At 36.1% G+C, this 57671-nt stretch carries 51 protein-coding genes (2 of these 51 running past the window's edge); 24 read left to right on the plus strand and 27 right to left on the minus strand.

Annotated features, from left to right (window positions below; all coding sequences use genetic code 11):
* The 3 genes from argB to argH all read left to right on the plus strand — a co-directional run.
* On the plus strand, positions 1-760 hold the 3' portion of the coding sequence (gene argB / locus IEV57_RS03370) for an acetylglutamate kinase (protein WP_188439674.1). It extends 41 nt beyond the left edge of the window; 760 of the gene's 801 nt are visible here — the last part of the coding sequence; its start codon lies off the left edge, out of view; the stop codon is at positions 758-760.
* A gap of 92 nt (positions 761-852) precedes the next feature.
* Positions 853-1938: a M20 family metallo-hydrolase gene (locus IEV57_RS03375; RefSeq protein ID WP_188439675.1), complete on the plus strand. Its 1086-nt coding sequence runs from the start codon at positions 853-855 to the stop codon at positions 1936-1938.
* Between the two features lie 38 nt (positions 1939-1976).
* A complete protein-coding gene (gene argH / locus IEV57_RS03380; RefSeq protein WP_188439677.1) occupies positions 1977-3314 on the plus strand; it encodes an argininosuccinate lyase in 1338 nt (445 codons plus the stop codon).
* A gap of 9 nt (positions 3315-3323) precedes the next feature.
* On the opposite strand, the gene IEV57_RS03385 is transcribed toward argH, so the two are convergent.
* The 5 genes from IEV57_RS03385 to IEV57_RS03405 all read right to left on the minus strand — a co-directional run bounded on the left by IEV57_RS03385 (position 3324) and on the right by IEV57_RS03405 (position 8248).
* Positions 3324-3845 carry a hypothetical protein gene (locus tag IEV57_RS03385; protein WP_188439679.1) on the minus strand — a complete coding sequence of 174 codons (522 nt, stop codon included), beginning with the start codon at positions 3843-3845 and terminating at the stop codon, positions 3324-3326.
* Positions 3846-3858: 13 nt separating this feature from the next.
* Positions 3859-5130 carry a hypothetical protein gene (locus tag IEV57_RS03390; protein WP_188439681.1) on the minus strand — a complete coding sequence of 424 codons (1272 nt, stop codon included), beginning with the start codon at positions 5128-5130 and terminating at the stop codon, positions 3859-3861.
* A gap of 7 nt (positions 5131-5137) precedes the next feature.
* Positions 5138-5716 carry a YceI family protein gene (locus IEV57_RS03395; RefSeq protein WP_188439682.1) on the minus strand — a complete coding sequence of 193 codons (579 nt, stop codon included), beginning with the start codon at positions 5714-5716 and terminating at the stop codon, positions 5138-5140.
* A 189-nt stretch (positions 5717-5905) separates the two neighbouring features.
* The gene (locus tag IEV57_RS03400; RefSeq protein ID WP_188439684.1) at positions 5906-7573 is read right to left on the minus strand and encodes a DUF6909 family protein; all 1668 of its coding nucleotides are present in this window, start codon (positions 7571-7573) and stop codon (positions 5906-5908) included.
* 159 nt (positions 7574-7732) lie between these two features.
* A complete protein-coding gene (locus IEV57_RS03405; RefSeq protein ID WP_188439686.1) occupies positions 7733-8248 on the minus strand; it encodes a DinB family protein in 516 nt (171 codons plus the stop codon).
* A gap of 68 nt (positions 8249-8316) precedes the next feature.
* Here IEV57_RS03405 and IEV57_RS03410 point away from each other — a divergent pair, with 68 nt between their 5' ends.
* From IEV57_RS03410 to IEV57_RS03420, 3 genes are all read left to right on the plus strand, one after another.
* Complete coding sequence (locus tag IEV57_RS03410) at positions 8317-9666, plus strand: M28 family metallopeptidase (protein WP_188439688.1); 1350 nt, start codon at positions 8317-8319, stop codon at positions 9664-9666.
* Between the two features lie 167 nt (positions 9667-9833).
* Positions 9834-10076, plus strand: coding sequence for a hypothetical protein (locus tag IEV57_RS03415; RefSeq protein WP_188439690.1), 243 nt, complete (start codon positions 9834-9836; stop codon positions 10074-10076).
* Positions 10067-10384, plus strand: coding sequence for a type II toxin-antitoxin system RelE/ParE family toxin (locus IEV57_RS03420; protein WP_188439692.1), 318 nt, complete (start codon positions 10067-10069; stop codon positions 10382-10384). Before IEV57_RS03415 ends, IEV57_RS03420 begins: the two co-directional genes overlap by 10 nt.
* Positions 10385-10449: 65 nt before the next feature.
* On the opposite strand, the gene IEV57_RS03425 is transcribed toward IEV57_RS03420, so the two are convergent.
* The 9 genes from IEV57_RS03425 to IEV57_RS03465 form a co-directional block, all read right to left on the minus strand.
* Positions 10450-12153, minus strand: coding sequence for a sodium:solute symporter family protein (locus tag IEV57_RS03425; protein ID WP_188439694.1), 1704 nt, complete (start codon positions 12151-12153; stop codon positions 10450-10452).
* Positions 12154-12240: 87 nt separating this feature from the next.
* Complete coding sequence (locus tag IEV57_RS03430; RefSeq protein WP_188439696.1) at positions 12241-14700, minus strand: PIG-L family deacetylase; 2460 nt, start codon at positions 14698-14700, stop codon at positions 12241-12243.
* 174 nt (positions 14701-14874) lie between these two features.
* The gene (locus IEV57_RS03435; RefSeq protein WP_188439699.1) at positions 14875-16083 is read right to left on the minus strand and encodes a tetratricopeptide repeat protein; all 1209 of its coding nucleotides are present in this window, start codon (positions 16081-16083) and stop codon (positions 14875-14877) included.
* A 13-nt stretch (positions 16084-16096) separates the two neighbouring features.
* Positions 16097-18634, minus strand: a complete 2538-nt coding sequence (gyrA, locus tag IEV57_RS03440) for a DNA gyrase subunit A (RefSeq protein ID WP_188439701.1) — start codon at positions 18632-18634, stop codon at positions 16097-16099.
* A gap of 93 nt (positions 18635-18727) precedes the next feature.
* Positions 18728-19714, minus strand: a complete 987-nt coding sequence (locus IEV57_RS03445) for a hypothetical protein (protein WP_188439703.1) — start codon at positions 19712-19714, stop codon at positions 18728-18730.
* 97 nt (positions 19715-19811) lie between these two features.
* Positions 19812-20324, minus strand: coding sequence for a hypothetical protein (locus tag IEV57_RS03450; protein ID WP_188440195.1), 513 nt, complete (start codon positions 20322-20324; stop codon positions 19812-19814).
* 154 nt (positions 20325-20478) lie between these two features.
* Complete coding sequence (gene rpe / locus IEV57_RS03455) at positions 20479-21132, minus strand: ribulose-phosphate 3-epimerase (protein ID WP_188439705.1); 654 nt, start codon at positions 21130-21132, stop codon at positions 20479-20481.
* 52 nt (positions 21133-21184) lie between these two features.
* Positions 21185-22837 (minus strand): S8 family peptidase, encoded by a 1653-nt coding sequence (locus IEV57_RS03460; RefSeq protein ID WP_188439707.1) that lies wholly within the window; start codon positions 22835-22837, stop codon positions 21185-21187.
* Positions 22824-23510: a hypothetical protein gene (locus IEV57_RS03465; RefSeq protein ID WP_188439710.1), complete on the minus strand. Its 687-nt coding sequence runs from the start codon at positions 23508-23510 to the stop codon at positions 22824-22826. Before IEV57_RS03465 ends, IEV57_RS03460 begins: the two co-directional genes overlap by 14 nt.
* A gap of 84 nt (positions 23511-23594) precedes the next feature.
* On the opposite strand from IEV57_RS03465, the gene IEV57_RS03470 reads away from it, so the two are divergent.
* From IEV57_RS03470 to IEV57_RS03480, 3 genes are read left to right on the plus strand one after another with little or no spacing between them, the layout of a single operon-like run.
* Positions 23595-24221: a beta/alpha barrel domain-containing protein gene (locus IEV57_RS03470; protein WP_188439712.1), complete on the plus strand. Its 627-nt coding sequence runs from the start codon at positions 23595-23597 to the stop codon at positions 24219-24221.
* 23 nt (positions 24222-24244) lie between these two features.
* Positions 24245-25138 carry an oxygen-dependent coproporphyrinogen oxidase gene (gene hemF / locus IEV57_RS03475; RefSeq protein WP_188439713.1) on the plus strand — a complete coding sequence of 298 codons (894 nt, stop codon included), beginning with the start codon at positions 24245-24247 and terminating at the stop codon, positions 25136-25138.
* Between the two features lie 12 nt (positions 25139-25150).
* Entirely contained in the window at positions 25151-25723 is a 573-nt protein-coding gene (locus IEV57_RS03480; RefSeq protein WP_188439715.1) for a phosphatase PAP2 family protein, read from the plus strand.
* On the opposite strand, the gene IEV57_RS03485 is transcribed toward IEV57_RS03480, so the two are convergent.
* Positions 25704-26297, minus strand: coding sequence for a riboflavin synthase (locus tag IEV57_RS03485; RefSeq protein WP_188439716.1), 594 nt, complete (start codon positions 26295-26297; stop codon positions 25704-25706). The two genes, IEV57_RS03480 and IEV57_RS03485, sit on opposite strands and share 20 nt — an antisense overlap.
* Positions 26298-26427: 130 nt before the next feature.
* Here IEV57_RS03485 and IEV57_RS03490 point away from each other — a divergent pair, with 130 nt between their 5' ends.
* From IEV57_RS03490 to IEV57_RS03510, 5 genes are all read left to right on the plus strand, one after another.
* The gene (locus tag IEV57_RS03490; protein WP_188439719.1) at positions 26428-27090 is read left to right on the plus strand and encodes a protein-L-isoaspartate(D-aspartate) O-methyltransferase; all 663 of its coding nucleotides are present in this window, start codon (positions 26428-26430) and stop codon (positions 27088-27090) included.
* Positions 27091-27172: 82 nt separating this feature from the next.
* Positions 27173-27703, plus strand: coding sequence for an acyl-CoA thioesterase (locus tag IEV57_RS03495; RefSeq protein WP_188439721.1), 531 nt, complete (start codon positions 27173-27175; stop codon positions 27701-27703).
* 121 nt (positions 27704-27824) lie between these two features.
* Positions 27825-28364, plus strand: a complete 540-nt coding sequence (locus tag IEV57_RS03500) for a hypothetical protein (RefSeq protein WP_188439723.1) — start codon at positions 27825-27827, stop codon at positions 28362-28364.
* 15 nt (positions 28365-28379) lie between these two features.
* Positions 28380-28703 carry a DUF3817 domain-containing protein gene (locus IEV57_RS03505; protein ID WP_188439725.1) on the plus strand — a complete coding sequence of 108 codons (324 nt, stop codon included), beginning with the start codon at positions 28380-28382 and terminating at the stop codon, positions 28701-28703.
* Between the two features lie 10 nt (positions 28704-28713).
* On the plus strand, positions 28714-29736 hold the full coding sequence (locus tag IEV57_RS03510; protein ID WP_188439727.1) for a hypothetical protein: 1023 nt from the start codon (positions 28714-28716) through the stop codon (positions 29734-29736).
* Between the two features lie 194 nt (positions 29737-29930).
* Here the strand turns inward: IEV57_RS03510 and IEV57_RS03515 are convergent, their stop codons facing one another.
* From IEV57_RS03515 to alaS, 7 genes are all read right to left on the minus strand, one after another.
* Positions 29931-32387, minus strand: a complete 2457-nt coding sequence (locus tag IEV57_RS03515) for a leucine-rich repeat domain-containing protein (protein WP_188439729.1) — start codon at positions 32385-32387, stop codon at positions 29931-29933.
* On the minus strand, positions 32374-33213 hold the full coding sequence (locus IEV57_RS03520; protein WP_188439731.1) for a hypothetical protein: 840 nt from the start codon (positions 33211-33213) through the stop codon (positions 32374-32376). The genes IEV57_RS03515 and IEV57_RS03520 overlap by 14 nt, the downstream gene beginning before the upstream one ends.
* Positions 33210-33788 (minus strand): hypothetical protein, encoded by a 579-nt coding sequence (locus IEV57_RS03525; protein ID WP_188439734.1) that lies wholly within the window; start codon positions 33786-33788, stop codon positions 33210-33212. Before IEV57_RS03525 ends, IEV57_RS03520 begins: the two co-directional genes overlap by 4 nt.
* Before the next feature lie 27 nt (positions 33789-33815).
* Positions 33816-34286 (minus strand): nucleoid-structuring protein H-NS, encoded by a 471-nt coding sequence (locus tag IEV57_RS03530; RefSeq protein ID WP_188439736.1) that lies wholly within the window; start codon positions 34284-34286, stop codon positions 33816-33818.
* A 257-nt stretch (positions 34287-34543) separates the two neighbouring features.
* On the minus strand, positions 34544-35650 hold the full coding sequence (locus IEV57_RS03535) for a redoxin domain-containing protein (RefSeq protein WP_444542116.1): 1107 nt from the start codon (positions 35648-35650) through the stop codon (positions 34544-34546).
* A gap of 11 nt (positions 35651-35661) precedes the next feature.
* Complete coding sequence (gene gatB / locus IEV57_RS03540; protein WP_188439740.1) at positions 35662-37122, minus strand: Asp-tRNA(Asn)/Glu-tRNA(Gln) amidotransferase subunit GatB; 1461 nt, start codon at positions 37120-37122, stop codon at positions 35662-35664.
* 87 nt (positions 37123-37209) lie between these two features.
* Positions 37210-39834, minus strand: a complete 2625-nt coding sequence (gene alaS / locus IEV57_RS03545) for an alanine--tRNA ligase (protein ID WP_188439742.1) — start codon at positions 39832-39834, stop codon at positions 37210-37212.
* A gap of 123 nt (positions 39835-39957) precedes the next feature.
* Between alaS and IEV57_RS03550 the strand changes: the two genes are divergently transcribed.
* The gene (locus IEV57_RS03550; protein WP_188439744.1) at positions 39958-40935 is read left to right on the plus strand and encodes a M23 family metallopeptidase; all 978 of its coding nucleotides are present in this window, start codon (positions 39958-39960) and stop codon (positions 40933-40935) included.
* Between the two features lie 55 nt (positions 40936-40990).
* On the opposite strand, the gene IEV57_RS03555 is transcribed toward IEV57_RS03550, so the two are convergent.
* Positions 40991-42742: an ABC transporter ATP-binding protein gene (locus IEV57_RS03555; RefSeq protein ID WP_188439746.1), complete on the minus strand. Its 1752-nt coding sequence runs from the start codon at positions 42740-42742 to the stop codon at positions 40991-40993.
* Between the two features lie 367 nt (positions 42743-43109).
* Here IEV57_RS03555 and fsa point away from each other — a divergent pair, with 367 nt between their 5' ends.
* The 5 genes from fsa to IEV57_RS03580 all read left to right on the plus strand — a co-directional run bounded on the left by fsa (position 43110) and on the right by IEV57_RS03580 (position 46921).
* Positions 43110-43769, plus strand: coding sequence for a fructose-6-phosphate aldolase (fsa, locus tag IEV57_RS03560; RefSeq protein ID WP_188439748.1), 660 nt, complete (start codon positions 43110-43112; stop codon positions 43767-43769).
* Positions 43770-43884: 115 nt separating this feature from the next.
* The gene (locus IEV57_RS03565; protein ID WP_188439751.1) at positions 43885-44088 is read left to right on the plus strand and encodes a fructose-6-phosphate aldolase; all 204 of its coding nucleotides are present in this window, start codon (positions 43885-43887) and stop codon (positions 44086-44088) included.
* Position 44089: 1 nt separating this feature from the next.
* The gene (locus IEV57_RS03570) at positions 44090-44800 is read left to right on the plus strand and encodes a cell division ATP-binding protein FtsE (RefSeq protein WP_188439753.1); all 711 of its coding nucleotides are present in this window, start codon (positions 44090-44092) and stop codon (positions 44798-44800) included.
* A gap of 101 nt (positions 44801-44901) precedes the next feature.
* Entirely contained in the window at positions 44902-46353 is a 1452-nt protein-coding gene (locus IEV57_RS03575) for a S41 family peptidase (RefSeq protein WP_188439755.1), read from the plus strand.
* Between the two features lie 118 nt (positions 46354-46471).
* Positions 46472-46921, plus strand: coding sequence for a GNAT family N-acetyltransferase (locus IEV57_RS03580; RefSeq protein WP_188439757.1), 450 nt, complete (start codon positions 46472-46474; stop codon positions 46919-46921).
* Here IEV57_RS03580 and IEV57_RS03585 read toward each other — a convergent pair.
* Positions 46908-48017, minus strand: coding sequence for a glycerate kinase family protein (locus IEV57_RS03585; RefSeq protein ID WP_188439760.1), 1110 nt, complete (start codon positions 48015-48017; stop codon positions 46908-46910). The genes IEV57_RS03580 and IEV57_RS03585 overlap by 14 nt on opposite strands.
* Before the next feature lie 9 nt (positions 48018-48026).
* Positions 48027-49385 (minus strand): alanine/glycine:cation symporter family protein, encoded by a 1359-nt coding sequence (locus tag IEV57_RS03590; protein WP_188439762.1) that lies wholly within the window; start codon positions 49383-49385, stop codon positions 48027-48029.
* A gap of 252 nt (positions 49386-49637) precedes the next feature.
* Here IEV57_RS03590 and IEV57_RS03595 point away from each other — a divergent pair, with 252 nt between their 5' ends.
* Both IEV57_RS03595 and IEV57_RS03600 read left to right on the plus strand, forming a co-directional pair.
* Positions 49638-51101, plus strand: a complete 1464-nt coding sequence (locus IEV57_RS03595) for a Gfo/Idh/MocA family protein (RefSeq protein WP_188439764.1) — start codon at positions 49638-49640, stop codon at positions 51099-51101.
* 131 nt (positions 51102-51232) lie between these two features.
* Positions 51233-53095, plus strand: coding sequence for a DUF4139 domain-containing protein (locus tag IEV57_RS03600; RefSeq protein ID WP_188439766.1), 1863 nt, complete (start codon positions 51233-51235; stop codon positions 53093-53095).
* 517 nt (positions 53096-53612) lie between these two features.
* Here IEV57_RS03600 and IEV57_RS03605 read toward each other — a convergent pair.
* Positions 53613-54953: a S41 family peptidase gene (locus tag IEV57_RS03605; protein ID WP_188439768.1), complete on the minus strand. Its 1341-nt coding sequence runs from the start codon at positions 54951-54953 to the stop codon at positions 53613-53615.
* A gap of 52 nt (positions 54954-55005) precedes the next feature.
* Positions 55006-55395, minus strand: a complete 390-nt coding sequence (locus IEV57_RS03610; protein WP_188439770.1) for a Dabb family protein — start codon at positions 55393-55395, stop codon at positions 55006-55008.
* Positions 55396-55487: 92 nt separating this feature from the next.
* On the opposite strand from IEV57_RS03610, the gene IEV57_RS03615 reads away from it, so the two are divergent.
* A complete protein-coding gene (locus tag IEV57_RS03615) occupies positions 55488-56792 on the plus strand; it encodes a glycosyltransferase family 4 protein (RefSeq protein ID WP_188439772.1) in 1305 nt (434 codons plus the stop codon).
* Positions 56767-57671, plus strand: partial view of a DegT/DnrJ/EryC1/StrS family aminotransferase gene (locus tag IEV57_RS03620; RefSeq protein WP_188439774.1) — the 5' portion only. 202 nt of this gene lie beyond the right edge of the window; 905 of the gene's 1107 nt are visible here — the first part of the coding sequence; it begins with the start codon at positions 56767-56769; the stop codon falls past the right edge of the window. Before IEV57_RS03615 ends, IEV57_RS03620 begins: the two co-directional genes overlap by 26 nt.

Here is a 57671-nt window from a genome sequence, read left to right on the forward strand (position 1 = left end):
CTACCCCGAAAAATTAGACGAGTTTCTTTATTTATTTTCTAGATTTCCAGGAAAAAAAATCCTTGTTCATGGAGGAGGTATTCTAGCCTCTAAATTTGGAGAAAGTATGGGTGTAATGCCTGAAATGATCGATGGAAGAAGGATTACAGATAAAGACACCTTAGATATCGTTACGATGGTCTATGCGGGTCTAATCAATAAGCAAATCGTAGCAAAGCTTCAAAAGCTTAAACAAAATGCCTTAGGAATGACAGGGGCAGATGGGAATCTAATCCGATCTAAGAAAAGACCTGTAAAAACCATTGATTATGGCTTTGTGGGTGATATCAAAGAAATCAACACCGATTTAGTTAGTACACTTCTTTGTGAAGATATCATTCCAGTAATCTGTGCCATCACACACGATAAAAAAGGACAGCTACTCAATACCAATGCGGATAGCATCAGTTCCGAACTCGCTGTAGCACTTTCAGGGAGACATAAAGTAAATCTTTACTATTGCTTTAACAAAGCGGGAGTTTTGATCGACGAAAAAAATGACGACTCTATCGTTCCTTTGATCAATGAAGATATTTATGCAGAACTGAGAAAAGAGGATGTTATACACTCAGGAATGATCCCCAAATTAGACAATGCATTTGCGGCACTCAACAAAGGAGTAAATCATGTGTGGATAGGAAAAGCAGAAAATCTACTGTTAGCAGCCAAAGGAAAAGTTTCAGGGACTAATATCGAGAAACATAGGTATGACCTTTATTAACAATTGATTATCAATATTTTAATAGATAATAACAAATATTTGATTTAAACAATTTTCAGCTACAATTAATTCAAGCTGACGACCTATTCAATATGCTCCCAAGTGCATCTGAAATTTCAACATACGCTGAGAAGGCTATAGCTCTTCTGGAAAAATTGATTGCTACACCTTCTTTGAGTAAGCAAGAAGCAGAGACCGCAAAAATCCTAGAAGAATATCTTGATCAACATAAAGTTGCTTATCAAAGAGTGGGAAATAACATCATTGCAAAAAGTAAAAATTTTGATTCTAATAAACCTTCCCTCCTGCTGAACTCCCATCATGATACGGTAAAGCCAAATGCAGGTTATTCAAAAAATCCATTTGAGGCAGTCCTAGAAGATGGGAAACTTTATGGATTGGGTAGCAATGATGCCGGAGGTTGCCTTGTTTCTCTATTTCAAACTTTTATTCATTACTATTCACTTGATATTCCATATAACATCATTCTTGTAGCTAGTGCAGAAGAGGAAATTTCTGGGAAAAACGGCATTGAAAGCCTTATTCACTTACTTCCATATGTAGAATTAGCAATAGTGGGAGAACCTACAGAAATGCAGGCGGCTGTGGCCGAAAAAGGACTGATGGTCATAGATGCTGTAGTGAGAGGAAAAGCTGGACATGCTGCAAGAGAAGAAGGTGAAAATGCCATTTACAAAGCTTTAGAAGATTTAAACAAAATACAGTCATTCGAATTTAAAAGAGTATCTGACTTTTTAGGAAAAACCAAAGTCAGTGCTACAATCATCCAAGCTGGGTCGCAACACAATGTGGTTCCAGACCTTTGTACCTACACTTTAGATGTTCGTGTCACTGATAGTTATACTTTGGAAGAAGCCTTAAACGAACTCCAATCCAATCTTCGAGCCGAATTAACACCAAGATCTTTGAGATTAAATTCTTCAAAAATCCCTTCTGATCATAAAATTCTAAAAGTGATTAGTAACTTGAACCTAGTTCAATATGGCAGCCCCACCCTATCTGATCAGGCTTTGATTCCCTTCCCATCTATCAAAATTGGTCCAGGTGATTCTGCCCGCTCCCATACAGCAGATGAATACATTTTCATCAAAGAAATCCATGAAGGTATTGCAGGCTATATTAATTTATTGAATACATACATTTATCATCAGTCTTAACAGAGATCTGATATTCAAAACACAAGTAATCATTCACTATGAAACTTTGGCAAAAAGATAAAACAAGCAAAAAGGAAGTTGAGTCCTTTACAATTGGAAAGGATCCAGAATATGATATTCTTTTGGCTCCATTCGATGTTTTGGGTTCCATGGCCCATGCGATGATGCTTCAGAAAATCGGCTTACTTTCTGCTGAAGATTTATCAGTTTTAAGAAAAGGATTGAAAGAAATCTACCTTGAAATAGAGAAAGGACAATTTCAAATCGAGAAAGGCGTCGAGGATGTTCATTCTCAAGTAGAATTTCTTCTGACCCAGAGGTTTGGCGATGTTGGGAAAAAACTACATAGTGGAAGATCTAGAAATGATCAGGTTTTAGTTGATTTGAAGCTTTTTTATAGAGCCATGATTCGCGAGTTGGTTGAAGAGATTCAAGAGCTATTTGTCTTGCTTCAAAAACTATCAGAAAAACACAAAAATGATCTCGTCCCAGGCTATACTCACACCCAATTGGCGATGCCCTCTTCCTTTGGTTTATGGTTTGGTTCATTTGCAGAGAGTTTGACTGAAGACTTAGATTTAATTCAGGCAGCATATAAATTGTCAAACAAGAACCCACTAGGATCAGCAGCAGGATATGGCTCTTCTTTTCCACTTGACCGAAGTTTAACAACCGCTCTTTTGGGGTTTGACGACATGCACCACAATGTAATCAATGCTCAAAATAGCCGAGGAAAAACAGAAAAAACGATTGCTTTTGCTTTGTCTGGTTTGGCTGGAACATTAAACAAATTGGCTGCTGATATTTGTATTTTCATGAATCAGCAATTTGGCTTTATTAGTTTCCCAGATGAATTGACAACAGGGAGTAGCATTATGCCACATAAGAAAAATCCTGATGTTTTTGAATTGATCAGAGCAAAAACGAATCAAATCCAAGCACTTCCAAATACGATCACATTGCAATTGAGTAATATGACTACTGGATATCATCGTGATCTACAATTACTCAAAGAAGCTATCTTCCCTGGCTTTGAGACCCTGATTGATTGTGTGAAGATGAGTTCTTTTATGCTCAAAGAAATCCGTGTGAAGGAAAATATTTTGAAAGACGAATTCTATAAGCATGTTTTCTCTGTCGAAGTGGTCAATGAATTTGTTCTCCAAGGAATTCCCTTTAGAGATGCTTACAAAAAAGTGGGTTTAGCTATTGAGCAGAATGACTTTTCACCAAATCAAGAAAAAGTCAACCATACACATGAAGGAAGTATTGGAAATCTTTGTACTTCAGAAATTAAGGTAAAAATGGATCAAGCCATAGCAAAATTTGAATTTGAAAAAGTTAACAGGGCGTTGGGAGATTTACTGATATTTTAATGACGGGAATTAAAAACCAAGCTTAATTTCCAAAGCAAGCCTATCTTCTACTTTGATCAATCCTCCAAGTTTTCTAGGAGGTTCAAGCCCTAGTTCATCGAAGTTGATGATGATTTCACCTTTCAATTGCTTACCGCCATTTGTAAGCTGCAAAGCTTTGTAATCAAGCTTTTTGCCTACGATGTTTACCACAACATCGCAAGTATAATCCTTGCCTTTGGTTTGAAGATTACTCACACGTACTTTAGCGTGTGGATATTCATCTGCTTTGATAGTTTTTCTAAAATCTTTGTTCAGCAAAAAATTTCCACAGCCAAATTCATGAACAGGGATGTCAAAAACAATTGGGCTTCTTGATTGAATACTATTAATAAAAAGCGTGTCCTTAAATCCTTGATTCAGATAGTCACATGTAAAGCTACCAAGAGAGGTTTGTCCTGAGACAGATATTGTTTTCTCTGTAATAATGAGTTTCTTTTCTGAAGAAACCATGTGACTAAATATTAGAATCAAAGCTATAAGGACACGCATGATTATTTTTAATTTAGAAGCCTATTACTCCTTCGATCATTAGGCCATTGAATTTACCACCATTTCTGATGTCACCTGCTGCAAAATCATTGTAATTTTGACTTACATATTCAAGTTTTGCAAGGATGTTTTTGGTTACGAACCATCCACCACCTATTTGAACTCTATCGATGCTGATTTCTGGAGAAGCTGGGCCACCTGGAAGTTGACCAGCTACTTTGTTATATCTAGCAGCCAAGTAGAAATTTTCTCTAGCTCCTAATCTATACACCGCATCAGCTCCCATGTTTGTCCATGTTCTATCCGCAGTCTCGTTAGCTGCTTTACCTTTTGATTGCTCAAAGTTACCGAACAGTTCCAATCCTTTTATTTTCACAAATGGATTCAACACCATAGCAGTTATATTGTTAGTTTGACCAGGGTTGATTCTACCAGAAGTGAATTGACCCGCTGTAGAAGCTCCCACTGGCTCCATTGCCAAGTAATACCTTGATCCTGCTCTATCACCACCCCAAAGCGTGTTTCTTGCTGATCCACTTGTAGTGTAAACAGATCCTGTTAATCTGATTCTTACATCATCATTGATCTGCTTGTCATATCCTAATTTACCTAAGAAGTTCAATTTTCTGTCATCCGGTCTGGTAACACCACCTTGAATTTCACCACCTGTTACACCGACCATTGCAATGATGCCATTGTTTTGGAAGAATAATTCACCTCCAACTTCTGTAGTGAATGCATCCATGATATAGTTACCAATAAATGGGTTGTACATCGCATTACCGTTGTCAGATCTTCTGAAGTGAGCATCACCATAGTTGATTTCCATGTGACCTACTCTCAAAGTAAGGTATTTGTCAAACCAATCTGTATTACCTAGATTCAAGAAGCTCAATTTATCAACTTGCAAGAAACCTCCCTTAACCCATGTTTCAGGATGGTGTCTAGAAGAAAGGTAGGTCACCAAGTTTAATCTTACACCATCCGCTAATGCAACATCAATGTTCAAGTTAGCAGTGGCAAGGTTAGTGCCAGATCCAATTTCAATAAGTTCTACAGCGCCGCTATTGCTGTGGCTAAGGCTTTGGAATTGTTGAGTGAAGTGACCTCCTACTCGTACTTTAATCCCATCGAATCCAACAGTGTCTGCTTTTCCTGTTTCAAACACATTGACACCTCTTTGGTCATAAGATCTCCAAAATTGCATATCTCTTTGGAGTCCTTGGGCCATTGCGGATACTGATAGACCTGCAATAGCGATCATTGTTAATAGTTGCTTTTTCATTGTTAAATTATTTAGTAGGTTGGAATGTTACGTTGAAATGTATGCTTACTTCATTACCTGTTTTTACTGTTCCCAACAAGGCTGTTGGAGGATCGACGTTATAGTCTGTTAAATTGAAATCGTGTTTTCCTTTAAATGTCACCTTATCGCCAACCACAGTTGCTGTTACTGGGAACTTGGCTGCTTTTGTTACTCCAGCTATAGTGAAATCACCTACTGCCTCGTAAGAAGTTCCTTTTGCCACAAACTCTTTTAAGTTGAATTTTACCTCTTTATGTTTTTTTGTATCGAGTGCTGCGTAAGCATTTTTATCCATACCTCCTTTACCACTTTTGATACTTTCAGCTGGCATAGTTAAGGTTACATTTTTGATGCTAACCACTTTAGCATTTCCTAATGTGATTTCAGCTTTACCCGTCGCAGTCGAAGACTTCATATCCCAGTCATGGAGTGTCGAAGTCCCTGAAACTTTTAAATCTGGATTAGCTGAAAGCGTGTAATTTACTTGAGCGAATGCGGATACACTGAATAAAATCAATGCTGCAATCATCGTGGTTTTTAATATTGAAAAGCTATTCGTTTTCATGGCTTTTGGTTTTTGATTATAGGTCAAAGGTAAGTGAGTGCAACTCGCCAAAACATGAGCAAAGTCAGTCTTTATCCTGATTTTTAACACAGCGAAAAAATGGTATAAATAAAAAATATGGTATAAAATCATAAAAACCTGACACTTACGTGTCAGGTTTATGTAATTATTGAAATATTTAAAAACTCCTTAAGAAAATATTTTTTCTAGAATTTTGTATGTAATCAAGTAAGTAGGTCGCACCCCTTCCATTCCAAGCGCACCTGAAGCTAGCGTACTCCCTGTTTCAAGTGGGTTATCTGATGCATAATAAGCATAGAGAACTTTTACATTTTTACGTATACTATTTCTTATTTTACTAGCTGACTGAATTGCTTTTTGATAGTGAGCTCCTTCCATTTCCAGACCAGCAGCTTTCCAAGAAGATTCTAAGAAGTAGGTCAAAACATCTTTATTTTGAAGTGATGTTCCAAGTACTGTAATCATAGGTCCTTCATAGACTCCTAATCCAAACCCTTCAAAGTCTACCTTTTTCAGTTCATTTTTGAAAGGATAATTATCCGCAGTTCCTTCAAACACATGGCTATTTGGAATCATAATATCTCCCTTATTACCTTCTAAGATTCCCGCTTTTCCCATAATTGATGCTGATACAACATCTAATGGAATAGACTTCCCATCTTTTTCGTAAGGCTTCAACAATTCATCAAAACATTCGTATGCCTGTTCTCCAAAAGCATAATCCATAATGACAATTACAGGTTTATTTTTATCTTCCTTTGGTAGATTGACTCCTGGAATAATCGTATCCTTGCTCATCTGAGCTGTATCAATAATTTGCGCTCCTATATTTGTACCTGACAAATCTGGTAAATCGATAAATCCATTTCTATTAGCAAAAGATTGAATATCCTTTCCTTTATTCTTTTTGTCATTAACGCTGATTTCCATCGCTATTTTTTCAATCTCTTCATACGATTTCAATCCCAATGCTTGGTGTCCATAGATCGTATTGACCACACTATGAAGGTTGGCAGAAATGATGTGTATAGGTCTTTCTAATAATTCTTGATCATCCAAGACACTTTTGATTCTATCAGCCCAAAGTTCACCATAAACATGATGACCTACACGCTCTCTTAACGTGGCAGAAAAGGAGATTTCCCTATCCTTTTCATGCATAAACTCTTCAATGGATAATTTTCCTAAATGATAAATTATCGCAAATAAGCTATTTGAATTAGAAGAATTAGAAAATTTCTCAATGGCCCGGTGAGTCTCGTCAAATGTTCTTCCTGTTATATGACTCAAATAAGAACAAGCAGCTTCTGAATCATATTCTTCACCCCTTCTTTCCTTCTCAACAATCTTTTCGAGCATTTCCCAGTTCAGGTTGATTCTCCCTTTGTGGTCAGTGCTGTTTTTTCGAATTTTTTCCGATTCAATATATAAAAATGTCAAGTGAGTCAAGATATCATAGATATCCGATTTCCCTCTAGTCATCTCTACATACATTTGGTCATCATCTACCCGATAACAATTTCTTTTTCTTCTGCTTGGTACTAAAGTCAAAAAATCCGAATGCTCATATCCTTCACGGCTAATCAATCTCACAAAACGACACTCTTCTATCCCTTTTGGTAAACGTTCCATGACATAAAGTAAGCCATCAAGCTCTATTTTTTCTTCGTCAATTACCAAACCATAGATTTCAGGACTTAACACCAAAAGTGAACTCACAAGTGATTCTCCAGATACTCCCATAGGCTTGTATGTACCTCTCATAAATAGGTGACGCATGGTTATATACAATCTTTCGATAGCTGCTCGTGATTCCTGTGCTCTTGTTCTTTTCATATTTTTTAAAATTTTTTATTAGATAAATTCAGCAAAACTACTAAATTTTTACTTATAATTTACCATTTAATTTCAATAATTACCATTTAAACCTTTTTATGTGGATCAAAACTTAACGAGCTTTATGTTACTAACAGTTTTCAAGGCCTTCAATTCCTACTAATACCTTTCTCTCAAAATGATCAAATGATGTAAGGTATGCCCAGCCATAATATGAAACAACGCCCTAACACTTACATTATGTCCATTGGCATTGCCAAATCTGGCAAAAGCTTCTTCGGGAAGTGTCTTCATCATAGAGACCATTGCATAACGTGACATTTCAAAATCTTCCAAAAGATTCACCAAGGGCACTTTATTCGCTGCAGAATTCGCTACATAAAGATCTTGATCAAAACCTGGCAATGTAGCCATTTCACCACGAGCAAAGCACATTGCTCTAAAAGTCATCATTCTATCAGTATCTATGATATGGCTAAGCACTTCTTTAGCTGTCCATTTGCCAGGCGCATAAGCCAACTCAGATTTTTCATTTCCTTTTGGTTCAAAATACCTCCTTATTTCTTCTATCTGATTCAATAAGAGTTTGTGAAGGTCCTGACCAATAATACTCTCGATATATTTTTCGTAATACGGAGCATATTCCCCTTGTTTGGGTATAAAATTTTCATTCATGTAAAATGTGTTTGGTTGTGATAAGTACTTTGGTAAATTTAATGCTTTCAAAATCACCAAATATCAAAATGAGAAAATTATTCCTAATATTCGTGTTTTTCGCAGTATCAAGTTTACAGGCACAAACACAAATCGTTCAAAGAGATGCTGAAATTGCTAAAATGGTTTCAGAGATCTCAGCTCAAAATCTTGAGCAATATGTGAGAGACCTAGCCGGTTTCAAAACGAGACATACACTCAGTAAACAAGCTGAGAACACTGGTATTCTAGCCTCACAAAAATATGCACTCAACCATTTCAAATCATTCGAAAATGAATCAGGTGGAAGATTGAGTTCTGAGATAGATTTTTTCACTATTCCCGCTGATAACAGAAGAATTCCAACTGACAGCAGATTGGGAAATGTTATCGCTACTCTAAAAGGTACTGATCCTAATGATGACAGAATATTTATCATCATGGCGCACATTGATAGCAGAGCTTTAAGCGTGATGGATGCTGAAATAGATGCGCCTGGAGCTAATGATGATGGTTCTGGAGTTGCTGCGATCATCGAATTGACACGAATCATGTCTAAAAAGGCATTTCCTGCGACAATCAAGTTTGTCATTGTCAGTGGAGAAGAACAAGGCTTAAAAGGTGCTGAATACTTAGCAAAAAAGGCAAAAGCAGAAAACTGGAACCTCGTAGCCACGCTCAACAATGATATGATTGGAAACAGCCGTTCTTCACAAACAGATATCAGTGACAATACAAGAGTTAGAATTTTCTCCGAAGGTGTCCCAATGGCAGAGACAGATCAAATGGCTGCGATTAGAAGATATACCAATGGAGAAAATGATAGCAAATCCAGACAACTCGCTAGATTCATTAAAGAAATCGGTGAAAGATATATGGATCAATTGGAAGTGAAATTGATCTATAGAAATGATAGATTTTTGAGAGGTGGGGATCATACTCCATTCGCAAGGGAAGGATTCACCGCCATCAGAGTTTGTGAAATGAATGAAAACTACTATGCGCAACATGAAAATGTACGCGTTGAAGATGGAATTCAGTATGGTGATTTACCCGAATTCATGGATTTTGAATACATGAGAAAAGTAACAGGTATTAACCTAGCTTCTCTCGCTTATTTGGCAACAGCACCATCTGAACCTCAGATGGTCGGTATTGACGTGAGAAGATTGAGCAACACTTCAACTTTAAGATGGGAAGCTCCAAAAACCGGAAAAGCGAAAGGATATTATGTTTTGATGCGTGAAACAAGCGATTCAATGTGGCAAAAGAAATTTTACACTGAAGACATGACACTAACCATCCCATATTCTAAAGATAATTATTTCTTTGCAGTTCAAGCCGTTGGCGAAGGTGGACATGAAAGTATGGCCATATTTCCGCAGCCAATTACGAGATAATGGATTAAATCGACTGAGTTTCAATTTTAAGTCGATTTCTCTTGGTCTATGGAGTCATAGACCAAGAGTATCCTAAATAATTTCATCAAAAAGAGATTTCTAAACGCTTAATTAGGAATCTATTCACTAAACCGATAATTTAGTATCTTTGGAAAAAGGTTATAACAATGGATTTACAAACAAGAAAACTAGAACTAATCAGAGAATTTCTGAAAATTCAAAGTGAAGATGTGATTTCACGACTTGAAAAAATACTAGTAAAAGAAAACCTCAGATCAAGCCAAGAGAAGTTTAAACCTTTTGAAATTGATGAATTTAATTCTCGAATTGATCAATCTATGGAAGACTCAAAAAATGGTCGTTTAATTGAATCAAAAGAATTTAAATCTAAAATTGAAAAATGGAGCTAAAAATTTTTTGGACAAGTTTTTCTCAAAGAGAGATTGAAAAAATTTTTACTTTTTACAAGGATAAAGTTGGTGTCCGAATCGCAAAGAAATTGGTAAATGGAATTATTAATGAAACTTTGATTTTAAAATATCAACCTCAAGTAGGTCAAATTGAAGAACTATTAAAATCTAGGAAAGAAGAGTTTAGATATTTAGTATATAAAAACTATAAAATTATTTATTGGATAAATTACAAAAAACATCAAATTGAAATAATTGATGTGTTTGACACCCGTCAAAACCCAGTGAAAATTGAAAGACATTTATAAGTATTTTTTTATTAAAAGATTTCAACTTTTTACCTCAAATTCACATTTCACTAAAGTAAGCTAATCTACTTTGGTCTCACCAGTTGAATAATAGCTGCAAATAGCATTAGCAGAAGACAGCCTATTGCATTGTACCAAAGGTATCCAATATCTATGTTGACACCGAGTAAAGATTCTCCATTGCGCCAATGAATGAGCAGAATGACAATCTCAGCCATCAAAGCTGCGATGAAAACAGCATTGCCCTTGATCCATTTCATGTAAAATCCGACAAGGAAAATCCCTAAAATTGTTCCATAAAATAAAGAGCCAAGAAGGTTTACTGCTTGAATCAGATTTTCAAATAAAGTCGCATAAGTCGCGAAAAGAATAGCGAAAATCCCCCAAAATGCTGTTAGCCATTTAGAAGAAAGCATATAATGACGATCTGATCCTTTTTTATTCAAAGACCTTTTATAAATATCGATTGTTGATGTCGACCCCAAAGCGTTTAATTCTGATGCTGTGGATGACATTGCAGCTGAGAATATTACGGCAAATAGCAGCCCGATAATCCCTTTTGGTAAGTAATCCATGACAAAGCGCATGAAGATATAATCTGTATCGCGAGTTTCTGCACCAGCATCATTTTTTATAATCAATGCTTTAACATCATTTCTGATTTGCTCTTGCTTGGCATAAGAAGCTTGCATATCAGCTTTAGCCTTTTCTATTCCAGCTTCATCTTCTTGCCTTACAGCCTCTAGTAGGTTGGTTATACTTCCAGACTTTTCTTCAAAGGTTTTCGAAAACTCATTCTCCAACAAAGTAAAATCCTCCTTGTATTCTGAAACTTCCAGTTTTTCTGTTTGGACTTTGTTGAATACTACGGGTGGCTGGAAAAACTGATAAAAAACAAAGACCATCACACCTATAAATAAGATGATGAATTGCATCGGTACCTTGAGCAAACCATTCATTATCAAGCCCATCCTACTTTCTGCGAGGGTTCTTCCAGTCAAATATCGCTGCACCTGAGATTGATCAGTACCAAAATAAGAGAGAAACAGAAATAAAGCAGCGGTCATACCTGACCAAAAATTATATCTATCCGACCAATTAAAGTCAAAATTGACAATATTCAAGCGCTCCATTTTTCCAGCTACATGTAGCGCTTCTGTGAATTTGATAGGAAGCATTTCTATGACCAAAATTCCTGCAAGAATCATTCCTCCCATCATCACCATCATCTGTTGCTTTTGGGTAATAGAGACAGCCTTCGTTCCACCAGAAACTGTGTAAGCAATAACAAGAACACCTATAAATATATTTGTCCAAGTAAGGTTCCAACCTAAAAGTGTAGAAAGTATAATAGAAGGGGCATAAATGGTTATTCCTGCTGCTAAACCTCTCTGCGTTAGGAAAAGCAAGGCGGCAAGGGTTCTCGTCTTTAGATCAAATCTATTTTCCAAAAACTCATAAGCTGTGTATACTTTAAGCTTATAATAAATCGGAATAAACGTTACCGATAAAATGATCATTGCTACTGGCAATCCAAAATAGAACTGGATAAACCTCATCCCATCTTCATAAGCTTGTCCTGGAGTACTAAGGAATGTTATCGCTGATGCTTGTGTGGCCATAATAGACAAGCCAATCGTCCACCAATTCATGTCACTATCTCCTCTAAGATAAGTATCCATGCTCTTTGGTCCATAGGTCTTATAGACTCCATAGCCTACTATGATTAGCAGTGTTCCGAATAATACGATCCAGTCTAAAGTACTCATGAAAAAGCTTGGGTTAGCCAATAAAACAGACCGATCAAGACAAATAATGTAATGATCAAAGCAACATACCAATTATTCCACTTCGTGTTATTTTCCACTTGATTGCTCTATCAAATTGACAAAGATTTTAATTGCTCCTGGAACACCTGCAGGAAGTTGTCTGAACCAGGAAATTCCAGAATATGTGTAAGTTCCTTCCCCATATTTGGTGAACAACAAAGAGCCTTGGCTTGCCTTTTCTCCTGGATCTTGCATGGTAAATGGTGTAGAATAATTTGAATCCCAGTTTGAAGTAAAATACAACCCTCTTTCTTGCACCCAACCTTCAAAATCTGATGCATCAATTTGATTTGGATAACTCAAAATTGAGTGAGCAAAATCAGCTTCAACTGGAGATCCTTCTACCGTTACTCTGTCTCTTGATAGTGAAAATGGATAAGGACCCATTTCTCTTGTCAACAATGGTGAAGAAGTATTGTATTGCACAATCACATTTCCACCCTCTTTGACATATTCCATCAATTGATCCACATTCGAAGCCAAGGCTTGGTTGGTATTGAAAGCTCTAATACCTATAACTATTGTCTTGAATTCTTTGAAATTATCTTTTCTTATATCACCATTTTCCAAGTAAGAAACTTGATAACCTAGATTTTTCAAAATATCTGGCACATCATCGCCAGCACCATTGATATAGCCTATTTTTTGGCCGCTGACTTTGATATTCATCTTGATCAAATCAAAAGACGTTGAAGTGAAGTAAGTTAGATTTGGTATATGCTTATATAAAATTCTTTTCGTGTCTTGATTAAAAACTCTGTTGTCTTTGGTTTTAAACGAAGCAACAATTGACCTTTTTTCCTGATTAGAATCTAAAATTTTCACTTTATAGATCACTCTCTTTCTTCTATCATCTCTTTCAACTGACAAAACTTGATATTGATTTTTATCAAGTCCATCCAAATTAAGCTCACCTTCAATAAAATTATTTTTAAAAGTAACTTCAATATTTAACTCAGGATTCGCGCCTTCGACAAGGAAAACATGTTGTTTATCAAGATTTAAATTGATTTCTGGAACAAGCGTAAAGGGTTGCTTGATTTCTCCATCTACCTGATCGTTGTACTTGTACATCAGAGGAAGATTAAGATAAATAGCTTGTCCATCTATTTCCAAAGTCACATCAGAAAAAATGGATGCCTGATTGATTGGCTGACCGATTTGCTGAATATCGTCAACGTCAAAAAGACTATTATCCAATGTATTCTCTAACCAAAATGGTTGAGAAACAGGATAATTAGTTGGAATAGAAATTTTAATAGCTTGATTGAGTGGCTTATTTTCGATTGCTACTTTATTGATCTGAACATCAAAAATGCTATTTTTTGCTGATTTCACATTGATTGGAAAATTTGAAGGATTGTTGAATAAAAGTTCGGTTTCAATCTCTTCTCCGGGATAGCCAATTTCTTTTTTGATGATGAATTCAGTTTTTACGCCAAGACTTGAAAGAATAAGCTGATTGATTACAGATTTTTTTTCTAAAAACCACTTTTCTTCATTTTTCGAAGCATCCATCAGCTTTTTGATAGCCAAAAGATGCTTCACATTATTTTTCGGTTTAATAAAATCAAAGGACGAGAGTGCATTTTGAATTGCAACTTCAATTTTTACCCCATTCTCTATTTTTTCCCATCTATTTGGTATTCCTTCAAATGGATTATTTTTAAAACTTTCTCCATTCAATTGCTCAATAAAATCGTTTCCTGCACCAATTTGAGAAGTCGAGCCAAATCCCTGCGACTTATGCATTGTCCTACTATCTGCTGCAATTTGAGAGTAGGTAGTTCCTAGCAGAGGATTGTAATCGCCAACAGGAAAAACATGAAATCGCTTTTCGGAATCTGGTTCGTATTGACCTCCCCAATTGTATGCATTCCAAAAAAGTCTCTTTGCTTGCCAAGTATCTGTCAACTTTAATTGTTCAGGAAAAGCTTGGGTATCTCCTGAAATCGCAAATGCTTCGGATGATAAAATTGCCGAGGTGGTATGATGGCCGTGAGTTGTTCCAGGAGTTGTATTGAATCTATTAATGATGATGTCAGGCTGAAAATTTCTTATAATCCACACCACATCAGAGAGCAGCTTATCTTTTTCCCAGTTATTGAGTGTTTCATTAGGATTTTTACTAAATCCAAAATCCAATGCTCTCGTGAAAAATTGTCTACCACCATCAGTTTTTCTCGCTTGAAGCAGTTCGTGCGTACGAATCATCCCAAGCTCAATTCCTAATTCCTTTCCTATTAAATTTTGTCCTCCATCACCTCGTGTCAGAGAAAGATATGCTACTTGAGCATGCTCACCATTTGCCAAATAAGAAATCAATCTTGTATTTTCATCATCAGGATGAGCCGCTACGAAAAGAATACGCTTAGTTTCTTTTAGTTTCAACAAATCATGATAGAGCTTTGAAGAAGGGTTTTGAGCAAATGTGGGCGAAATTAAAAAACCTATTAAGGCTATTATCAAACTGGTTGGTTTCAACATTTGGATTTATAATTTGAAAGTCAAAATCTATGGTATGTTACAGTCATTTAAAAACGTTTTTTTACCAAAGGGTTTTCATTGATGTCAACATAATTTATAAAAGGTTAATATCAACAAAAAAGCATAAAAAAAGCCACCTAAAAGGTAGCTTTCTTTATTATGTGTTGGAAAATATTAACCTTCCATCCAGTTTTCTCCAAGAATTGCAATCAATTTTTGGTTGTATTTTTCAGCTTCAGCTTCATTTTCTAATCTTGTATGGATTTGGAACAAGATTTCCAAAATGTCAGTAGATTCAGGTTTTATATCTGCTGCTCTTGTAAAGAAAGGAACAGCTTTTCTATATAAACCTTCAGCTTCCTTATTCATGGCGTCTGCTCTTTTCTCCCATTCAGCATCCGATAAACCACCTACTTCATTCAATATTACTCTCGCTTTTTCAATGTAAATCGCTCCAGCGTAGTTATTCCCTTCAAAGAAGTCAGGATCTACTGCAACAGATTTTTCATATTGAACCAAAGCACCATCCATATCACCTGACTGCTCAAGTAAATATCCGTGTCTTAGCAATAGACCTGTGTTCTCTGGATCATTCTCTAATGCTGAAACAACTGATTTCATTGCTTCGTCCAATTTATCTAGTTGTAATAACAATTGAATTTCAAATTCTGCAAGAGTTTTATCAGTTGGGTCAATTTTTCTGGCCTCAGTTACTAATCTGTAAGCTTCCTCAGGATCTTTGTCCGCACCACTAGCGATTTGAATTAAGAAATAATAGGCATTCAACTTATCATATTCTTCAATTTCTAACAAACGATTCAAATAAACTTTAGCTTCATCTGTTTTATCTAATTGAAATGCAAGATAGCCAGCGTTGAAGTTCATCGTAGAATCCGTTGGACTGATATCACTTGCTAAAGCAAAATACTCGTAAGCCATATCAAGATTATCTTCCTCGTAAGTATCTACTGCTTTTTGGAAGACCGAATTTTTTAATGTTTCTAAACCATAAGGTCTTAAATTTTCTGGCATCCCCACAAAGTCTTCTTTGTAAACATCCTTACCTACTTTGCTGTCTTTGTCATTATTTACCATTTCCATGGTTTTTGTAAATACAGCATAAGTATCTTTCCCTAATTCAACCGTAGACATTTCATTTCCTGCAGCAGAATCAAACATTTTTGTTTGAATTTGGCCCTTTAACAAATGAACTTCAGGATCATCCTTCGTCTCTGGATCTTGTAGAGCACTTTCAATTTCTGTAAGTGCTGTTGTTAATTCTCCTTTTTTAAAGTTTTTTTCAGCAGATTTCACCACTTTTTTCTGTGCGAAACTTACGGTGACAAAACCTACTAAGGCTAATGATAAGATTAACTTTTTCATTTTGTTCTTTTTTCTATTTTGTTGGATCTTCGGTTATATTGTTTTCTGAATCAGGGTTTTCTCCCTGAGGGTTTTGGGTAATATCTATATCTTCTTCAGATTCTTCTTCTCTTTTGATCTTCTCAACTGAGGAAATCTCATCATTCTCTCCAAGTTTAATTAATCTTACTCCTTGTGTGGCTCTTCCCATCACGCGGAGATTTGAAACTGGAGTTCGGATCGTAATTCCTGACTTATTGATAATCATCAAATCATCGGTGTCAACCACTTCTTTGATAGCCACCAAATAACCAGTTTTCTCAGTTACATTCATGGCTTTGACACCTTTGCCTCCTCGATTGGTAATTCTATATTCATCAAGTGGAGATCTTTTTCCATACCCTTTTTCTGAAACTACCAATAGACTTGCATCTTCTCTAGAGGCACATACCATGCCAATTACTGTGTCGTTAACATTACTTAACTTAATTGCCTTTACACCAGTGGCTGTACGACCCATCGGTCTCACCGTAGATTCATGGAAGTGAATTGCACGACCTGATTGAGCCGCAATGATGATATGCGAGTCACCATTGGTCATTTCTACTTGCATCAACTGATCTTCATCTCTGATATTCAAGGCTATAATACCATTTGTACGTGGTCTTGAATACTGTTCAAGTGTAGTTTTCTTGATGATCCCTTTTTTGGTAACCATCACCAGGAAATTATTATTGATATAATCTTCGTTTCCTAAATCTTCCACTTGTATGATTGATCTAATACTATCTTCAGAGGTAATATTAATCAAATTCTGAATTGGCCTTCCCTTAGAAGCTTTGGAACCTTCTGGAATAGCATAGGTTTTCAACCAGAATAATTTACCTAAATCCGTAAATATCAACAAATAATTATGCGTAGAAGCTGTGAAAAGATATTCAGTCCAATCATCACTTTTTGTTGTAGCACCTCTTGAGCCTACTCCTCCTCTACTTTGCGTTCTATATTCTGTTAATGCAGTCCTTTTGATATACCCTTCATGTGAAACTGTAATTACAACTTCTTCATTAGGAATCATATCCTCGTAGCTGAAATCCTCTGCGTTATGCTCTATTTCAGTTCTTCTATCATCAGCGTACCTTTGCTTCATCTCAGCAAGTTCATCTTTGATGATTTGCATTCTTTTATCTTCGTTAGCAAGAATTTCTTTCAATTCTTCAATCAAAGTCATGATTTGATCATATTCTTCTTGGATCTTGTCACGCTCCATGCCTGTAAGCCGCTGTAGTCTCATGTCCAAGATCGCTCTTGCTTGAATTTCGCTAAGTTCGAAACGCTCCATCAAGCCATTTCTAGCTGTTTCAGGATCTCTAGAACCTCTAATCAAAGCAATCACTTCATCAATATTGTCAAGTGCAATCAAATAACCCAATAAAATATGAGCTCTTTTTTCTGCTTCTCTTAATTCATATTCAGTACGTCTTACTACCACTTCATGGCGGTGATTGACGTAATGAACAATCATATCTTTCAAATTCAATGTATAAGGCCTACCTTTTACAAGAGCAACATTATTTACTGAGAATGAAGTCATTAATTGTGTTTGCTTATAAAGATTATTCAATACCACATTAGAAATGGCATCTCTCTTTAATTCATAAACAATACGCATTCCCTGTCTATCAGATTCATCTCTTATAGCAGAAATACCATCAATTTTCTTCTCTGTTATTAATTGAGCAGTTTTCTCAATCATATTGGCTTTATTGACCAAATATGGAATCTCAGTGATGATGATCATCTCTCTTCCATTGTCTTTGGTTTCAATATTTGCTTTACCTCGAACAATGATCCTTCCTCTACCAGTTTCAAAAGCTGCCTTTACACCATTGTAACCATAGATAGTCCCACCAGTTGGGAAATCAGGTGCAATGATATGCTCCATCAATTCTGCAATGGTAATGTCTCTATTGTCAATGTAAGCGGTAATGCCATCCACAATCTCGCCTAAATTGTGCGGCGCCATGTTTGTAGCCATACCCACAGCAATTCCAGACGCTCCATTCAACAATAGAGCAGGGATTTTTGCAGGTAGTACGACAGGCTCCTTCAGGGAATCATCAAAGTTCAATTGGAAATCAACAGTCTCCTTGTTGATATCAATCAACAATTCCTCAGCAATTCTTTTAAGTCTAGCTTCAGTATAACGCATCGCAGCTGGATTATCTCCATCCACGGAACCAAAGTTACCCTGACCATCCACCAAGGGATATCTCAAGGACCATGGCTGAGCCATACGAACCATTGTTTCATATACAGCTGAATCACCATGAGGGTGATACTTACCAAGTACCTCACCCACGATTCTAGCTGATTTTTTAAAGGATTTGTTGTGTAGTACGCCCAATTCTTGCATTCCGAAGAGTATTCTTCTATGAACAGGCTTGAGTCCGTCACGGACATCTGGAAGTGCTCTGGAAACAATAACCGACATCGAATAATCGATGTAAGCTCCTCGCATTTCGTCTTCAATATTAATCGGTATGATATTCTCTCTTTCTCCTTGAGCCATATTTATCTATTCTCAATAAGCTTGCAAGATAATAAAAAGAAAACGGTTTTGAAATATGATTTTACACTCAAAAACAGTGAATTTGAATTAGTTTTAATACCATTGACCTACTCTTCTGTTTTGTAAATTAAAAATAGAACTTCCTCTATATTCAACACCATTGTGTAAGTGCTTCATAACCACACCACAACCATCAACTTTACATCTTTTTGTACCTGGAATACTTATCGAAAGTCCGACTTGAGCTCCTAGAAGGGTTTGCTTTATATTTTGAAATTCTTCAATATTTTGTGTTTGATAAGTGAATTCTCTCAATTCAACTCCTGATTTGACAAAAAATCTAGCATACTCAGAAAACTCACGCTCAACCCTAAAAGCTAAACCATAATACGGTGAATTATTGACTACAAAATTTGGAGAAGGTGATTTCCTCACAAAAAGGTTTCCATATTCTCCTTCCAAGATAAATCTCCAAGGATAATTTTGTCTCATTCTTTGAGTTTTTTCTGATTGCATGTAGACATTCTGTGTTGCAAATTTTCTGTATCTCCATTTCAAGAAACTCCTTCTTCTGTTTGCGTCATATAAAACCAGACCTACAGTTCCATAAAGTTTGTCAAAAGTATAAGCACTATTATCAAATTCAAACTGATAATCTGATCCATTCAGAGCGTTCATGCTTCCCATTTCCCTTCCGTACCCTCCTCCTACTATTAAGAGATTGAAGAGATTCAGTCTGACTCCTAAATTAACTGGAACTCCAAAGCCATTTCCTTTAAAGCTTATCGTATCATTGGAATTTAGCTCCCTTGGATTATCTAAGTTTCTGTATTGAGAAATCGGGTATTCGCTTGGTGAGTTTGAAAGAAAACTAAGGTCATTTAAAAGGTAATTCCCACCAGCCGAAAGTTCAAAACTAAAATTACTGATTGCTTGACGGAAAAAATTTCCTATGTTATTTTCACTCATGCGGCCTCTCCTCGCTTTGGTATCGATCCCGAAAATGTCTTCTTGAGCAGAAATTTCTCCTACACTCGTGAACAATAAAATAATACAGAATATAAATCGACTTTGTCTCATAGTTTAAATAACGAAACCGAAATTAAAATAATACTTCTAATAAAAAGAAAAAGGTCCTCAAAATGAAGACCTTTTTTATAAAATATGTTTGAAGTGGTTATAAAGTATCAGTCACCGTATCACCATCTTCCTCTGCATTCTTTTCTTTCATTTCTGCGATAAGACTATCTACTTTCGCTTTAATTTCAGGATTTTCTTTCATCGCTTTATTTACTTTGTTGTAAGTAGCTGCGCCCAAAACTTCAGCATCCATAATTAAGTCGGTTTTATACGCTCTAGCTACATCTCCAAGTGATGCGATAAAATCTTGGATTCTTTGATATTCCGCTTTTTCTTCTTCGGTAATTTCAATTTCAGCTAACTTCTCTTCATTTCCCCATGCAGCCTTAATCTCATTGTATCTTGCGCCTCCTTCTCCGATGATTTCATTCGTCTTGATCATCTCTTCTACCTCAGTTTGTTTGCCAGCCATGAAACCTAAGAAATTTGCTTCCATCGCAGCGAATTTCATCATTTCCTCTTCAGTCACTTCTTCTGACTCCTCCTGAGCATTCACTTGAACGCTCATTAAACCTAACATTAAGAAGGCTAATACAAATACTCTTTTCATCATGATAATTGATTTAATTAAACTTTTCTATTCAAAAACGAACCTCTAATAAAATGTTTTCAGACCGTTATTACAAAGAAATGTCCAATTTCCGTGCCTTAAAAATTGTTAAAAGGCAAATATTATGGATTGAAGGAGTTTTGCAAAAACTAGCTTACTGAATCTTTTTTAATTCCTTTATGGTCTCAATCGGATCTGCGGAAGAAAAAACAAAGCTTCCAGCTACCAAGACGTCTGCTCCTGCTGCCCGTAGTAATGGTGCATTTTTTTCATTTACACCACCATCTATTTCAATCTCAGTATGCGCTCCAGCTTCGATGATAATTTCTTTGAGTTTTTTGACCTTTTTGTAAGTGTTTTCAATAAATTTCTGTCCACCAAATCCAGGGTTAACTGACATGATGCAGACTAAGTCAATATCATTGATAACATCTTTCAGTAATTCTACAGATGTATGTGGATTGATTGCTACCCCAGCTTTACAACCTAGCTGCTTGATCCCTTGCAAAGTCCTATGCAAATGATCGCAAGCTTCATAATGTACTGATATGATTGCTGCCCCAGCATTTTTGAAAGCTTCTAAGTACTGATCAGGATTGACGATCATCAGGTGAACATCCAAAGGCTTTTTCGCATGCTTATTGACTGCTTCTGTAACAGGAATACCAAATGAAATATTCGGAACAAAAACACCATCCATGATATCTACATGGATATAATCTGCTTCAGAAGCATTGAGCATTTCTATTTCTTTCTGAAGATTGGCGAAATCCGATGCGAGTATCGAAGGGGCTATTTTAACTGACATGATTTTAGGAGGGTTTATAAGCTGCAAAGGAAATAAAAAAGATTTTAGCCCCCTATCTTTTTATCAATTTTGTCCTTCTTATTTCTCTTCCTGACTGCATTTCTACAATATATAATCCACTTTTCAATTGAGAGGTCTCTATTTCGAAAGCAATTTGATTGGAGGATCTTTCTAAATCTTGTTCAAAAATTAAAGTCCCATTCGTTTGGTACACCTTGATTTTTGCTTGAAGTTCTTGACCAAAATCCGCATAAAGGATTCTTCCATCGTTCGGATTAGGATATATTCTCCAAGAAAAATTTTCGCTTTGTGGATTTTCTACATTTAAAACCTCTCCGAAATAAGCTCGACTGAAATTCGGAATTCCATATCCTAATAAATTATCCGGATCTTCCGATTGAGTTCCACTCTGTTTTAAAAGTTCAATTAATTCATCCTTTGTCAATTCTGGCTTTGCTTGCCATAATCCAGCTGCCAAAGCCGCAATCTGTGGAGCTGAGAAGGATGTGCCATTTGCTTGAGAAACTTCAATTTTTGGCCTTCTATAAATATAAACGCCTTGTCCTAAAGTAGATAAATCAGGCTTAATTCTTCCATCTGATGTAGGACCTTGGGAACTAAAGCTTGCTCTAACTGATGTACTTGTAGTTGCACCTATTGCTAAAATCCCTTGCGCATCAGCAGGAGCTGTTAAAGATGATTGTCCTAGACTACCATAATTCCCTGCACTTGTGACTACAAGTATCCCTTTCTGGGCTGCAATTGTAGCTCCTAAAGTCACAACCGCTGTTTGGCCATCTAAATCCTCCGCCGAATAATCCATATTTGAATCGTCAAAATCTAAATATCCAAGCGAGGAGTTTATAATATCTACACCTAAGCTATCTGCATATGAAGCTGCTTTAACCCAATTATATTCTTCTATTCTAAATTCACTCCCTGTGTTTTCAGTTATACATAAGATGTAATTTGATCCAAATGCTCCAGCTACAAGCTCTCCAGGTTTATTTGAGGCTATAACTGATAATACATTTGTACCATGCTGGTTTTTAGAAAATACATTTACATTGTCCAAATCGACAAAATCTTTTTTTCCTACTATTCTATTCTGTGCTACTAAATCAGAAAATCCAGGGATTATTTCAACATCTGGGAAGCCTGCATCAAATACAGCAATGGTGATACCCTCACCATAAAAACCTAAATTATGCATCTCTGGAATTCCTAAGAGCTCATTTTGAAAATCATAAAGGTTGTTAGCGCTTCTATTTTTTCGAGCAAAAAAATTGACATTAAAATCAACTCCTTTTTTAATTTTATTAATCAATTTCCTTCCGTTATTTAAATTCGGTTCGACCAAAATTACTTTTTCAACAAAATTAAGATTTGATATTTGAAGAATCTCTTCTTCATTTCCAATGACTAAAGAAGCATTTAGCCAATTAACATGATAAAGGACACTTTCTGTTAAAGCAGATATTTCAGCTATGTATTTTTCTGAAACTGGCAAATCTAGACTATCCAATGCAATTCCCTGATTCGCTCTTCTTTGTATTGATTTTTCAGTCAAAAATTCATTTGAGTTTTCTAAAGAGAAATTTTCTTGTGGCTTGTATTTATAATGTACTGCATATTTGTTTTGTGCTGAGGCAAATCCTACAAAAAACACAAAACCAAAAACAGCAAAAAACTTAAATCTTCCCATAATTGATGATTTTTAAATGCAATTTCTCACCTGAATCTATAAGCTGCTGACCCAAACAATCATTTCTAGAACAATAAGTAAGCACTTCAGAAAATTGCTCAATCATTCCTATGCCTTTAACATAAACTTCATACCTATTGTCTCGAAATGTAATCTCGTCATCATCCATCTCGTGTAAAACCCTAACTGCTTGATTATAGTTTATCGATCTCAATTCATATCCTCCCAATAAGTCAATAGTGAATTCATCTGAAGCATTTGAGGAATAAATTTTACTATCCCAAGACTTGTTCATTTTTGGAGGAAAAGAGAAAGTCACTATCCTTTCATTGTCTTGCATTCTGACCAAAGCATTGTTTCTTACTAATAGTGCATAATTCCCAACACCTACCCAATTTGAACGATTTGCTGAACGTTCTCTTAAAATAACATAGACTGTTATTCCTTCTTCATTCAAGTAGGTGTAATCAACTTTGTCACGGAAATAAAAATTATTGGTCTCTGAGTCATTTTCTCCAAAAAAAATGGTTTGCTCAACTTCATATTCCCAAAATAGACCAACCTCTAATGGCTGATAATCAAATCCAAAATCTGTATTTTGATCATCTACTTCTTGGCAGGACCAAAGCACACTTAGAATAAGGATAAGGGGAAATATATTAATTCTATTCATATGACTCTTCTAACACTTCGCTAAAAATACATTTTTCGATCGAAATCTTTTACCTTAGCAGACAGAAAAACAATATAATCTAAAATGTCACTCAAAACTTTTGTAAAAATAAGCGCTATCAACAATTTAAGCGATGCCAGATACTGTGCAGGAATGTATGTGAACTTGATGGGATTTAACTTGGAAGACCATCAACCCAATTACATTTCACCAGAAAAATTTGAAGAAATAACCGGTTGGTTGTCAGGCTTGGAGTATGTTGGTGAGTTTGAAACATCTCATCCCGATGCGATTTTGGAAACACTCAAAAGCTATTCAGAGATCAAATACATAGAAATTCAAGAAGAAATTCATCTGAAAATGCTTGTCAATTCAAGTTATGGTTTAATCCTCAAGCAAAACATCACAGAGGTTGACGATTTGGAAGATTTAATAGCAAAATCTCAATCCTTTTCAGATCACGATGTCACCCTTCATTTGGTAAGTGAGACACTTCAATTAGATGACTCAATTCTAGAAAAAATCAAAGCTTTAGCTGAAAAATGCCAGGTATTATTGGGTTTTGGTTTGGAAGCGAATTCGATTGAAAATATAATTGAAAAGACGAAGATTAGAGGAATATCGCTTCAAGGCGGTGATGAGATTAAGCCAGGATTGAAAGATTTTGATGAATTAGCTGACATTTTGGAGGCATTGGAAATAGATAATTAATTAAAGGAAATACAGACATTTTTATGTTGGATAAAAAGCAGGTCTCTCAAGATTTCATGGCCATTCAAGACTATATCTGCAAAGAATTGGAATTGGTAGATGGGAAAGCAAAATTCAAAGAGGACAAATGGAACCGTGCTGAAGGTGGTGGCGGTCGCACAAGGATTATCGGAAACGGTAACATCATCGAAAAAGGTGGTGTTGCTTTTTCTGCAGTTGAAGGACCTACACCTGAAAAAATCTTAAAGAAGCTTAATCTTGAAAAAGCAGACTTTTTCGCTACAGGAGTTTCCATCGTGATTCACCCTGAAAGTCCGATGATACCAATCATCCACATGAATATCCGGTATTTCGAGATGAGCAATGGCATCAATTGGTTTGGTGGCGGTATTGATCTGACACCGCACTATGTAGATGAGAATGATGCTAAATTCTTTCATCAAGCTGTCAAAGAAACCTGCGATCAATTCAACCCAGAATACTATCCAAAATTCAAGAATTGGGCTGATGACTACTTTTATATCAAACATCGAAACGAAACACGTGGTGTCGGTGGGATTTTCTTTGATAGACTTACTTCTGAAAATGCAATTGAACAAAATCAGATTTTCGAATTTGCTAAATCAATCGGTTACCTTTTTCCAAAGGTGTACACCCATTTTATGAATAAAAATCATAAACTCCCTTATGGCGAAAATGAAAAAAGCTGGCAAGCTCTGAGAAGAGGTCGTTATGTGGAATTCAATCTGGTTTGGGATGCGGGAACTAAGTTTGGGCTAGACACCAATGGAAGAACAGAAAGTATCCTGATGAGTATGCCGCCTCAGGCAAATTGGGAATATATGCACGAGGTTAAAGAAGGTTCAGAAGAAGAAAAAACACTCTCTTTGCTCAAAAAAGGTTTAAACTGGGTTTAATTAATTGAAGGAATGATAGATTATTTCAAATCAATAGATGAACAGCTTTTTCAGTTTTTGAATAGCTATCATTCCGATTTTTTGGATCCAATCATCTTCCAACTTACCCAAACTTGGCCTTGGATACCTTTATATTTATTTCTGTCTTTTATAGTCGTAAAGAAGTTCGGGAAAAACTGTTGGTGGGTTTTTATCAGCATTGGATTGACGATCTTATTTGCTGATCAATTCACTTCTGGATTCATGAAACCATTCTTCCAAAGACTTCGACCTTGCCACGATCCTATGTGGGAAGGAATTGTCCATAATTATGGAAAATGTGGCGGTTTATATGGATTCGCCTCCTCTCATGCTTCCAACAGTTTTGGAATTGCCACAATCATTACATTGACCCTCTCTGATCGCTTCAGAGCTGTCAGATGGCTTTTTTTGTGGGCAATTTTATTTTCTTATACCAGAATCTATCTTGGCGTTCATTATCCTGCTGATGTGATTGTTGGAGGATTAGTGGGAGTTATTTCAGGACTTTTAGCTTATCAGATCGGCGTATTTTTAAACAAAAAGATTACTCAGAATACCCTCTGATGATTCTCTGAATATATTTCCCAATTACATCAAATTCCAAATTCACTTCATCTCCAACTTGGAGTTGGTGGAAATTGGTGAATTCATATGTGTAAGGAATAATGGCAACCGAAAATCTTCCATTTTTTGAATTGAAGCAAGTTAAACTTGTTCCATTGACAGTAATTGATCCTTTTTCAACTGTGACGTTTCCTAAATTGGAATCAAAAGAAAAATCAAAAATCCAAGATCCATCCTGTTCTGAAATCGCCTCTACCCTACCGACTTGATCTACATGCCCTTGAACGATATGTCCATCAAATCTCCCATTAGCAGGCATGCATCTTTCTACATTGACCTTTTTTCCTACTTCCCAATTCTTCAAACTCGTTTTCTTGAGTGTTTCATCTATGGCTGTCACACGATAAATTGGTCCATTAATCGCTACAACTGTAAGGCAAACACCATTATGCGCCACAGATTGGTCGATTTTTAATTCCGAAGTGAGGGGGGATTCGATATCAAAGTGGAAGTTTGTGCCTTCTTTTTCGATTTTGTTGATGGTGCCTAAAGTTTCTATAATTCCAGTAAACATGATTGATCAAATTAAACTTCTAATATTCAATCGAAAGTAAGTTCTCTTCGATTTTGCTTCAAATTAAGACATTATTAAGCTTAACTTAGCAGTCACATACAAAGTTTCTTAAAATTCTTCAATTATATCCATGCTCAAACTTGAGGATACCTATAGACATAAAGGTCAACGAAATGCCTTAGTGAAATTATTAGAAAAAAAAGGAATCAAAGATGCCAATGTGCTACAGGCTATCAATACACTTCCTAGACATTTTTTCTTTGATACAGCATTAGACTCACATGCTTATGAAGACAAAGCATTTCCCATCGGAGAAGGTCAAACGATCTCTCAACCATACACAGTAGCTTTTCAATCCGAATTATTAGAAGTTAAGCCAGGTGATAAAGTGTTAGAAATTGGAACTGGATCGGGATATCAAGCGGCCATTCTTTACCTCTTGGGAGCAGAAGTGCATAGCATTGAATATCAGAAAAAGCTCTTTGACAAAACGAAGAAATTTCTTTCAAAATTGGGGATTTCAGTTCACTTTTATTTTGGTGATGGTTCCCAAGGAATACCTACCCAAGCGCCTTTTGACAAAATTATTGTCACCGCTGGTGCACCAATAGTTCCTACTTCACTGCTGAAGCAACTGAAAGTTGGAGGGATTTTGGTGATTCCAGTTGGAGATCGTAAAACTCAGAAAATGATGAAGCTGATTAAGAAAACAGAGAAGAAAATCATTCAGGAGGAACATGATAATTTTGCCTTTGTCCCCTTACTCGGAGAGGAGGGTTGGAAATCACGATAATCAAAACATTGTATTGAATTGACCGTTATAATATTTCATATAAGAAAATATATTCTGTATTTTTGTAAAAAATATAATTTTTATGACCAGAAAGAAATTAGCCAAACAATCTGAGGTAATCATGACCGAAATGGTCTTACCAAATGACACTAACACATTGAATAACCTCATGGGAGGAAAATTGATGCATTGGATGGATGTGGTGGCAGCGATCTCAGCACAAAGACACTCCAACAGAATCGTGGTAACAGCATCAGCAGATAGTATTTCTTTTAAGCATCCCATCGCTTTGGGAAATGTTGTGACTTTGAAAGCACAAGTAACCCGAGCTTTCAACTCTTCCATGGAAGTTTTTATTGAAGTTTTTGCTGAAGATATTCCTGCAAATAAAAAAATCACAACACACAGAGCCTTTTTCACATTTGTAGCAGTAGATCAAGGTGGCAGACCCATTGAAGTACCTGAAGTAGAAGCTGTGTCTCCTGAAGAAATCGAATTGTATGAAGGAGCCTTAAGAAGAAGACAATTACGACTGGTTCTTGCCAAAAGAATGGACCCAAAAGATGCAGTTGAATTAAAGTCAATCTTCAATTTAGATGAAAATGACAAATGATTTTCTTTGAAAATTAAGAAAGGAAATATCCGAAAAAAGTCTTGAATCTAATTCAAGACTTTTTTCATTTTCATTTTATACAATAGTTGCTTGCTGATGATTTTTTAGGCAATTTAGCTTTATGGAAAGCTTAAATCTGCACGACTTAGGAATGTTTTTAGACTCAGAAGTCTACGTAATCAAAGAGGAAATCCCGAGCTTGATCTCAAAAAATTCACTTGAATCAGTTTCTTCAATAGCTCCTGAAGAGATTCGAGAAGATGCAAGCCCAGAAGAACTTGATTTAATTTATGAAGGAAATTTTGAAAAGGGAATATTAGTCATTTACGAAGGAAGTCATTTAGAACCTGATTTGAGAGAATTCCTATTCAATATTTTAGGGGCAGTTAAATGTTCACTGAAAGATATCGCCTTGAGTTCTGCAGAATCCATTGAAGAAGTTTCTCAATCAAAAATTGATGAGTTAGCTCCAAACAAAATTCTTGTTTTTGGAAAACTCAATCACACAATATTTCAAATCAAACAGCATGATTATGAAATTAAAAATGAAGATGGAATCGAATATCTATTTGCAAATGATCTGAGTGCTATTTTTTCTAATAAAGAGTTTAAAAAATCATTGTGGAATAAGTTGAAGATTCTTTTCGAAGTCAACAATTAAACGATTATCAAAATAATGGCGTCAATTCAAGAGAAAGTAAAGTGGCTGAAGAGATTCAGAAAAATTAGCATTGTAGAAGGACTGTCCTTTTTGCTCTTATTATTTGTGGCAATGCCACTCAAGTATGTTTTTGATATGCCTTTGGCAGTTAAATATGTGGGATGGGCTCATGGGGTTTTATTTATTCTATATATCTATGTCATTTTCCCAACTGCGAAAAAATTAGACTGGAATTTTGCTAAAACATTTTTAGGATTGATCGCAGCTGTATTACCATTCGGTCCATTTATTTTTGATAGAAATCTCAAAAAGCAAGAAAAGGAATTGATTGAGTCCTAAAATCTAAAATATGGCTTTGATCAGCAAAAAGAAAATCGTCTATCCCATCAGTTCAGGCTTAAGAAAATACCTGGTTAAATATGGTAGAGAGGTGGATTTTCCGATTCACTACAAAGACCTGTTGAGATATAGTTCTTCCATTCCACTTTATGACTACAAAGGAAATGATACGCTTTGGGAGTCAGTTTTTTTCAATGAGTCCGATCGAGAAGAAATCCACTACAATGTCAAAAAAATCTATGCGCTGCTTAAAGCTGAGGGAGACATTTCCGTCATGAAGCATCTTTATGTAGATCGGATTGATCTATGTATTTATGGAAATACTCAGCCCTTTCGCGTTCGAATAGTCAATCGGATCAATGATAATTTCGATTATTTCTATGTGAAAAATGCTGATGCCTCACGGGTGTATGGCTTAGAACTCGAACACCTACTTTCTCCTAATAGAATCAGTTACTTGGTGCATAATAATACGTTGATTGAGGAACATATTGCAGGAATTCCTGGAGAGATGTTTATGAAACTCCATATTCATGATCAAATGCTCAATCCAATCAGATTGGCCAAGGAATTTGTAAAATTCAATGAAAGGTGTTTTGTACGACTTCTGGGAGATATGCATTCTTCCAATTTTGTCATCGATGTGACTCCAGATTTCGAAGAAACACACTACAGAATAAGAGCGATAGATTTTGATCAACAATCTTATGAAGGTAAAAAATCAATTTACCTTCCTCAGTATTTCAAACAGAACAATGCTTTGATTCAATTGGGATTAAGTCACATCACTTCTGAGTCGATGGTGCAATATCAAAGGGAAGAACGAGCATTGATTGCAAATAGACTCAAATCATCTCACAAAGAGATTGAGGATATTTTGAGAAGTATGGAGCATGATACTATTTCTACCAAAGCCAATATTGAATCTTTAAAGAATGATTTGGCAAGGCATTACAAAAATGAAAAGTTTCTCTCGTGTAGAAATATGGGAGCGATTTTAAGGGAAAGTTTGGAGCAGGTGATAAAAAAGTAAAAAGGCTTAGAAATTTCATTCTAAGCCTTTTTTAATTAATTATGTAGGCCCAATTTTACTTTAGTAGCCACTTAAAATAATAATCTAAATCCTATATTTGAAGTCCTGTGGACCGTTAGCTGACGTCAGTTGACACTTATCCGCAAAACTTTTTGTGATAAAATCACATTCAAGTCTCAATGCGGAAAATCATATTAATAATATCTTACCTCACATTCAGGGTTGAGCTTTTTAAAACTATCAATCCCTCTAGAATTAATTCTTGTATTGAAACAACTTAACTTATTCAAATTGGTCAGACCCTGTACAGGTTTCAATGATCGTACATTCGTACTTGCGATATCTAATTCTTCCAATTCATAAAGCATCTCTAAACCTCTAAGGTTTTTAATATTAGTCCCAGACAAATTGAGTGATTTTAATTGAGTGTGCACGCTTAATGGTCTCAAATCATCAATACCAGTATCTGATAAATCTAATTTTGTTAATTTTTGCAACTCAGAAATCACTTCTAAATCTGAAATCGGAGCTTTGCTAATTCTAAGGTCTTCTAAAAGGCTTAAGTGATGCAAATCCGAAAAGTCCATCGCTGGCACATCATAAATTGACAACAGCCTCAAATTGATAAAAGCGGATAAATTCCTAAAATTAGATACTGATCTTCTTTCAATATTCAATTTGTTACTTGCTGTCCACATATGTAGCTCTTCTAAATTTGGATCTTCTGAAGAACCAAATTCACTCTTGAAAATTGATTTCCAATTCTCATCAAGGCCAGACCACCATTCTTCTAGTTCAATACTGCGGAAGATCACATTTAATTCGGGATTTTCAAAAACAGCATTTACCACCTCTTCAGTTGAAATTTTCGCATGATCAACATTCAGATATTTTAGATTTGCCAGACCTATTAATGGCGCTATACTCACGATAGGACTTTTTCTAAAATCTGCTGATTCTAAATTAGGTAAATTTGCAAGTGGCTGAAGACTGTTTACTTTCGAATTCCTTCCAGTGATTTTAACTAGAGTTTTGATATCGGCTAAAGGCGATAAATCCATGACCTCAGTATCATCAAAATATAAAGAGCTGATTTTTTTAAATTTCAAAACAGGTCCTAAATTAATAACCCCACTACCATTTAAGTTAAGAGAATCTAAACCTATCAATGCAGAAATCACCTCAATAGAAGGTTTTGTTTGGTCTAAAACAGGATTAAGTTTTACAAAAACATCTCTCCAAGGTTGTGAAAGTCCGTTCCACCATGTCTGAAGATTTTCTACATGATGTATGAGCAAAATATTTTTATTCCTTCTAGTAAACTCGTCTGCAGCCCATTCTTGGATTCTTGAGCGGTCAGCATAAATTTTTTGAAGTGAAGATATTTTATCCAGAGGATTTAGATCAGAAACTTCTGTCTGATTAATATTAACTACTTTAAGTTTTGGCAAATCCTTCAAAGGCGTCAAATCAACAATATTGGTTTCTTGGAGATTTATAGACTCTAAACCTTTAAGATTAGCCAGCAATTCAAAGTTAATGAGATAGTTAGCACTAATATCCAATTCTACAAGTTGGCTCAACTCTTCAATGTTTGCTAAATTGTTGAATCCATTTCCAGAAAGATTCAAATTTTTAAGTGATTCAAATGAATTTAGGACACCAAAACTCATTATTGGTGTTTGCACAGCTTTTAAAGTATTCAGAGATTTTAAATTACCCAATTCACTGATGTCATTTATTTCTGTATTGCTGATATCCAAATATGCTAAACGATCAGAATATTTTATGAATTGGATATCCTTCGTTGGTGTATTTGCAATATTAAGATGTGATAAAAAAGTAATATTGCTGATTGGATTCAACTCTACAATTTGAGTATTGCTGATATCTAGAAATTTAAGATCTCGAAGTACTTCAATCGGCGCAAGATCCATTACATATTGGTTTCCTGAAAGATCAATAGAATCAATAGTACTGATTTTATATAGATCTTCTAATCCAACTGAATCTTGGTCAACAAGTCCGATTTTTGATTTAAAATAGCTTGTCCAAGTATAAGAAAGTGTAGCCCACCATTCTTTTAATTCTTGATCTCTACTTAATTTGGTAGTATATATACTTGCTATCTTTAGTTCATTCGATCTTTTATCAACATTAACTTCTATAAATCTCTCCTTGGTATTTGTGATTTTTTCTAGATTCAATCCAGTCGCAGTAATGGTTCTATCAAGCGTGACAATAAACGAAAGCTCACCATTATCTCTCAAAAATGGTTTTACCTCTCTTACTTTGAATTTGAATGCTGCATCTTTGAAAAAGAACTCAATATCTTTAAGATATGCTGTAATGTCTTTATTTGTAATCACCTTGCGATCAAGCAAAAGATCATCTTCAACCTGAACTTTACTATCTCTAAAAATTTTCTTATAGCTTTCTCTAATAATCACGTCTTTATCTCGAGCTGGAGTATCTTTACTTCCAACTGTATTGAAAAAATACTCCAAGAATTGGACTTGGTCCTCTACTTTTTGACCTAGATCTTTGATTTCCTGCTTAGAATAATCGCCTATTGCTTGTTGTGAAAACGCAGATAGGGAGTTTATCAAAAGAAGAACAAAGAAAAGCGCTATATATTTATTTTTGATCATAGATGTATTTCTGGATAACTTCTTTATCACCTGTTCCTAATTTTACCAAGTTGCTGATTAGCCAACCTGTATTAAAACCTGGTCTGTTGAATTGGTTTAATTCAAAATACCAATTGTTGATTTGAAAAAAGTGAAACTTAACGTCTGAAATATTATCAAATTTCAAATTTCCATTTTTCATTTCATAAAGGAATACAGTCAGGTAATCTGGTTCGTATTCTTTTGGTGTATATGACTCTGGCTTATTATTTTCTTGAAAAGCCTTTCGCAAATTCATAAACCCAATTTCATGGCTCAAAGGATGTAAAAAGGGCTTTTCATTGCCTTTAGGTTTTCTAAAGATATTTTCAAAAGGCTTGAAACTCACTTTATCGACTACCCATTCATAGCCTAGACCTTCTGGCTGTAATTTCATAAATAGCGTAGCTGCCTCTTTTTTACCCTTAAAGATAAAAGTTGTCTCTACTTCCGCGAACCATTCTCCATTATGAAAATTGATGTATTTGGGTAAAGTCTCAGACAAGACGTCGTTAAGAAATTCATTTTTGAGGGCAGACTGGATACTTGAAGTTTCATTGTCAAAGAGGATATTGATGAATTTCCCTCTTAACTCTCTATTTCTATAAAGTTCGTCAGTATCGTAATATCTACGAGTTCCATCAGCACTTTCTTCTCCATTGAATCTTCTAAAAAATTGATTTACCTGTTTGGTTGAAGCGGCGAGTCTTCCGTCATCCTGTGGCGAACCGGGGCTGTATAAACCTTGCCCCGGTGCCAACTGAATGGATGTAATAAATAAAATTACTAATACTATTAATTTTCTCATGCTGAAGTTTCAGTCACACGAATGTCACCCAACATCACATCCCAGAACTCAATAGTTCTACCTGCAATTTGAGTTTGTTTTTTCTCAACATAGATAGTGATATCTTTCTTGGTTGTATCTCTGTAGTTTAAACCACTTTCCAAAGATGTACCTTCGAATCTTTGATAGACAGTAATTACACCTACATATCGACCATCAGGCTGTCTTTCAAGATCAGAAATGTAATGGATATCATACCAAGTGATGTTCACACGATCGTAGTTCAAAGCCATCAATCTTTCAAAGTATCTTCTTACTTTGTAGTAAGCGATTTCTTTTCTATTGATAGAAGAAACACCCATCTCAGCATCAGGAGCAAAAAGCTCTTCAGCTCTATCCATTACTCTGTTAGCTTCAGAAAATTGAGTTTCTTTGCTTCCAATAATAGAAATGTATTTACTTAAATCTTTTACTTTTTCAAGAGCCAAGGAATCAATCGCTTGCTTTCTTGCAGGACTAATGTTGTCAGTCTGAGCTAATGTAATTGTCGCTGAGGCTAAAAACACCAATAGAAATAATGGAATATATTTTTTCATGATTTTTAATTTTTCGTTTTGGAGTGATTATTTTCTACGGAGTTCTAATTCAGATACTCTTCCAGAACCATCTAAACGAATATCGCTGATAAAGTTTAAGTTCTTTTTAGTGTCTTTCAAATAATTGAGGTACTTCGCGATCGTAGTAGGCTCATCGTAATCCTTAATTCCACTTTCTTCATAAATAACAATCAAAACAGGAGTTTCTTGGTTAGAAAACATCCCCAAAACTTCTTGAATTGTGCTATTAGCAGCTTGAATGCTGTTTGCATTCGCAACACTGCTGAAGTAATTTTCTAATTTACCTACTGCTACTTCTTCTGCGGATGGCTCAGCAGCTTTTGGTGCAGGTGCAGGTTCTACTTTTTCAACAGGTGCTGGAGGTGGTGTTTCAGCCACAACTTTCTTCTTGCTTTTACAAGCTCCCATAGCTAGCAAGCCAAATAAGGCTATAAATACTAATCTACTTAGGGGTGATTGGAGGGTTCTTTTTTTCATGTTTAAGAATTATTGATTATGGTTTTTTTCTATCGAATCGACAATTACCAGTCAAAAAGCATTCCATAAACTCTTCTTTTAGAAATAAATTATTAGGAATACAATATTTGGTAAAATATGCCCGAAATTGAACGCAAATGTATATCAAAAACTCGATATCAAAATGCGTCTTCAGCCTTAAATTAAAATATTTTAACAAAATAAAAAAGGTCAAATCTGAATTAGATTTGACCTTAAAATTCCTTGTTGTTTAAAACTTAGTCAAATAGCTCTTTAAGCTTATTTTCCAAGCTTGGTCCACGCAAATCTTTTGCGATGATTTTACCATCAGGGTCGATCAAGTAGGTAGCAGGAATTGCATTAATTTGATAGGTCGCCGCGGCTTCAGAATTGAAATATTTTAAATCAGATACTTGAGTCCAATCCAACTGATCATCAGCAATTGCTTGCACCCAGGCTTCTTTGGTTCTGTCTAAAGAAACTCCAAAAACCTCGAATCCCTTTTCATTATACATATTATATAACCTAACTACATTAGGATTCTCTTCTCTACAAGGCTTACACCATGCTGCCCAAAAATCAATCAATACATACTTACCTCTCAAATCAGATAGTTTTGTCAATTCACCTTCCGGATTTGGTAGTGCTATTTCAGGGGCAAGCTGACCAATAGAAAGAGCTCTCATGTCTTCAAGTTGTGCCTTCAAAGTGGTAATCATTCTTGTGTCAGGATATTTTTCATCCAACTTTGTTACCAGCTCATCAAGGTAAATAAACTCATTTTTTGGATTCAACATGCCAATTGCAGCTAGTGAAGCGAAACTACCATTCATTTCATCAATAACTTGTTTGACTTTCACAGCATGATCTCCCTCAAGGTTCATTGCATTACTTTGTATTTCTTTGATCGCTTCTTGATCCTTATTAGTCATGGCTTCATAATAAGCATCATTTAAATCATTGATCTTTTTTTGATATTCATCCATCAATCCTTGAACTTTAAGCATCTGCTTAGAATCTTCCGAACCTTCAATTACAAGACTGTTTTCATTTTTCAGGTCATAATTTACTTCGACATCCTCATGGTATAAAGCAAGTCTTACAGATTTCTGATCTCCAATATTTAGTTCATAAAAACCTGGAGTTTCTATACTTAGGGTGTAATCAAATTTACCATTTGCATTTACAGAAAGTGTATCTATTACCTCTGTTCTATCATCGATAAATTGAACTAAAACTAGTTTTTCATCACTGATATTATCTATTTTACCCGAAACAATTACTGTTCCATCAAATACTTGCTCCCCTTTTTCGCAGGAAAAAAGGAATACTGTAAATATTACTGCAAAATATGTTCTTAACATTTCCATAAACTTTAATTTTCTAATAGTTCAGTAAGTAGTTTCGTTGCAACTTTTGGATCAGCTTTTCCTTGTGATTGCTTCATCACCTGCCCCATAAACATTCCCATTAAGCCTTTTTTACCAGATCTATATTCTTCTACCTTGGCGGCATTCTCTGCTATCACCTTTTCAATGATTGGCTTCAGAGATCCTTCATCACTTTCTTGAATCAAATTCAATTCCTGTGCAATTTCCAAAGGACTCTTATCCTTGCTTTTTAGCATTTCAGGATACACCTTTTGAGAAGCCACTGAAAAGTTTACTTTTCCATCATCCACAATAGCGATCAAATCTGCTAAGCGCTTTGGAGAAATTGGGAAATCAGAAATATGCAGTGTCAATTCATTCAAATATGACTTAACAGGACCCATCATCCAATTGGATGCTGCTTTATAATTTGAAGTTGATTCACATAATTCATTAAAATATAGTGCGATTTCCTTAGAATCAGTCAATACTCCTGCATCATATTCAGGAAGACCGTAAACCGACACAAACTTATGATGCAATTCTCTAGGAAGCTCAGGCATTTCTTTTCTGATACCTTCTAACCATTCCTCAGAAACTACAACAGGACTCAAATCAGGCTCTGGAAAGTATCTGTAATCGTTTAAGTCTTCTTTGGTTCGCATCGATGCTGTCGTTCCTGTGGTGGCATCAAAGGTCCTTGTCTCAGAAATAATCTCTTCATTAGCTTCAACCATATGAATTTGTCTCTCGTATTCGTGCTCGATTGCTCTTGCTACATTTCTGAAAGAGTTCATATTTTTCACTTCGACTTTTTTTCCATACTCTGGAGCACCATGGATTCTTACCGAAATATTAGCATCGCAACGAAGTGATCCTTCTTCCATATTTCCATCACAAATATCCAAATATCTAACCAATTTCTTGATCTCTACCAAGAATGCATAAGCTTCTTCTGATGACCTGATATCTGGTTCTGAGACGATCTCAATCAAAGGAACACCTGCTCTATTGTAATCTACCAGCGTATCTACTTCGCCCGCAAGGTGCATGGATTTCCCAGCATCTTCTTCCATATGGATTCTTGTCAATGTTACAGACTTTCTAGAACCATCGGGCATAGTTAAGGGAACCTCCCCTCCTACGCAGATTGGATTTTTATCTTGAGTGATTTGATACCCTTTTGGAAGATCTGGATAAAAGTAATTTTTCCTCGCAAAAATATTTCTTCTTGTTATTTCAGAATTACACGCAATTCCCATTTTAACGGCAAATTCAACAGCACTTTTATTCACTTTGGGTAGCGTACCTGGGTGCCCAAGTGTTACCACAGAAATATGGGTATTAGGAAGATTCCCGAATTCGGTTGAGTCCGTCGTATACATTTTACTCTTCGTCAGCAACTGTGCATGGACTTCAAGACCTACAACTAATTCGTATTTATTTTTTAATTCCGCTGAAAGCATCTTTATTTTTCTTTTTGTATTTTCACTTATTGTGCCAAAAATGGCTTAGAATTCATCCAAAACCAAATAAGAACTGGGTAATTTAGCTTAGGAAAACATTTCCCTTGCTTTTTGAATCACAGAAGCTAATCCTGCGATATTTTTCCCACCTGCTGTTGCGAAGAAAGGTTGCCCACCTCCGCCACCTTGAATTTCCTTTGCTAGTTCTCTTACTGCATTTCCAGCATTCAATCCTTTGCCTGCTACAAGCTCTTCACTGATTGTCACAGCGATTTGTGGTTTCCCATCAATTTCAGCTGCAATCACAGCTATCAAGTTTGGAAATTCATTTTTTAGCTCAAATGAAATCTTTTTCAAAGCATCTGCGGACGGCAAACTAACTTGGGCAAACAATTGATTCGTATCACCAACTTTAGCCACTTGATTAGCAAGCTCTTGCTTCAAAATAGAAGTCTGTTGCCCATGAAGTCCTTCAATTTCCTTTTTCAAATCATTTTTCTCTTGAATCAAAGCTTCAACCGCTTTTTTAAGATCTTTTGGACTTTTCAAAAGTTCTTGAAGTTCCTTAACCAAGGTTAAATTTTGATTCATGAATGCATCAGCTGCTGCAGCTGTAATAGCTTCTATTCTTCTTACTCCTGAAGAAATTGACCCCTCTGAGATAATTTTGAAAAGACCAATCTGACCAGTTGAAGTCACGTGCGTACCCCCACAAAGCTCAACAGAAAAATCTCTATCAAATGTGATTACTCTCACAAACTCACCATATTTCTCTCCAAACAAAGCTGTAGCTCCTTGTTTTTTAGCTTCTTCAATCGGTACATTTCTCTGTTCTCGAAGCGCAATATTTTCTCTGATTTTAGTATTGACTATCGCTTCAACTTTAGTGATTTCTTCATCAGTCAATTTAGAAAAATGTGCAAAATCAAAACGCAACAATTCTTCATTGACCAAAGAACCCTTTTGCTGAACATGATCTCCCAATACTTCTTTCAATGCAGATTGAAGAAGATGTGTTGCCGTGTGGTTATTCATCGTCAACCTTCGTTTTTCAGCATTTACCGTAGCACTAAAAACCGATGAAGTATCAGCAGGTAATTTATCTACGAAATGAACGATCAAGTCATTTTCTTTCTTTGTGTCCAAGACTTTGATTTGCTCAGAATCAGATTTTAGCCAACCTTGATCTCCTACTTGCCCACCACTTTCTGCATAAAAAGGTGTTCTATCCAACACCAATTGGAATCGATCTCCCTTTTTGTCTTTGATTTGTCTATACTTGATAATTTGGCTTTCTGATTCTAAATGATCGTAACCGATAAACTCCACTCCTTCTTCATCAGCGACCATGACCCAATCACCAGTTTCTTGCTCTGCTGCGGATCTAGATCTGGTTTTTTGCTTTTCCATTTCTTCGGCAAAACCCTTTTCGTCAACCGAAAGTCCATTTTCTCTTGCAATCAATGAGGTCAAATCAAAGGGAAATCCAAAAGTATCATACAATTCAAAAGCTGTTTTCCCATCTATTACTTGGGCTGATTTTGTTTCCATATCAGCCTTGATCTGATCGAGAATTTTCAATCCATTTTCCAAAGTTCTGAGGAATGAAGCTTCTTCTTCCTGAATTACTTTAGCAATAAAATCTTGCTGAGAAGCTACTTCTGGGAATATTTCACCAAAGTTTGTTGCTAACAAAGGCATCAATTCAAACATGAATGGCTTTTGGAAACCTAAAAATGTATATCCATACCTTACAGCTCTTCTCAAAATCCTTCTAATCACATAACCAGCCTTGTTATTGGATGGAAGCTGACCGTCTGCTATTGAAAAAGCGATCGCTCTGATGTGATCAACTATCACGCGCATAGCAATATCTAGTTGTTCACTTTCACCATATTTTTTGCCCGATTTTGCTTCCAAAACTTCGATAAATGGCATAAAAATATCTGTATCATAATTGGAAGATTTCTGCTGAATAGCTCTTACTAATCTCTCAAACCCCATCCCTGTATCTACATGCTTTGCCGGCAATTCTTTCAAAGAACCATCCTTTATCCTATTGAACTGCATAAAGACAAGATTCCAGATTTCAATTACTTGTGGATGATCGTTATTGACTAAATCAAACCCACTTTCCTTTATTCTTTCTTCTTCTGAGCGTAAATCAACATGGATTTCAGAGCATGGTCCACATGGACCTGTATCGCCCATTTCCCAAAAATTATCCTTTTTAGAGCCGAAAATAATCCTGTCTTCTGAAATAATATTTTTCCATAAATCAAAAGCCTCAGTATCCTTATCTAACCCATCTGTCTGATCACCGCCGAAAACTGAAACATAAAGCCTATCCTTTGGAAGTTTGTAAACCTCAGTCAATAATTCCCAAGCCCATTCGATCGCTTCCTTTTTGAAATAATCTCCAAAAGACCAGTTACCAAGCATTTCAAACATGGTGTGGTGATAGGTATCGACACCAACTTCTTCAAGATCATTATGCTTGCCCGAGACTCTCAAACACTTCTGACTATTGGCTACTCTAGTCACTTTGGCAACTTCATTCCCTAAGAAATAATCCTTGAATTGATTCATCCCAGCGTTGGTAAACATCAATGTTGGATCATTTTTGACTACGATGGGAGAAGATGGAACAAACTGATGCTGTTTGTTTTGGAAAAATTCAATAAAGGTACTTCTGATTTTCTTTGCTTCCATGTAAGCTTTTGACTATGTTCGGATTATAATTTCATTATTTATATATTTGCAAACCTTCGAGCGTTATATCACCCAAGACTGCACAAGGCTTGCAAAATTAGAAGATTTACCCTGCAAATAATAATGAGTAGAATAAAATATTACTACGACCCAAAAACCTGTAAATACGAAAGATACCAAAGAAGCAAGTGGGACACCATGCTCAATGTCTTAGGCTTTCTTTCAGCTGCATCAATTCTCGCGGTCGGAATTTTAATTGTTTTCAACCTTTATTTTGATAGTCCAAAGGAGCTTCTTCTCAAAAACGAGAATAAAGAACTCAAACTCTATTATGAGTTGATGGAAGAAGAGGTTACTGTTATGAGTCAAATGCTGGCTGATCTTCAACAAAGGGATGATAATCTGTATCGAGTTATTTTTGAAACCGAGCCTATCCCAACTGAAATTAGAAGAGCCGGTGTTGGAGGTTCTGACAGATTTAAAGAAATCAAAGAAAAAGGACTAAAACAAGAACAGTTGATCATCTCACTAAAGAGTAAAGTAGATGACCTCAAAAGACAACTCTATGTGCAGAATGTCAGCTATGACGAAGTTTCAGAGATGGCCTTGAATAAAGAAGAATACTGGGCCTCGATTCCTGCCATTCAGCCGATAAGTAATGAAGATTTAAATAGACTTGCATCGGGTTATGGAAATAGATTACATCCCATTTTGAAAGTAAGAAAAATGCATACTGGAGTAGATTTTTCAGCTCCGAAAGGCACACCCATTTATGCCACTGGCGACGGAGTTGTCAAAGAAGTTAAAACTGTCTTTGGTGGATACGGGAAGCATATCGAGATCGATCACGGTTTTGGTTTTGTAACCAGATATGCACACATGAACGAATTTAAGGTAAGAAGAGGTCAAAGAGTAAAAAGAGGTGATTTAATTGGCACAGTTGGAAATACTGGTTCTTCAACCGCTCCACATGTTCATTATGAAATTTTAAAGGATGACAGATTTGTAAATCCTGTTCATTATTTCTTCAAAGACCTCGATCCAAGTGAATACGATAGAATTCTGGAACTCGCTTCTAAAGAAAATCAATCTTTATCTTAATTTAGGTTAATAAAAAAGTACAAAAAATGGGATGCCGTAAGCATCCCATTTTTTGTTATATCCTAGCCTGATAAGTATAAAGTTGGAAGTATCTTCCCTCCTTTTGAATCAGCTCTTCGTGCTTACCCTGTTCTGCAATTTTTCCTTGCTCGATTACCAAAATCTGGTCAGCCTGTCGGATAGTACTTAACCTATGCGCAATAACAAAAGTCGTTCTACCTTCCATCAATTCCTTTAAACTCGCTTGAATCAAAGACTCACTTTCTGTATCCAAATTTGACGTTGCTTCATCCAATACAAGGATTTTCGGATCTGCTAAAATTGCTCTAGCGATAGCAATTCTTTGTCTTTGTCCACCTGAGAGCTTCACTCCTCTTTCTCCAATCAAAGTATCAATCCCATCTTCAAATCTGTCAGTAAATTCATTCACATGCGCTGCTTTGATAGCCTGATTGAGTTGCTCTTCACTTGCATTTGGTCTAGGGAAAAGTATGTTTTCTTTGATGGTTCCTTCAAACAAAAAATCATCTTGAAGAACAACTCCAAGTTGCGACCTGTAGCTATCCAAGGTGATTTTTTGCAAGTCAACATCATCTATGGTAATAATTCCAGATTCAGGATTCAAAAATGATGCTGCCAAACCTGCTATAGTTGTTTTTCCCGAACCAGATGTTCCTACCAAGGCAGTAACTGAACCTGCCGGTGCTTCAAAAGAAATATTATGTAACACATCCTTCCCTTCTTCATAAGCGAATGAAACATCTTTAAAACTGATATTTCCTTTCATTTTTGGAAGGGCAATTGTCCGCTCACCTGTAGCATTCTCTAGGGGAGAATTCATGATTTCCTCTGTTCTATCCAATCCAGCAAAGGCTTCTGTAAACTGACTTCCAATATTGCTCATCTGAACGATCGGTGCGATCATAAAACCAAGATAAAGCGTAAAAGCCAAGAAATCACCAAAGGTCATCTGCCCATCCATAATCATGTATCCACCAATTCCCATGATACCAGCCGAAGCAAGACCCAGTAAAAATGTAGCTGATGATGTCACCACGCTTGTTGCCGTTAAACTTGCTTTGACATTCAAAAACAATCTTTCTACTCCCGCTTCAAAACTTTTGATTTCTTGTTCTTCTGCATTGAAGCCTTTGATTACTCGAATTCCTCCTAGTGTTTCAGTGAGTCTTCCTGTAACTTCTGCGTTTATTTTTCCTCGTTCTCTAAAAATCGGTCTGATTTTCCCGAAAGCTTTCAAGGATATTAATCCAAATATCAATACGGGAACCAGTACATAAAGTGTCATCAATGGACTGATGTAAATCAAAAGCACCAATGAAATGACAGCCGTCAAAACTCCGCCAATCATCTGAGCAAAGCCTGTCCCTACCAAATTCCGAACGCCTTCTACATCTGTCATGATTCTAGAAACCAGCTCACCTGTCTTTGTATTATCAAAAAACCTAATCGGAAGCTGAATGATGTGCCGCTGAACTTGGGCTCTCAATTTGGAAATCAAATGTTGGGCTTCCACGCTAAGAATTTGCGTAAGCGCATATGACGTAACTGCCTGAATAGTAATCGCTATAGACACTCCTACAACAAGCCACTTTAAGGTATCCAGATTATTGGAAGGAATGACATCATCGATAAGGATCTTACTTGCTCCTGGTAATATCAAACCTGAAAGCCTACTGATTATAATTAAGAAAAGTCCAAGAAACAACTGCTTTCTTCTTGGCCAAATGATTGTTTTAAAAACATGGGCCATAGTGACCTTGTTTTCCCCGCGTTTAGATTTCGACATGCTATTTTGAAAGGAGATAAGTTGATTAGTTATTAAGTTAATCGTTGATTGGTGATAATTTTCATTGAGGCTAGAAATTTAGAATATATTGTCATATCGACCAAAGGGAGAAATCTTTTCATTTGATGGACAATTTTCAGAATTATAGGAAGTCAACTTATTTTATAACGATCAAACAAACCTTTGTTAGTTCTTGATTCTTCCTTCTTTTGTCTTAAGTCTTATATCTAGCGTCCCAAGTCTAGCTCCAACAATAAAAGTCCAAAAATTAGTTCTTTTTTCAATAAAGGAATTAATTGAAGTTCTATTTACTAGATATTCCTTTAACTTTGAACAATTAATAAACAATCTATAAAACCTATACACAATGAAATTCTTTATTGACACCGCAAACCTTGATGAAATCAGAGAAGCTTATGACCTTGGAGTCTTAGATGGCGTTACGACTAACCCGTCTTTGATGGCCAAAGAAGGCATTAGTGGAGATGCAAATGTAAGAGCACATTATAAAGCAATCTGCGATATCGTAGATGATAAAGTAAGTGCTGAAGTGATCTCTACTGATTTTGAAGGAATGATCAGAGAAGGAAAAGAATTGGCAAAAATCGATGATAAAATTGTCGTAAAGATTCCAATGATCAGAGATGGAGTAAAAGCTATCAAATATTTTCATTCTGAAGGAATCAGAACGAATTGTACTTTGGTATTCTCTGCAGGTCAGGCAATTCTTGCAGCGAAAGCTGGTGCATCCTATTTATCTCCATTTATCGGAAGATTAGACGATATTTCTTATGATGGTTTGGAGTTAATTGAACAAATCGTCCATATCTATCAGACTTATGGTTTTGCAACTGAAGTTTTAGCTGCATCTGTAAGACACACCATGCACTTGATCAAATGTGCTGAACTAGGTGCTGACGTAGTTACATGTCCATTGAAAGTGATCACTGGTTTGTTGAAGCATCCCTTGACTGATTCCGGTCTTGCAACTTTCCTTGCTGATCATGCAAAAGCTGCGGGAAAATAATATATCAACCCACGGATAAATTCTTTTTGAAAATTTGACCGTTTTTTCTAAACATTCAATTCCAAATAGAAGTAATCCGTGGGTAATTTTATCGTTATCAAAAGAAATGAATTTCATGTATATTATCAAAGTCAAAGGCAAAGCTAAAATTCCAGATTATATTCAGATCAGAGACGAAAACTTTGTTCTTGTTGCCTATTTTAGAGCTGATAGACCTATGAAAAATGTAGAGAAATTTGGCCTAGAAGGTAAAGAAGAAGCTTTAGAGGCTTTGATAAGAGATCTTCCATTCGGCAAACTTCAAAAACTAGAACTATAACATGGATTTTAACAGTGACCCTATCATAAAAGTAAAAGACGCTGGGATTTTTCAGGGGCTAGATGCTATTTTACACGATGTTAATTTCTCCATAGACAAAAACGAATTTGTGTTTTTGATTGGTAGAACTGGTAGTGGAAAAAGTTCACTTTTAAAGACACTTTACGCTGACCTACCATTAAAAATGGGAGAAGCAGAAATTGTGGGTTTTAACCTCAATAAAATTAAAAATAAAGAAGTCCCTTTTTTAAGAAGAAAACTAGGAATTGTTTTTCAGGATTTTCAATTATTTCCTGATAGATCGGTAGCCGAAAATATATTTTTTGTCATGAAAGCTACAGGCTGGAAGGACAAAACGAAAATGAAAAACAGAATGGCAGAAGTCTTGATGCAAGTCAATTTGGGTGATGCAGCCACAAAGATGCCACATCAATTATCCGGTGGTGAGCAACAGCGAGTTGTGATAGCGAGGGCTTTGATCAATGAACCTGCGATTTTACTCGCTGATGAACCAACAGGTAACCTTGATCCAGATGTGGCTGATGGAGTGTTCAAACTCTTTCAAGATATCAATCAACAAGGAACAGCTATCTTAATGGCAACTCACAACCATGATTTATTAAGAAAATATCCCTACCGCGTACTTAAATGTGAAAAAGGTTTGCTTCTTGATAGCAAAACAGCAGATATTTCAATCAACACCTCTTATTGAGGTGTTTTTTTTTTATTCAAAAGTTAGAAGTTTAATATAAAAACTTGCGTTAAAACAATAGAATAGTAAATTTGGTTGATATTCTATAAGAACAAGATTTTATGAAGCTATTAAGAATTAAATCAGGATTATTATTAAGTCTTTTAATAATCCTTACTGTATTTTCTTCTTGCAAAGAAGAAGAAGAAATGACACCTGCTGTTGACGATAAGCCAACTGCCGAAGAGACTGCAAACATCCGAATAAATAATTGGATAAAAGATGTGATGGATGAAGTATATTTCTGGTTGGAAGACATGAAAACCCCAATAGTGAATACTTCCGACCCAACAAGTTACTTTGAGTCATTTTTGTTTAAACCCACAGATAGATTCTCTGCTATCTACCCCAATTACCAAGAATTGATAAGCGGACTCTCTGGAGTTTCTACTGAATCTGGTTATGAAATAACTTTACTGAGAGAAAGTAACGAAAATGAAAATGTAGTCGCTCTAATTACATATGTCAAAAAAGCTAGTCCAGCTGCCAATGAAAACCTGAAAAGAGGGGATCTAATTAGTCAAATTAATGGTACTACCATGACCTTGGCAAATTATCAAAGTGTTTTACGCCAAAGATCTAGCCAACATTCAGTTACATTTAGAAGAGCCAATGACGATGGTGCTTTTGGAGATCCTCAAACAGTTTCATTGAATTCCATTGAAATTGAAGAAAATCCTAATTTCTTAGATACAGTTTATACCATTGAAAACCAGAAAATAGGGTATGTCGTTTACCACTTTTTTGCTCCAGGAGTAGTCAATTCTGCCACCAACCAGATAGACAACAGATATGACGCTCAAATGGACGAGATTTTCGCAAAGTTTAAGGCTGAAAATATTAATCAACTTATAATTGATTTTAGATACAATGGAGGGGGCTATGTTTCAAGTGCTGTAAACTTAGCCAGTTTGATTGTGCCTAATTATACTCCTGAGAAAGTTTTTTCCAAAACTAAATACAATAGTTTCTTATCTGGCTTTTCAAATTTCCAAAATATTCAAACAAGATTTAGAGATAAATCCCAAAACATTGGAAATCAACTTGGTGATGGGAAAATATATGTTTTGACGAGCTCAAGAACAGCATCAGCTAGTGAATTAATCATCAATGGTCTAAAACCATATTTAGACGTAGTCGTAATTGGTGCAAAAACTACAGGTAAAAATGTCGGTTCTGTTGCGCTGGAAGATGAAGACAATCCAAACAATTCCTATGGACTTCTGCCAATTGTCACTAAAAGTTTCAACAGTTTAGATCAGTCAGATTATGGGACAGGATTTATTCCTAACGAGGAAGTGATAGAATTTGAGTTTTTTCCTTGGAGAGAGTTCGGAGATACAAGAGATCCACTACTTAGTGCTGCGATAAGAAGAATTACAGGCTCTTCTACATCTACCGGTAGATTAAAGAGAGAACATAGAATCATGGTTGGTTCTTCATTAGATGCAAAAATCAGAAATGGAATTTTGCTAGAAGACAATTCAAATTTCAAAAAATATCTAGAAAATTAAGCTAAAACTTCAAGCTATTTCTCTCTTAATACTCAAACCCGATATTGGAAACGATATCGGGTTTTGTTTTTAATTAATGGCTTAAAATCGTATTATCGTTTACCAAAACATTACACCCATGAACTACAATATAAGAAATTGCGAAGAAAAAGACCTCGAAGATCTTGTGTTGCTATGTGCAGCACATGCTGAATATGAAAAAGGTGAATTTGATCCAGCAGGAAAAGTAGAAGCCCTTCGTTCAGGGATTTTTGATCTACCCAAGAGATTGAATTGTTGGGTCGTAGAAGTAGATGGGAAAATTGAAGGTTTCAGCACATATACTTTTGATTATTCTACATGGGATGCAGCATCATTTCTATATATGGACTGTCTTTTTCTCAATGAAAAGATTCGAGGAAAGGGAGTTGGGACAGCAATAATGAAAAGAATACAAGCTGTTGCAAAGGAAAATAACTGTGTGAATATCCAATGGCAAACTCCTGAATTCAACGCTTTGGCTATCAAATTTTATGTCGGTCTAGGAAGTGTTGGTAAACAAAAAATGAGATTCTTTATGAAGCCTTGATACTTCTATAAATGTCAATTATCACTTGTCTGAGATTTTCTTCAGCGATTGCTTTGAAATTTTGATTTTCAAAATCTAAATCAGGCAAACTTCCAACTTGATCAAAACCATCATGTAGCCCGTCATTCCCAGAGGTAATCAAGATGGTTTTCTTTTGATGTTTTTTAGCCAATTGAAGCAATTCATAACTTCCCTTACCACTAGCTGATTGATAATCATAGCGACCCTCGCCGGTGATGATTAAATCAGCCTTGCGAATACGATTTTTCATATTGATTTGCTCGAAAAAATATTTAGAGCCCATTTTGATATTAACAGGAAAGAAATGAGATAAGCCATAGGCTATACCTCCCGCAGCTCCAAACCCTGCTTGATCAGGAATGTCTTTTTTAATTTTTTTAGATAAAATTTCAATAAACCTTTCACAATCTCTGAAATAATCTCCTTGTGAGGCTATTTCGAGCCCTTTTTGGAGACCAAAAACAGGTATTGCTCCATTGGGCCCAAAAAAAGTATTGCCCACATCACAAAGTACCGTGAATCGTAAATCTATTTTTTTTATGGGAATCTGAATGTGAGAAATCCTTTGAAGTAAACTCTCTGAGAACATGCTTAACTCTCTTCCATTTTCATCCAAAAAAAGATAGCCCAATGCTCTTAAAATACCAATTCCTAAATCAATACTCGCACTTCCTCCCAGTCCCAGAATAATATTTTTAGCTCCATGGGAATTGGCATGTTGTATCAGTTCACCAGTTCCGTAAGAACTAGCGATCCGAGGATTCATTTGGTGAGACTTCAAGTTTTTTAATCCTGAAACGGTAGAAATATCAAAGTATGCAGCTTGTTGATCTTCCTGTAAATAATAGAAACCTAAATAGGGTCTACCAATGGCATCCAATGCATATTTTTCGACTCGTTTTAATCCCAAAGCTTTCCCTAACAAAAAACAAGTCCCATCACCTCCGTCGGCAATGGGACAAATATCAAGTTCTAATTCCTGATTACATGATAATAAAGTGCTTCCGATTATTGAAGCTGCATCATCAGCATCAATGCTTCCTTTAAAGGCATTTGGAGCAACGAGGATTTTCATTCGATTTTATCAATATTTATTTTCAGCTTTCATTCTTTTGAAGTAATCAATGGTAGCAGCCTTTACCTTTGGCGCGAGATAAATAGTTGAAATCATCGTAGGAATCGCCATTACCGCATACATCCCATCAATGAAACTTACCACCACTTCAAGAGAAGCCACAGCACCTGCCACGATGGTTAAAAGGTAAAAGTAATTGTAATAATTCGCATGTTTTGCACCAAAGAGGTAATTGAAACACTTGTGCCCGTAGTAAGAATATGTGAACATTGTAGAAAGTGCAAAAACCAAAACTGCTAACATCAAAAGGTATTTTCCAAAACCTGGAAGAGCCATTTCAAATGCAGAAAGCGTAAGTCTCACGCCATCATTCTCTGTAGTTTCCCAAACTCCAGTCAACAAAATCACCAATGCTGTCAAGGTACAAACTACAATTGTATCGATAAATGGTCCCAGCATAGCAATCAAACCTTCTCTTACAGGTTCATTATTTTTCGATGCACCATGCACCATTGGGGCAGTTCCAATACCGGCTTCATTTGAGAAAGCTGCTCTCCTTGCTCCTATTATAATGACAGCACCGACAGCTCCACCCATGACAGAATCTCCCGTAAAAGCATCCATTACAATCAATTTAAGCATTTCTGGAACAGCTCCAATATACTGAATCATGATGATGATTACCGTAATAAAATACAGCGCAACCATAAAAGGAACAAGCTTGGAAGCGACCAAGGCAATTCTCTTAATTCCACCTAAAATCACAATAGCAACGATCAGCATCATAGAGATCCCTAAAATCCACTTGGTAGTTTCTCCATTGTCAAGACCATTTGGAGCTAGCATAACTGACCTAAAAACGGCAGTCAATTGGTTTGCTTGAAAAATTGAAAGAAGTCCTAAAACACCCGCAACAGAAAATAATATGGATAAAGGTTTCCATTTTTTCCCCATCCCCTCTTCAATCACATACATAGGACCACCTTGAACTTCTCCATTGGTATCTTTTCCTCTAAACATAATAGCTAGCGTACAAGAAAAATATTTGGTTGCCATGCCGACAAATGCTGACATCCACATCCAAAATATCGCTCCAGGACCTCCCATATTGATAGCAATCGCTACTCCAGAGATATTTCCCAAACCAACTGTTGCTGCTATCGCAGCGGATAAAGCCTGAGTAGAACTGATTTGTCCAGGCATATTTTCGTCATCAAACTTTCCTCTGACGAGTTTGATTGCATGACCTAAGTGCCTGAACGGCAGGAATCCTGAGTAAAGAAATAACAATAGACCTCCTCCCATCAACAAGACGAGCATGGGGGTGTCCCAAATCCAATTACTAAAGTCAACGATGTATTGTCCCATTATTTAAATGTAAATGAAAAAGCATATTAAGTGCATTTTTTTGATTTAACAAAAGGAATTGCGCTTTCTGCCTTTAAAAAATGATGAACAGATCAACTAATTACAAAATATCAATCGATTGAAATCCCCGTTTATCATTTTGATATTCCATTTTTCCAAAAAGAAAGAATATTTACTAAAACAGAATATTTTTTGATAAATTGAAATTCTATTATCGCATAATCCTATAAACAATTCCCCAAAATAAATAGTATGAAAAAAGATACAACCACATTAAATAATAATTCACGTCGAAATTTCATCAAAGCATCAGCTACTGCTTTGGCAGGTTTCTATTTTGTGCCTCGTCATGTACTAGGTGGACCTGGGTTTGTGGCACCTTCAGATAGACTCAGAGTAGCAGGAATAGGTGTTGGAGGAATGGGCTACAATGATGTAAAGGGAAGTTTTAACAGTGGGAAAGTTGATATTATTTCTCTATGTGATGTAGATGATACCCGAGCCAAGAGAAGCCGGGAAGATCACCCAAAGGCCACATACTACCGTGATTATCGTGAAATGCTAGAAAAGGAGCATAAAAATATAGATGCACTAACCATTTCTACTCCAGACCACATGCACGCCGTACAGGCGATGGCAGCAATGCAATTGGGAAAACATGTGTATGTACAAAAGCCTCTTTCTCACGATATCTATGAAGCTAGAAAACTCACTGAAGCCGCTGATCAATATAAAGTAGTCACTCAGATGGGAAATCAGGGCTCTTCGGGTGATGGCGTGAGAAAAATGATGGAGTGGTACAACGCCGGTTTAATTGGTGAGGCAACACGAGTGTATTGTTGGACAGATCGTCCAGTTTGGCCACAAGGGATTCCTTGGTCAAAAGATGCAGCAAATCCTCCGGCTGATTTAGATTGGGACTTGTGGTTGGGAACAGCACCACAAAAAGATTATGTAGCCAACTTGATCCCATTCAATTGGAGGGGTTGGTGGGATTATGGCACAGGAGCCTTGGGTGATATGGCTTGTCATATTATGGAAGCACCATTTAGAGTTTTAGGATTGAGCTATCCTGAGTCAGCAGAATGTAGTGTAGGTTCAGTCTATGTGGGAGAATTCCAAAGAGGATATTTTCCAGATAGCTGTCCTCCTTCTTCACACATCACACTCAAGTTCAAAAGAGAAGGCAAAGATGATCTACTTTTCCATTGGATGGATGGCGGGATTCAACCTGCAAGACCTGAAGAACTCGGACCAAACGAAATGATGGGCGACGGTGGCAACGGTGTAATTATCGAAGGCACCAAAGGCAAGATGATGTGTAGCACTTATGGTAGAAATCCACAATTGTTACCTCTCTCTAAGACAAAAGATATTTCAGTAGCAGAAACACTTTATAGAGTTCCAAATGGAGACGGCGGTCATTACAACAATTGGGTGGAAGCTTGTATCGGAGGATATGGAAGTCAAGAGTTTGATCAATTGAGTTCTCCTTTTTCCATAGCAGGACCACTGACAGAGTCAGTTTTGATGGGAAATCTAGCCATTAGAAGTTATGATTATAGAATCCCACGTAAAACTGGCAATGGCTTCGATTATCCTGGTAGAGGAATCAAATTGGTTTGGGATGGACCAAATATGAAAGTAACCAACTTCGATCCCGCCAATCAATTTGTAAAAAGAGAATACAGAGAAGGTTGGAAATTAGGGGTTTAAGAAAAGGGCTTCCAATAAAAATTTAAAGGAGGTATGAATATCATATCTCCTTTTTTTATTCAATCAAATTATTAGTAGATTTAATCGTCCATTTTTTGGGCAATACCTATACATCAACAAAACATCTTAACATGCTCAATCTTATACTTTTATATTTTGCATTAGTTGCAAATATTTTTGTTAATCCATTAGAAAAAACGATCAAATCTGATATTAATGAAGTCACTGTTTTTCAGAATGGTGCCCAAATAAATGAAAAAAGTAGCCTAACTATTAGTGCTGGTGAGACAATCTTAGTCATAAAAGGAAAGTCACCCTATATGGATAGCAAAAGCATCCAAGTCAAAGGTTTTGGGGATTTTACAATACTCTCAGTAAATGTTCAATCGAATTATTTAGAAGATAAAGTCAATGAATCGCTAGACAGCTTACAATCCATATTAGAAGTTGATAGGCTTGCATTACAAAAACTTGAAGCAGAAGCAGAAGTCTTGAGGGAGAAAATGACACTTTTGAACACCAACAAAAATCTAGGTGGACAAAACAATGGTTTAAGTATGGTTCAGCTAAAACAAGCTTTGGATTTTTTCGAGAAAGAGATTAGTTCAATTAAAGCCGCTGAAATAACTAATAAGGTGAAATGGTCACAAACAAAGGAGAAAATCCAAAGGCTAGAAAGGCAACTCAATGAAAATAGCAATAAACCCATCATTCCTGTAAATGATATCCTTATCAAGGTAAGCGCTGAACGTGCGGTTGTAGGTGAATTAGCTATTTCTTATATGGTAAGCAATGCAGGTTGGTTTCCAAAATATGATGTTAGGGCTACCGACATTTCAAAGCCTTTAAATTTAAGATATAAAGCAGAGGTTTGGCAAAACACAGGAAATGATTGGAATAATGTTAAACTGAAATTTTCAAATGCTACACCAAGCAAAAGTGGTGTTATTCCTGAATTAAAGAAGTGGGATCTTACTTATGCTAGATTGACAACCTTCGACCAAAATAACATGAATGTCGGCGCAGTAAGCGGAACGATCACTGACACTTATGGTAATCCAATTCCCGGCGCTACCATACTTGTAAAAGGATCAGCCATTGGCACATCCTCAGATCGAAATGGCCAATACAGCCTGACCTTACCTTCTACGGCCAAAAAGTTAGTGTATTCATTTATTGGATATAGACGTAAGGAATTGGCTATTTCCGGTGATTTAATGAATATTGTTTTGGAAGAAGATATGCAAGCATTGCAGGAAGTGGTAGTAACAGGGTATGGAAGTCTTGAAGGTAGAACTCCTGGTTTACAAATTAGAAATTCAAACGCTTCAAAACTAGAGCTGAATGAATCTTTGGATTTGGAAACTACTACTATCGAAAACCAAACTACCGTAGAAATAGCTGTCGATAAACCCTATTCAGTAGCCTCAAATGGAGATAAACTTCTGGTAGACCTAAAAAGCTATGATCTCGAAGCGCATTATGAATACCTAGTAATTCCCAAAAAGGAAAATGTCGCTTTTCTAGTAGCCAAATTAGTTGATTGGGAGAAATATAATTTACTCCAAGGCGAAGCTAACCTGTATTTTGAAGGTACTTATATCGGTAGAACAATTATCGAAGCGGAAAGTCTAAATGATACCCTTTCGATCTCTCTAGGAAGAGACAGGGGAATAGCAATCGAACGAGAAAAGATAGATCAAAATTCCAAAAAAAGGTTAATTGGGTCAAACTACACTGAAACAAGATCCTATAAAATCAGCATTAAAAATAATAAGTCTTCATCGGTAAACTTGAAGGTCATCGATCAATATCCAATTTCGATAGTCAGTGATATCTCAGTCAGCCTCCTTAACTCTTCTAATGCGAAGGTCAATAGTGATACAGGATTTATAGAATGGGAATTGAAGCTCAGCCCGGCAGAACAAAAGGTTTTGGATTTGGAATATGAAGTAAAATATCCAAGAAAGGAAAAAGTGATTTTGGATAGATAATTTTGACCAGATTTTGTTTATCAAAATCGAGCTATACTTAAGTAAAAAAAGAGGGTATTTGACTCAAAACTTAAATTTACTTTTTTGGTTTTGAGTCAAATACCCTTTTTATCTTATCCTCTCGCTCCAACGGAAATAAGTCTCAGAGTAGTTGCAAACATCAAACCTGACAACTTTGACTTTTCAATAGCATAGAGCATGATTACATGCTTAAATTTACCACAAATGACCATGCAGAAAATTATTAGCTGTTAACTGAGGATGTGTGAAAAAGAAACTTGATTAAGATTAATCTCCACATAAGGAATTTTGTCAAATTACTTTTTTCACACAACCTTACACGTTAAACTTTCACAGCTGTAAAAACATGGGGTTTAACACTTTAACTTATTGATTATTAATCAATTAAACTATTCATCCCTCACCATGGAATTAGGTTTGTTATTTGTGATTTAAAACCAGTTTTTAAAGAGATCACACTAACTTTTAACCCTAACGACTGCTAACTTTTCCGAAATCAATAAACAGGAAATTCTTGTTCCAAACCTTTGAAATCATCGATCATATTCCACCTTGGTTTGAAATAATTTGAAAGAAGTCTAGCTCCTGTATTACCTGTTCTAATATATTCTAATGCTGCTTGAAACCTCACTTCTTCAGCACTCCCCCAGTTTTTGGATGGGCTGTCAGGAGCTAATATATCTGCAGGGAAACCATCGAAATAATCTGCTTTTCCTTCTGCATTATCTATTGCAAATGTTATTGGCACTAACTCAACATCATTTTCTCTGAGTGTCCTACTATCGAAACTTAAAGGAAAAGATCCAACAGGTTTCCCAAATGTATTATCACCTACCAAAACAACTTCCATATAAGGATCCAAACTATTGATTAATAACTCTGAAGCTGAAGCAGAGCCTCTAGACGTAATAAAAACTATTCTACTCAAATTCAAATTTCCATTTTTATTAAAGTTGACGGTTCTATTATTATTTGATCTTTCAACATTATGTCTATTTGTATACATCACATTATTTGAAGCACTGATGGGTACAAGGTAATTTAAGATTTGTTCTGTAACAGCTACGGAGCCTCCTCCATTATATCTTAAATCTATGATGATTTCATCAATCCCCTCTTCAATAAAATAATTAAAAGAATCTTCTACTTCTTGACTTCTTGTTGGATTGGTAAGTCCGGGGGTTTGGCGGAAACTTTGATATACCCAGTAGCCAATTTTCTTGTTTTCTTGTTGAATTACATCCTTGTATAGCACGGAGTTGGTTTGGAATGCTGCTTTTGGTATGGATGTCGTTTTTTCTGAATTGTCTGGTAATCTAAATTTAAAGGTATTCGTAAAACCTATTTCATTTGGCCCAAGCTGGAAATTAAAACCACCAGTGCTTGTTTTATATTCAGCAATCGGTTTTCCATTTATCTCTAAAACTTGCCAGCCTCTTTGCCAACCATCTTGCCCAGCAGGAGAAAGATCATAGACAAATGAAACGAACATATTTTCATTGGCATCAATTGAAAATCCAAAACCATGAACTCCTGAAGCTTGACCCGTAAAAGCAGCATTAAAGGCTTCTCTTGTAGTCAAATACGAAAAACGGTCAAGTGGTTTAAAAATTATGGCATTCAGTAACTCTGCATTCGTGCTGTACTGAGTCACATCAATATTTGAAGGAAGCTCTTTGTTCCAAAAATACCAATCCCCCATCGACCTAACAATGGCTTCCTTTACAACGTCTTCGATTTTAACTGGATCTGGTGTTTCTTCTTCTGGGTTACAAGAAAATATTGCTACCGAAACAAATAAGATTAAGAAACGAGCTATTAATAACTTGATATTCATATAACTTTTGATAATAATTTGATTTATAAACGTAATATTGATACGGAATGGTTTAAATAAAAAAATCATACGCTTTTACTTGACTCCATTTTGTAGAATTCTTTTCAATAAATGCTAAATGCAATGGATCGACCTGATATTTATCCTGATCTTCAACCGAATCAAAAAATAAAGTGCAGGCTATCTGATAACTTGAATCCACGATGCCTCTTTCTTCTGTGGGTGCTGGTTCACCAATGAAAAATTGCCCTACTGTCGGACAAAGACCCAAATTAGACGCTTCCTTTTTGAACCCTGCTACATCAACTCCTTCATTCAACCAGAAAAATACCTGATGAATCATTTTTCCACCATGCTGCTGCCCAGCAAGCAAAGGCGTTGAAAAAGACGCTGTCAAACCAGCAAGTCCGACATTTTTGATAAAATTTCTTCTTGATTTCATTTGATATAGTTTAAAGGATCTAAATATAAAAATTTAAATTGCTCCTTGAAATGATCACTCAAATAAAATTAGCTGTAAGATTTTAGATTATAATGACAGAAAAACCCAAGAAAAAGGTATTGATTATCACTTATTACTGGCCGCCTTCGGCAGGCTCAGGAGTACAACGCTGGCTGAAATTTGCTAAATACTTACCTGAATTTGATTGGGAACCAGTTATTTTCACACCAGAAAACCCTGATTTTGACCTTAAGGACGAGAGTTTGCTTCATGAAATCAATCCTAATCTGGAAGTACTTAAATTCCCTATTTGGGAACCTTATGCGCTTTTCCGCTCTCTTAAGAAAGAAAAAATAAAAGACACTTCTAAGGTCTTAGAGAAAAAAGATAAATCTATTGTCGACAAGCTTGGGATTTGGGCAAGGGCAAATTTCCTGATTCCTGATCCAAGAATATTCTGGGTAAAACCTTCCGTAGATTTTTTACAAGGTATCCTTGACAACAATCAAATTGATGCCATCATAACTACAGGGCCACCACATAGCCTTCACTTGATCGGGAGAGAACTGAAACGCAAAACCAACATCTTTTGGCTTGCTGATTTTAGAGATCCTTGGTCTCAATGGGAGTTTCTCGATACGCTACCAATGACCTCTCTTGTTAGAAAGAAACATGAACAAATGGAGCATACTGTTCTCCGAGAAGCTGATATCGTCACCACCATCAGTCCAACATTTCAACAAGATTTAGCAAAAATAGCTGGTAAAAACATTTCTCTTTTGACCAATGGATTTGATACAGCTGATCTCCCTGTTGATTGGAATCCACAAAACATGACTACTGCCTCGATCGAAATCGTCTACACAGGTGTGATTGATGCAATCAGAAACCCAATCCCTTTTATTGAAGCTTTTCAAAAAGTTTTTAAGGAGAATCATAGAGAAGCACATTTACGATTCGTCGGCAAAGTTTCGTCTACCGTGGAAGAATTTGTCAAAAAGGATCCTTGGCTAACGAAATTTATCCATTTTGAAGGATACGTAAGTCATCAGGAAGTTTTTGAGTATTATAGAAAAGCTAACTTATTGTTGTTGATCTTAACAGATACCAAAAATGCAAAGGGGAACATTCCTGGTAAAATATTTGAATATTTGGCAACTGGCAGACCTGTTTTAGCATTGGGTGACCCTCAAGGCGATTCTGCACAAATCTTAAAAGCAGCAGCCACCAATGCTGTATTCAAACATACCGATCAGGAAGGAATTGAAGCCTTTTTAACTCAGTTCAACCCGGATAAATCTCAAGAAATCAAACCTGATACAGCCATGTATTCTAGAAAAAATTTAACCAAAACCTTAGCCAAACTCTTAGATGCAAGCCAAGATTCCATTTCTTGATCTCAGCCGATTTTCTGAGTCAATTCAGATTAAACTGAAGGAGAAGTTTTCCGAGCTATTGGAAAAAGGTGTTTTTTCAGGATCTGAGGAGATATCAAGACTTGAAGAAAACCTACAGAAATACTTAGATGCTCCTTTTTTATCTACTTGTTCTAATGGAACAGATGCTTTGGAAATTGCTCTTCGTGTATTGAATATTGGCCCTGGGGATGAAGTAATTGTACCAGCTTTATCATGGGTTTCTACTGCTGAGGTTGTGGTTCTCTGTGGAGCGAAGCCTGTTTTTATCGACACAAATGCTGATGGGCTGATAGACTTATCACTTTTGGATCAGGTATGGACGCCTCAAACTAAAGCCATTATCCCCGTACATTTATATGGAAAAATGGTTGATATGCCTGCTTTAATTGCTTGGGCAAAATCAAAAAAAATCCAAGTCATAGAAGACGCTGCTCAAGCCTTTGGTGCTTTTCATGAAAATATCAGTGCAGGACTATTCGGCGATATCGGTTGTTTTAGCTTTTATCCTACTAAAAACCTTGGAGCTTTAGGAGAAGCAGGTGCTTTAGTAACAAAGGATAAGACAATTGCTGAGCAAATTCAAGTCATGATCAATCATGGTCAGGAAAAAAGAGATCATCATGTGGCAATTGGCAGAAATGCAAGAATAGACACGCTTCAAGCTGGTTTTTTGAACATTCTGCTTCCCTATTTTGAAAATTGGCAGCAACATAGAAAAGCTTTAGCGGGTATTTATTTGGAGGAATTGCAGTCTCTCAAGTGGCTTTCTTTGCCAGAAGGATTAGAAAAATCTTCCCATAATGCACATCTTTTTACCGTTCAATGTAAGGAAAGAAACCAGCTAAAAACCTTCTTGGA

This window comes from Belliella aquatica (assembly GCF_014637795.1).
In the GTDB taxonomy this organism is placed as follows: Bacteria; Bacteroidota; Bacteroidia; order Cytophagales; family Cyclobacteriaceae; genus Belliella; species Belliella aquatica.

Coding starts and splice junctions, on each gene's coding strand:
- IEV57_RS03375 (WP_188439675.1), top strand. CDS start 853: ATGCTCCCAAGTGCATCTGAAATTTCAACATACGCTGAGAAGGCTATA.
- argH (WP_188439677.1), top strand. CDS start 1,977: ATGAAACTTTGGCAAAAAGATAAAACAAGCAAAAAGGAAGTTGAGTCC.
- IEV57_RS03385 (WP_188439679.1), bottom strand. CDS start 3,845: ATGCGTGTCCTTATAGCTTTGATTCTAATATTTAGTCACATGGTTTCT.
- IEV57_RS03390 (WP_188439681.1), bottom strand. CDS start 5,130: ATGAAAAAGCAACTATTAACAATGATCGCTATTGCAGGTCTATCAGTA.
- IEV57_RS03395 (WP_188439682.1), bottom strand. CDS start 5,716: ATGAAAACGAATAGCTTTTCAATATTAAAAACCACGATGATTGCAGCA.
- IEV57_RS03400 (WP_188439684.1), bottom strand. CDS start 7,573: ATGAAAAGAACAAGAGCACAGGAATCACGAGCAGCTATCGAAAGATTG.
- IEV57_RS03405 (WP_188439686.1), bottom strand. CDS start 8,248: ATGAATGAAAATTTTATACCCAAACAAGGGGAATATGCTCCGTATTAC.
- IEV57_RS03410 (WP_188439688.1), top strand. CDS start 8,317: ATGAGAAAATTATTCCTAATATTCGTGTTTTTCGCAGTATCAAGTTTA.
- IEV57_RS03415 (WP_188439690.1), top strand. CDS start 9,834: ATGGATTTACAAACAAGAAAACTAGAACTAATCAGAGAATTTCTGAAA.
- IEV57_RS03420 (WP_188439692.1), top strand. CDS start 10,067: ATGGAGCTAAAAATTTTTTGGACAAGTTTTTCTCAAAGAGAGATTGAA.
- IEV57_RS03425 (WP_188439694.1), bottom strand. CDS start 12,153: ATGAGTACTTTAGACTGGATCGTATTATTCGGAACACTGCTAATCATA.
- IEV57_RS03430 (WP_188439696.1), bottom strand. CDS start 14,700: ATGTTGAAACCAACCAGTTTGATAATAGCCTTAATAGGTTTTTTAATT.
- IEV57_RS03435 (WP_188439699.1), bottom strand. CDS start 16,083: ATGAAAAAGTTAATCTTATCATTAGCCTTAGTAGGTTTTGTCACCGTA.
- gyrA (WP_188439701.1), bottom strand. CDS start 18,634: ATGGCTCAAGGAGAAAGAGAGAATATCATACCGATTAATATTGAAGAC.
- IEV57_RS03445 (WP_188439703.1), bottom strand. CDS start 19,714: ATGAGACAAAGTCGATTTATATTCTGTATTATTTTATTGTTCACGAGT.
- IEV57_RS03450 (WP_188440195.1), bottom strand. CDS start 20,324: ATGAAAAGAGTATTTGTATTAGCCTTCTTAATGTTAGGTTTAATGAGC.
- rpe (WP_188439705.1), bottom strand. CDS start 21,132: ATGTCAGTTAAAATAGCCCCTTCGATACTCGCATCGGATTTCGCCAAT.
- IEV57_RS03460 (WP_188439707.1), bottom strand. CDS start 22,837: ATGGGAAGATTTAAGTTTTTTGCTGTTTTTGGTTTTGTGTTTTTTGTA.
- IEV57_RS03465 (WP_188439710.1), bottom strand. CDS start 23,510: ATGAATAGAATTAATATATTTCCCCTTATCCTTATTCTAAGTGTGCTT.
- IEV57_RS03470 (WP_188439712.1), top strand. CDS start 23,595: ATGTCACTCAAAACTTTTGTAAAAATAAGCGCTATCAACAATTTAAGC.
- hemF (WP_188439713.1), top strand. CDS start 24,245: ATGTTGGATAAAAAGCAGGTCTCTCAAGATTTCATGGCCATTCAAGAC.
- IEV57_RS03480 (WP_188439715.1), top strand. CDS start 25,151: ATGATAGATTATTTCAAATCAATAGATGAACAGCTTTTTCAGTTTTTG.
- IEV57_RS03485 (WP_188439716.1), bottom strand. CDS start 26,297: ATGTTTACTGGAATTATAGAAACTTTAGGCACCATCAACAAAATCGAA.
- IEV57_RS03490 (WP_188439719.1), top strand. CDS start 26,428: ATGCTCAAACTTGAGGATACCTATAGACATAAAGGTCAACGAAATGCC.
- IEV57_RS03495 (WP_188439721.1), top strand. CDS start 27,173: ATGACCAGAAAGAAATTAGCCAAACAATCTGAGGTAATCATGACCGAA.
- IEV57_RS03500 (WP_188439723.1), top strand. CDS start 27,825: ATGGAAAGCTTAAATCTGCACGACTTAGGAATGTTTTTAGACTCAGAA.
- IEV57_RS03505 (WP_188439725.1), top strand. CDS start 28,380: ATGGCGTCAATTCAAGAGAAAGTAAAGTGGCTGAAGAGATTCAGAAAA.
- IEV57_RS03510 (WP_188439727.1), top strand. CDS start 28,714: ATGGCTTTGATCAGCAAAAAGAAAATCGTCTATCCCATCAGTTCAGGC.
- IEV57_RS03515 (WP_188439729.1), bottom strand. CDS start 32,387: ATGATCAAAAATAAATATATAGCGCTTTTCTTTGTTCTTCTTTTGATA.
- IEV57_RS03520 (WP_188439731.1), bottom strand. CDS start 33,213: ATGAGAAAATTAATAGTATTAGTAATTTTATTTATTACATCCATTCAG.
- IEV57_RS03525 (WP_188439734.1), bottom strand. CDS start 33,788: ATGAAAAAATATATTCCATTATTTCTATTGGTGTTTTTAGCCTCAGCG.
- IEV57_RS03530 (WP_188439736.1), bottom strand. CDS start 34,286: ATGAAAAAAAGAACCCTCCAATCACCCCTAAGTAGATTAGTATTTATA.
- IEV57_RS03535 (WP_444542116.1), bottom strand. CDS start 35,650: ATGTTAAGAACATATTTTGCAGTAATATTTACAGTATTCCTTTTTTCC.
- gatB (WP_188439740.1), bottom strand. CDS start 37,122: ATGCTTTCAGCGGAATTAAAAAATAAATACGAATTAGTTGTAGGTCTT.
- alaS (WP_188439742.1), bottom strand. CDS start 39,834: ATGGAAGCAAAGAAAATCAGAAGTACCTTTATTGAATTTTTCCAAAAC.
- IEV57_RS03550 (WP_188439744.1), top strand. CDS start 39,958: ATGAGTAGAATAAAATATTACTACGACCCAAAAACCTGTAAATACGAA.
- IEV57_RS03555 (WP_188439746.1), bottom strand. CDS start 42,742: ATGTCGAAATCTAAACGCGGGGAAAACAAGGTCACTATGGCCCATGTT.
- fsa (WP_188439748.1), top strand. CDS start 43,110: ATGAAATTCTTTATTGACACCGCAAACCTTGATGAAATCAGAGAAGCT.
- IEV57_RS03565 (WP_188439751.1), top strand. CDS start 43,885: ATGTATATTATCAAAGTCAAAGGCAAAGCTAAAATTCCAGATTATATT.
- IEV57_RS03570 (WP_188439753.1), top strand. CDS start 44,090: ATGGATTTTAACAGTGACCCTATCATAAAAGTAAAAGACGCTGGGATT.
- IEV57_RS03575 (WP_188439755.1), top strand. CDS start 44,902: ATGAAGCTATTAAGAATTAAATCAGGATTATTATTAAGTCTTTTAATA.
- IEV57_RS03580 (WP_188439757.1), top strand. CDS start 46,472: ATGAACTACAATATAAGAAATTGCGAAGAAAAAGACCTCGAAGATCTT.
- IEV57_RS03585 (WP_188439760.1), bottom strand. CDS start 48,017: ATGAAAATCCTCGTTGCTCCAAATGCCTTTAAAGGAAGCATTGATGCT.
- IEV57_RS03590 (WP_188439762.1), bottom strand. CDS start 49,385: ATGGGACAATACATCGTTGACTTTAGTAATTGGATTTGGGACACCCCC.
- IEV57_RS03595 (WP_188439764.1), top strand. CDS start 49,638: ATGAAAAAAGATACAACCACATTAAATAATAATTCACGTCGAAATTTC.
- IEV57_RS03600 (WP_188439766.1), top strand. CDS start 51,233: ATGCTCAATCTTATACTTTTATATTTTGCATTAGTTGCAAATATTTTT.
- IEV57_RS03605 (WP_188439768.1), bottom strand. CDS start 54,953: ATGAATATCAAGTTATTAATAGCTCGTTTCTTAATCTTATTTGTTTCG.
- IEV57_RS03610 (WP_188439770.1), bottom strand. CDS start 55,395: ATGAAATCAAGAAGAAATTTTATCAAAAATGTCGGACTTGCTGGTTTG.
- IEV57_RS03615 (WP_188439772.1), top strand. CDS start 55,488: ATGACAGAAAAACCCAAGAAAAAGGTATTGATTATCACTTATTACTGG.